Origin of the sequence: Sphingomonas sp. CROZ-RG-20F-R02-07, assembly GCF_022662335.1 — a bacterium.
Classification (GTDB): domain Bacteria; phylum Pseudomonadota; class Alphaproteobacteria; order Sphingomonadales; family Sphingomonadaceae; genus Sphingomonas.
The window spans coordinates 1-57,671 of record NZ_JAKNQJ010000017.1 but is presented as its reverse complement, the minus strand read 5'-3'; the positions used below and the strand labels follow the sequence as shown (position 1 = coordinate 57,671).

The 57,671-nt window shown below is 69.9% G+C and carries 42 protein-coding genes (1 of these 42 running past the window's edge); 19 read left to right on the top strand and 23 right to left on the bottom strand.

The features are described 5' to 3' along the window. Together L8H00_RS16875 and L8H00_RS16870 are read left to right on the top strand one after the other, a co-directional pair. Nucleotides 1-47, top strand: partial view of a polysaccharide deacetylase family protein gene (locus L8H00_RS16875; RefSeq protein ID WP_242098473.1) — the 3' portion only. It extends 988 nt beyond the left edge of the window; only the last 47 of its 1,035 coding nucleotides appear in the window; the start codon falls outside the window, past its left edge; it ends in the stop codon at nt 45-47. Next, nucleotides 47-793, top strand: a complete 747-nt coding sequence (locus L8H00_RS16870; RefSeq protein WP_242098472.1) for a glycoside hydrolase family 75 protein — start codon at nt 47-49, stop codon at nt 791-793. Before L8H00_RS16875 ends, L8H00_RS16870 begins: the two co-directional genes overlap by 1 nt. A 123-nt stretch (nt 794-916) precedes the next feature. Here L8H00_RS16870 and L8H00_RS16865 read toward each other — a convergent pair whose 3' ends face one another. Continuing rightward, complete coding sequence (locus L8H00_RS16865; protein ID WP_242098471.1) at nt 917-1,771, bottom strand: serine hydrolase; 855 nt, start codon at nt 1,769-1,771, stop codon at nt 917-919. 9 nt (nt 1,772-1,780) lie between these two features. On the opposite strand from L8H00_RS16865, the gene L8H00_RS16860 reads away from it, so the two are divergent. The 5 genes from L8H00_RS16860 to L8H00_RS16840 are packed head-to-tail and all read left to right on the top strand — an operon-like array spanning nt 1,781 to nt 5,951. Continuing rightward, nucleotides 1,781-2,080 carry a hypothetical protein gene (locus L8H00_RS16860; RefSeq protein WP_242098470.1) on the top strand — a complete coding sequence of 100 codons (300 nt, stop codon included), beginning with the start codon at nt 1,781-1,783 and terminating at the stop codon, nt 2,078-2,080. Beyond that, complete coding sequence (locus tag L8H00_RS16855) at nt 2,077-2,934, top strand: cytochrome ubiquinol oxidase subunit II (RefSeq protein WP_242098469.1); 858 nt, start codon at nt 2,077-2,079, stop codon at nt 2,932-2,934. Before L8H00_RS16860 ends, L8H00_RS16855 begins: the two co-directional genes overlap by 4 nt. Further along, entirely contained in the window at nt 2,931-5,024 is a 2,094-nt protein-coding gene (locus L8H00_RS16850) for a cbb3-type cytochrome c oxidase subunit I (RefSeq protein WP_242098468.1), read from the top strand. The genes L8H00_RS16855 and L8H00_RS16850 overlap by 4 nt, the downstream gene beginning before the upstream one ends. Beyond that, a complete protein-coding gene (locus L8H00_RS16845; RefSeq protein WP_242098467.1) occupies nt 5,014-5,640 on the top strand; it encodes a cytochrome c oxidase subunit 3 in 627 nt (208 codons plus the stop codon). The genes L8H00_RS16850 and L8H00_RS16845 overlap by 11 nt, the downstream gene beginning before the upstream one ends. After that, nucleotides 5,637-5,951 carry a cytochrome C oxidase subunit IV family protein gene (locus L8H00_RS16840; RefSeq protein ID WP_242098466.1) on the top strand — a complete coding sequence of 105 codons (315 nt, stop codon included), beginning with the start codon at nt 5,637-5,639 and terminating at the stop codon, nt 5,949-5,951. Before L8H00_RS16845 ends, L8H00_RS16840 begins: the two co-directional genes overlap by 4 nt. A 22-nt stretch (nt 5,952-5,973) precedes the next feature. Here L8H00_RS16840 and L8H00_RS16835 read toward each other — a convergent pair whose 3' ends face one another. After that, nucleotides 5,974-6,987: a YncE family protein gene (locus L8H00_RS16835; RefSeq protein ID WP_242098465.1), complete on the bottom strand. Its 1,014-nt coding sequence runs from the start codon at nt 6,985-6,987 to the stop codon at nt 5,974-5,976. Nucleotides 6,988-7,159: 172 nt separating this feature from the next. On the opposite strand from L8H00_RS16835, the gene L8H00_RS16830 reads away from it, so the two are divergent. After that, nucleotides 7,160-7,837, top strand: coding sequence for a response regulator transcription factor (locus tag L8H00_RS16830; protein ID WP_242098464.1), 678 nt, complete (start codon nt 7,160-7,162; stop codon nt 7,835-7,837). Nucleotides 7,838-7,844: 7 nt separating this feature from the next. After that, a complete protein-coding gene (locus tag L8H00_RS16825; RefSeq protein ID WP_242098463.1) occupies nt 7,845-9,143 on the top strand; it encodes a HAMP domain-containing sensor histidine kinase in 1,299 nt (432 codons plus the stop codon). Here L8H00_RS16825 and L8H00_RS16820 read toward each other — a convergent pair. The 7 genes from L8H00_RS16820 to L8H00_RS16790 form a co-directional block, all read right to left on the bottom strand. Continuing rightward, the gene (locus L8H00_RS16820) at nt 9,121-12,186 is read right to left on the bottom strand and encodes an efflux RND transporter permease subunit (protein ID WP_242098462.1); all 3,066 of its coding nucleotides are present in this window, start codon (nt 12,184-12,186) and stop codon (nt 9,121-9,123) included. The genes L8H00_RS16825 and L8H00_RS16820 overlap by 23 nt on opposite strands. After that, on the bottom strand, nt 12,186-13,214 hold the full coding sequence (locus tag L8H00_RS16815) for an efflux RND transporter periplasmic adaptor subunit (protein WP_242098461.1): 1,029 nt from the start codon (nt 13,212-13,214) through the stop codon (nt 12,186-12,188). Before L8H00_RS16815 ends, L8H00_RS16820 begins: the two co-directional genes overlap by 1 nt. Continuing rightward, nucleotides 13,211-14,536, bottom strand: a complete 1,326-nt coding sequence (locus L8H00_RS16810) for a TolC family protein (protein WP_242098460.1) — start codon at nt 14,534-14,536, stop codon at nt 13,211-13,213. The genes L8H00_RS16815 and L8H00_RS16810 overlap by 4 nt, the downstream gene beginning before the upstream one ends. Nucleotides 14,537-14,648: 112 nt before the next feature. Further along, the gene (locus tag L8H00_RS16805) at nt 14,649-16,523 is read right to left on the bottom strand and encodes a glycoside hydrolase family 2 TIM barrel-domain containing protein (RefSeq protein WP_242098459.1); all 1,875 of its coding nucleotides are present in this window, start codon (nt 16,521-16,523) and stop codon (nt 14,649-14,651) included. A gap of 56 nt (nt 16,524-16,579) precedes the next feature. Then, complete coding sequence (gene uxuA, locus L8H00_RS16800) at nt 16,580-17,770, bottom strand: mannonate dehydratase (protein ID WP_242098458.1); 1,191 nt, start codon at nt 17,768-17,770, stop codon at nt 16,580-16,582. Nucleotides 17,771-17,778: 8 nt separating this feature from the next. Further along, nucleotides 17,779-19,083: a dienelactone hydrolase gene (locus L8H00_RS16795; RefSeq protein WP_242098457.1), complete on the bottom strand. Its 1,305-nt coding sequence runs from the start codon at nt 19,081-19,083 to the stop codon at nt 17,779-17,781. Nucleotides 19,084-19,106: 23 nt separating this feature from the next. Next, nucleotides 19,107-21,431 (bottom strand): TonB-dependent receptor, encoded by a 2,325-nt coding sequence (locus L8H00_RS16790; RefSeq protein WP_242098456.1) that lies wholly within the window; start codon nt 21,429-21,431, stop codon nt 19,107-19,109. 196 nt (nt 21,432-21,627) lie between these two features. Here L8H00_RS16790 and L8H00_RS16785 point away from each other — a divergent pair, with 196 nt between their 5' ends. Further along, nucleotides 21,628-22,413 (top strand): FadR/GntR family transcriptional regulator, encoded by a 786-nt coding sequence (locus L8H00_RS16785; protein WP_242098455.1) that lies wholly within the window; start codon nt 21,628-21,630, stop codon nt 22,411-22,413. Nucleotides 22,414-22,568: 155 nt separating this feature from the next. Here the strand turns inward: L8H00_RS16785 and L8H00_RS16780 are convergent, their stop codons facing one another. From L8H00_RS16780 to L8H00_RS16765, 4 genes are all read right to left on the bottom strand, one after another. Further along, nucleotides 22,569-24,962, bottom strand: coding sequence for a TIM-barrel domain-containing protein (locus L8H00_RS16780; protein WP_242098454.1), 2,394 nt, complete (start codon nt 24,960-24,962; stop codon nt 22,569-22,571). After that, the gene (locus L8H00_RS16775; protein WP_242098453.1) at nt 24,959-26,239 is read right to left on the bottom strand and encodes an MFS transporter; all 1,281 of its coding nucleotides are present in this window, start codon (nt 26,237-26,239) and stop codon (nt 24,959-24,961) included. Before L8H00_RS16775 ends, L8H00_RS16780 begins: the two co-directional genes overlap by 4 nt. Before the next feature lie 84 nt (nt 26,240-26,323). Beyond that, nucleotides 26,324-27,100: a DeoR/GlpR family DNA-binding transcription regulator gene (locus L8H00_RS16770; RefSeq protein WP_242098452.1), complete on the bottom strand. Its 777-nt coding sequence runs from the start codon at nt 27,098-27,100 to the stop codon at nt 26,324-26,326. A gap of 10 nt (nt 27,101-27,110) precedes the next feature. Continuing rightward, nucleotides 27,111-28,616: a glycerol-3-phosphate dehydrogenase gene (locus L8H00_RS16765; protein ID WP_242098451.1), complete on the bottom strand. Its 1,506-nt coding sequence runs from the start codon at nt 28,614-28,616 to the stop codon at nt 27,111-27,113. An 88-nt stretch (nt 28,617-28,704) separates the two neighbouring features. Between L8H00_RS16765 and glpK the strand changes: the two genes are divergently transcribed. After that, nucleotides 28,705-30,189, top strand: a complete 1,485-nt coding sequence (glpK, locus tag L8H00_RS16760) for a glycerol kinase GlpK (protein WP_242098450.1) — start codon at nt 28,705-28,707, stop codon at nt 30,187-30,189. 126 nt (nt 30,190-30,315) lie between these two features. Here glpK and L8H00_RS16755 read toward each other — a convergent pair whose 3' ends face one another. Next, nucleotides 30,316-31,236 (bottom strand): sugar kinase, encoded by a 921-nt coding sequence (locus L8H00_RS16755; protein WP_242098449.1) that lies wholly within the window; start codon nt 31,234-31,236, stop codon nt 30,316-30,318. Between the two features lie 74 nt (nt 31,237-31,310). Between L8H00_RS16755 and uxaC the strand changes: the two genes are divergently transcribed. Continuing rightward, on the top strand, nt 31,311-32,723 hold the full coding sequence (gene uxaC / locus L8H00_RS16750; RefSeq protein WP_242098448.1) for a glucuronate isomerase: 1,413 nt from the start codon (nt 31,311-31,313) through the stop codon (nt 32,721-32,723). A gap of 2 nt (nt 32,724-32,725) precedes the next feature. Then, nucleotides 32,726-34,108 carry a mannitol dehydrogenase family protein gene (locus tag L8H00_RS16745; protein WP_242098447.1) on the top strand — a complete coding sequence of 461 codons (1,383 nt, stop codon included), beginning with the start codon at nt 32,726-32,728 and terminating at the stop codon, nt 34,106-34,108. Between the two features lie 37 nt (nt 34,109-34,145). Here L8H00_RS16745 and L8H00_RS16740 read toward each other — a convergent pair whose 3' ends face one another. The 5 genes from L8H00_RS16740 to L8H00_RS16720 form a co-directional block, all read right to left on the bottom strand. After that, nucleotides 34,146-35,201, bottom strand: a complete 1,056-nt coding sequence (locus L8H00_RS16740; RefSeq protein WP_242098446.1) for an NAD(P)-dependent alcohol dehydrogenase — start codon at nt 35,199-35,201, stop codon at nt 34,146-34,148. Nucleotides 35,202-35,279: 78 nt separating this feature from the next. Next, on the bottom strand, nt 35,280-37,499 hold the full coding sequence (gene paoC, locus L8H00_RS16735) for an aldehyde oxidoreductase molybdenum-binding subunit PaoC (RefSeq protein WP_242098445.1): 2,220 nt from the start codon (nt 37,497-37,499) through the stop codon (nt 35,280-35,282). Then, nucleotides 37,496-38,449, bottom strand: a complete 954-nt coding sequence (locus L8H00_RS16730; RefSeq protein ID WP_242098444.1) for a xanthine dehydrogenase family protein subunit M — start codon at nt 38,447-38,449, stop codon at nt 37,496-37,498. The genes paoC and L8H00_RS16730 overlap by 4 nt, the downstream gene beginning before the upstream one ends. Next, on the bottom strand, nt 38,446-39,081 hold the full coding sequence (paoA, locus tag L8H00_RS16725) for an aldehyde dehydrogenase iron-sulfur subunit PaoA (protein WP_242098443.1): 636 nt from the start codon (nt 39,079-39,081) through the stop codon (nt 38,446-38,448). Before paoA ends, L8H00_RS16730 begins: the two co-directional genes overlap by 4 nt. A 169-nt stretch (nt 39,082-39,250) precedes the next feature. After that, entirely contained in the window at nt 39,251-39,631 is a 381-nt protein-coding gene (locus tag L8H00_RS16720; RefSeq protein ID WP_242098442.1) for a helix-turn-helix domain-containing protein, read from the bottom strand. A gap of 99 nt (nt 39,632-39,730) precedes the next feature. Here L8H00_RS16720 and L8H00_RS16715 point away from each other — a divergent pair, with 99 nt between their 5' ends. Next, a complete protein-coding gene (locus L8H00_RS16715; RefSeq protein WP_242098441.1) occupies nt 39,731-40,792 on the top strand; it encodes an SDR family oxidoreductase in 1,062 nt (353 codons plus the stop codon). Between the two features lie 16 nt (nt 40,793-40,808). Here the strand turns inward: L8H00_RS16715 and L8H00_RS16710 are convergent, their stop codons facing one another. Further along, entirely contained in the window at nt 40,809-42,008 is a 1,200-nt protein-coding gene (locus tag L8H00_RS16710) for a multidrug effflux MFS transporter (protein WP_242098475.1), read from the bottom strand. A 135-nt stretch (nt 42,009-42,143) separates the two neighbouring features. On the opposite strand from L8H00_RS16710, the gene L8H00_RS16705 reads away from it, so the two are divergent. Beyond that, nucleotides 42,144-44,537, top strand: coding sequence for a glycoside hydrolase family 127 protein (locus tag L8H00_RS16705; RefSeq protein WP_242098440.1), 2,394 nt, complete (start codon nt 42,144-42,146; stop codon nt 44,535-44,537). Here L8H00_RS16705 and L8H00_RS16700 read toward each other — a convergent pair. Genes L8H00_RS16700 through L8H00_RS16690 form a run of 3 tightly spaced genes read right to left on the bottom strand, consistent with a single transcriptional unit; the run spans nt 44,492 to nt 47,501 of the window. Further along, nucleotides 44,492-45,748 carry an adenosylmethionine--8-amino-7-oxononanoate transaminase gene (locus L8H00_RS16700; protein WP_242098439.1) on the bottom strand — a complete coding sequence of 419 codons (1,257 nt, stop codon included), beginning with the start codon at nt 45,746-45,748 and terminating at the stop codon, nt 44,492-44,494. The genes L8H00_RS16705 and L8H00_RS16700 overlap by 46 nt on opposite strands. Then, nucleotides 45,745-46,371 carry a dethiobiotin synthase gene (gene bioD, locus L8H00_RS16695; RefSeq protein WP_242098438.1) on the bottom strand — a complete coding sequence of 209 codons (627 nt, stop codon included), beginning with the start codon at nt 46,369-46,371 and terminating at the stop codon, nt 45,745-45,747. Before bioD ends, L8H00_RS16700 begins: the two co-directional genes overlap by 4 nt. Further along, nucleotides 46,368-47,501 carry an 8-amino-7-oxononanoate synthase gene (locus L8H00_RS16690; RefSeq protein WP_242098437.1) on the bottom strand — a complete coding sequence of 378 codons (1,134 nt, stop codon included), beginning with the start codon at nt 47,499-47,501 and terminating at the stop codon, nt 46,368-46,370. The genes bioD and L8H00_RS16690 overlap by 4 nt, the downstream gene beginning before the upstream one ends. A gap of 212 nt (nt 47,502-47,713) precedes the next feature. Here L8H00_RS16690 and L8H00_RS16685 point away from each other — a divergent pair, with 212 nt between their 5' ends. The 4 genes from L8H00_RS16685 to L8H00_RS16670 all read left to right on the top strand — a co-directional run. Next, complete coding sequence (locus L8H00_RS16685; RefSeq protein ID WP_242098436.1) at nt 47,714-49,096, top strand: diaminobutyrate--2-oxoglutarate transaminase; 1,383 nt, start codon at nt 47,714-47,716, stop codon at nt 49,094-49,096. Further along, nucleotides 49,086-50,606 (top strand): aspartate aminotransferase family protein, encoded by a 1,521-nt coding sequence (locus L8H00_RS16680; protein ID WP_242098435.1) that lies wholly within the window; start codon nt 49,086-49,088, stop codon nt 50,604-50,606. Before L8H00_RS16685 ends, L8H00_RS16680 begins: the two co-directional genes overlap by 11 nt. Continuing rightward, nucleotides 50,603-53,848, top strand: a complete 3,246-nt coding sequence (locus L8H00_RS16675) for an Npt1/Npt2 family nucleotide transporter (protein WP_242098434.1) — start codon at nt 50,603-50,605, stop codon at nt 53,846-53,848. Before L8H00_RS16680 ends, L8H00_RS16675 begins: the two co-directional genes overlap by 4 nt. Before the next feature lie 134 nt (nt 53,849-53,982). After that, nucleotides 53,983-57,671: YDG domain-containing protein (locus tag L8H00_RS16670; RefSeq protein ID WP_242098433.1), on the top strand; the 3,689-nt coding region annotated here is incomplete at its 3' end.

Here is a 57,671-nt window from a genome sequence, read left to right as displayed (position 1 = left end):
ACCCACATACGGCATCGTCGGCCCTCAGGCAGTCCGAGGCGAACTGATGTCACCATCTACGCTACTCATCGCGGCCGTTGCGGTCGTCTCGCCCTGGCCGGCGGGGGTCTATCTTCCGGCCGGCCGGGCCGTCGACGAGGCTTACCGGCAGGAGTTCGCCACCTGCGACCGGGAGGATCGGTTCAGCGGCCATGCGATCAGAGGGTGCCGTAGCGATCCCAACGCGGTCACCGCTCTGCGCCGGCTGCCCGGTGGGGAAATCGCCTATGCCTCGAAGCTGGCGGTGGACCTCGACGGTTCGCCTTTCGCGTGCAGCCCCAATCACGGGCGCATGGACCAGTGCCCGACCTCGCTGATGCTGCCCGATGGCAAGGGCGGCGAGGTGCCGGTCGATGCCGACACCATCCCCTATGTCGTGATCCCGTTCGCCGGACCGCGGGATGTCCGGGGCAGGTTCACCAAGCTTACCGGCGTGGATGTCGGCGATTTCGGCTATGTCCAGTATCACGGCGTGATGGTGCCGGTGATCGTCGCGGATACCGGCCCGTTCGCAAAGCTTGGGGAAGGATCGATCGCGCTCCACCGCGCGCTTGGACGCGAGCTATGTTCGGAGCGTGGACCAGACACGTCTTGCACGCGGGTCGGTGACGACATCGAAAGCATCGGCGATAATGTCGTGACGGTGCTGTTCCCTGGCAGCGCCCGGCACGATCTTACCCCCGCAAACCTGGCGATCACGATCAGCCGCGAGGTGAGGCGGCTGCGCAGTGGCATGGCGCGCGCGCCGTCATGATCCGTCGTGTCGCTTGCAGTGGCCACTCCTCTCATCGGAACGAGCGATCCGAGTTGAGCCAATCATAACGATCGTTGGCTGATCGCAAGTGGCCAACCCGCGATCAGCCGCATGGTGCTTCGCTCACCGCAATTTCAGGAAAAGCGTGAGCGCGTTGCGTTCGGCGTCCGCGAAGCGGTCGTAAATCGCCCGTGCGACTTCGGCGATGCCGAGCTGGCGATCGCGCCCCCCTCTGGCAAAGACCGCGATGGCCAGCCGGCGACCATCCGGCATGGTGATGAATCCGACATCGTTGGTGACGCCATCAAGCGTCCCGGTCTTGTCCTCCACGAGCGTGCCGGCCGGGAGAAGCGAACGGATCCGCCGGGTGCCCGTCGCGCATCGGCTCATCAGCCCGAGCAGCAAGGCGCGGCTTTGGGGCTTGAGAAGCATCCCGGTATTCAGCTTGTAGAGCAGGGCCACCATGGCATTGGGCGTCGCTACATCCTTGCTGTCGGCAAGATGCCCATGTTCACGCAGGAGCTGCGCGATGGTCCGGTCCACCCGGATGCCCGTGATGCCGTTTGATGACAGCCACTGCTGGACGGAGACCGGGCCGCCGACGGTGGTAAGAAGCTGGTCGGCAGCGCGGTTGTCGCTGCGGACGATCATCCGCTCCAACAGGTTCGCCGCAGATTGACCGGCAACGACCTGGTCGAGGCTGCGCAGGCCACGGTCCACCTCGGCAAGGTAAGCGCCGGCGATCGCGAGCTTGACCGTACTGGCCATCGGATACGGAATGTCGCCGTTGACCGCGACGGCCGATCCGTCGCGCAGGTCGAGCGCCGCAATGCCATATTCGCCGGGATGCGCCGAAACCAATGCGCCAAGCGCACTTTGGAGCCCGATCAACTCGGGCGAGCTGGCGGTCGCCGGAGTGGCGAGGAGGAGGCTGGCGACGAGACAAGGGACGAGGCGAGAGAGCAGGGGCCGGTGCATCGATCGTCCTTGTGTGTCGGTTTCGGGCGACTGGCTACTGCTAAATCGCATTTCCGCGGATCCGTATATGCCGGCAGCTTTTCTCGCGAAATGGCTCATCGCGCGCGCCAGCTTTACGTTGATGGCAAGGCCGCCTCAATCGGAACGGCGATCGGCGCCATGATGCCGTTCGGCTTGCCCGACGGCGGCATCGGCGGCTATCACGCGACAATGAACCCGTTCCCGCCACGCCGCCATCCCGACCCGGCGTCGGAGATGCCCACCGCCCCGGACGGCGCCATGCGGATCGTCCGTTCGATCGCCGCGTGAGCACCGGCGCGCGGGCGGTGCGCGCCGCCATGGCGGTCGCCGGGTGCGGCCTGATCGCGGGATGCACGGCGTTGCGCAGCGGGATCGTCCATCATGCCGGGCCGGTCGCCGAACAGACCTGGCATCTCTATCTGATCGTCGGCGGGGTGCTGGTCTTCGTGGCGGGGCCCGTGCTGCTGCTGGTGCCCGCCTTCGCCTGGCATTACCGCCTGTCGAACACGCGCGCGGCCTACCGCCCGAACTGGGATTTCGCGTGGTGGATCGAGGGGCTGATCTGGATACCGCCGGCAGCGATCGTGATCGGGCTGGGGGTGGTGCTGTGGCACTATACGCACCGCCTCGATCCCTATCGTCCGCTCGCTTCGGGCCAGCCGGCCCTGCGCATCCAGGCGATCGGGTTCGACTGGAAATGGCTGTTCGTCTATCCCGACCAGCGCGTGGCCGCGGTGAACCAGCTTGCGGTGCCGGTCGGGCGGCCGGTCCATGTCGACCTGACGAGCGGCACCGTCATGCAGTCGCTGATGATGCCGCGGCTGGCCGGGCAGATCTATGCGATGGCGGGCATGCGAACCGAGCTGAACTTCGCGGTGACGACGCCCGGCCTGTATGCGGGTGAGAACACCCAGTTCAACGGCACGGGGTTTCAGGATCAGAAGTTCACGGTGGTCGCGCTCGGCGCCGCCGATTACCGGCGCTGGCTGGCGCGCGTGCGCGCCGCCGCCCGCCCGCTGGACGCGGCGGCGCTGAACGCGCTGTTCGCGCGATCGACGCCGCGCGCGCCGATCTTCTATTCCGCGGCCTCGCCCGCGACCTTCGTCAGGGTGATGGCGCGCACGCAGGCTCCCGCGAAATGATCGAACCCGTCCTTCCCGTGCTGCTTGGCCGCTTCGCCTGGCACGATCTTCCCTTCGTTCGCGCCTGGGAGGATCCGAGCGTCAGCGAGATCATTGGCGCGGGCGCGGGCGCGCTGGTGATCGTCGGCGCGATCGGGCTCGCGGTGCTGCTCACCGTGCTCGGCCGCTGGCGCTGGCTCTGGCGCGAATGGCTGACCAGCGTCGATCACAAGAAGATCGGCATCATGTATGTGGTCATCGCCTTCGTCATGCTCAGCCGCGCGCTGATCGAGGCGGTGCTGATGCGGCTGCAACAGGCCAGCGCGGTGCAGGCGCCGGGCTTCGTCACGCCCGAACATTTCGCGCAGCTCTTCTCCACCCACGGCTCGATCATGATCTTCTTCATGGCGATGCCGTTCCTCACCGGCGTCATCAACTATGTCATGCCGCTGCAGATCGGCGCGCGCGACGTCGCCTTTCCGCTGCTCAACTCGGTCAGCCTGTGCCTGACGGGCGGGGCTGCGGGGCTGATGATGGTGTCGCTGGCGATCGGGCAGTTCTCCACCGGCGGCTGGACCGGCTATCCGCCCTATACCGGCCTGGCCTTCAGCCCCGATGTCGGCCCCGATTACTGGATCTGGGCGGTGACGCTCGGCTCGATCGGATCGACGCTCACCGGGCTCAATTTCGCGGTGACGCTCTACAAGCTGCGCTGCCCCGGCATGACGCTGATGCGGATGCCGCTGTTCTGCTGGACGGCGCTGTGCACCAGCATCCTGATGATCTTCGCGATGCCGCCGCTGACGGTCGCGACCGCGCTCCTCGCGCTCGACCGGTATCTCGGCTTTCATTTCTTCACGAACGATCTCGGCGGCAACATGATGAACTATGCCAACCTGTTCTGGCTGTTCGGCCATCCGGAGGTGTACATTCTGATCCTGCCCGCGTTCGGCGTGTATTCGGAGGTGGTGTCGACCTTTTCGACCAAGGAGCTCTACGGCTATACCTCGCTGGTGATCGCGACCATGGCGATCGCGGTGCTATCGTTCACCGTGTGGGTCCATCACTTCTTCACCATGGGGCAGGACGCCAATCTGAACGCGGCGTTCGGCATCGCGACGATGACGATCGGGGTGCCGACCGGCGTCAAGATCTACGACTGGATCTGGACGATGTTTCGCGGCGAGGTGCGCTTCACCGTGCCGATGCTCTATTCGCTGGCGTTCATGATGACGTTCGTGCTCGGCGGGTTCACCGGCATCATCCTCGCGGTGCCGCCGCTCGATTATGTGGTGCACAACACGCTGTTCCTCGTCGCGCATTTCCACAACATGCTGATCCCCGGGCTGCTGTACGGCATGCTCGCCGCCTATCATTACTGGTTTCCCAAGGCGTTCGGCTTCCGCCTCGACGAACGCTGGGGCCGGCGGGCGTTCGGCTGCTGGGTGCTGGGCTTCTATCTCGCGTTCATGCCGCTCTATGTGCTGGGCGCGGCGGGGATGACGCGCCGCGCGCAGGCGGTGTCGGATCCCGCCTTCCGTCCGCTCCTCTATGTGGCGGGGGTGGGCGCGCTGATCCTGCTCGCCGCGCTCGTCTCGCTGTTCGTCCAGCTGCGGGTCAGCATCCGCGACCGCGCGGCGAACCGGGTCGCGGCTGGCGATCCCTGGGATGGCCGCAGCCTCGAATGGTCGATCGCCGCGCCGCCCCCCGAATATAATTTCGCGGTGCTGCCGCACGTCGCCAGCCGCGATCCGTTCTACGATGCCAAGCGCGACGGCCGCGCCTATCGCGAAGCCGCGCGCTACGAAGCGATCGAAGTGCCGCGCAACAGCGCCGCCGGCCCCGCGCTCGGGATCGGCGGCACCGTCCTGGCCTTCGGGCTCGTCTGGCATATCTGGTGGCTGGCGCTGAGCGCCGGCGCGATCGTGGTCGCCACCGTCATCCTGCGCAGCTTCGCGCGCGACACGACGCGGATCGTGCCCGCGGCCGACGTCGCCGCGATCGACCGCGCATGGCTGGCGCAGGTCCGCGCCACGACGCCGGTGCCGCGACAGGCCGAGACGATCCCCCTGAACGGCGGCCTGGCGCTGATGGTGTCGCATGGCCGCTGACGATGTCGCGCATGCCGGGCTGAACCTCGGCATCACCGACCCCGGGGCTCACGAGAAGGCGGAGGCCGACATCTTCGGCTTCTGGGTCTTCCTGATGAGCGACGCCGTGATCTTCGCGCTGCTGTTCGCCACCTATGGCGTGATGCTGCCCGCGACCGCGGGCGGGCCGCGGCCGGCCGATGTCTACGAGATCGGTCCGACCTTCGCCGAGACACTGATCCTGCTGACCAGCAGCTTCACCTATGGCATGGCCTCCGTGGCGATGAAGCATCGCGCCGCCCGCCGGACGGTGCTGGCCTGGCTGGGCGTCACGTTGCTGCTGGGGCTGGGTTTCCTGGCGCTCGAACTGAACGATTTCCGGACGATGATCGCGCATGGCGCGGTGCCGATGCGGAGCGGCTTCCTGTCCGCGTTTTTCGGGCTCGTGCCGCTTCACGGGCTTCACGTCGCCTGTGGCTGCCTCTGGCTCGTCGTGATGGCGGTGCAGGTGGCCGCCTATGGGTTCGACACGCGCGTGAAGATCAACCTCCTGCGGCTCGGCCTGTTCTGGCATTTCCTCGATATCGTCTGGATCGCGATCTTCTCGCTGGTCTATCTGCAGGGTCTGATCCGATGAGCGACGCCGACGCCGACAAGTCCCGCGAGATCCGGTCGTACGGGATCGGCTATGCCAGCGCGCTGGTGCTGACCGGGGCCGCGTTCGCGCTGGTCCACTGGCCGGCGATGCCGGCGGGCGAGACGTTCGCGGCGATCCTGGGGCTCGCGCTGGTCCAGACGATCGTCCATTTCCGGTTCTTCCTGCACGTCTCGCTCAAGCGATCCGGCCGAGATGACCTGCAATTGGTGCTCTTTTCGGCGCTGATCGTGGCGCTGATGGTCTCGGGAACGCTCGTGGTCCTCGGCAATCTTCGCCACCGCATGATGTGACCGCCGGCGCCCGGCGCGGCGGTCACCCCTTGGGTGTGACGACGAGGATGTGGAAACTGCCGGGGAGCGGCGCGGGGCGGGCGCCGGCGGCTTGCGATGGCGCGAACCGCGCGGTCGGCAGATAGACGATCCCCGTCGCCGGATCGAGCGCGCCGGTCCGCGCGCCGACTTCGGTCGTGACGCGGCCGGCATGCGCGATCCCGCCCGGCCGATCCAGCGCCAGGATGTCGAGCACGCCGTCCTTGCCGCACGGCACGAACGCCAGTCGGCGGGCGGCGTCGAGGATGACCGCATCGGCACCCTTGCCGATCGGAATGAGCGTTACCAGCCGCCGCGCATTGGCGTCGACGATGGCGGCCTGGCCGTTGGAGCAGGCGCTGACGAGCATGGCGCGCCGGGCGTCATAGGCGAGCCCGGTCGGCCCCTCGCAGCCCGGCATCGCGATCGGCGCGCCGGTCTTGCCCTGCGCGACATCCACGACTTCGATCTCGTTCAGGTCCTCGTTGTTGATGAACAGCGTGCCATCGGCGAGCGCGGCATATTCGAGCGCGGGCTTCACCGCGATGGTGCGGGTGACGCGCATTGCGTTGGTATCGATCACCGACACCGTGCCGCCGACGCCGTTCATCACATAGGCACGCGCGTGCGGCTCGTCGTCGATCGCCGCATCGGGCTTCTTGCCGACGGGCAGGCTGGCGATCTGCCGGCCGCTCGCCGTGTCGAAAAAGCGCACCGTCGCGTCGTTGCCGCTGGTGACGAGCAGGCGATGGTCCGGCAGCGGCACGACGGCGTGGCCGCGGGCGAGCGTGCCCCAGGACGTCGCGTCGCCTTTGGCGAGATCGACCATCGTCACGGAGTCCGGACGCGCCACATACAGCCGGTGGGCTTTGGAATCGACGCGCGCATAGTCCCAGCCGCCATCGGGCCCGGCAATGCTGCCGGTCACCGCATAGGTGGGGGCGGGGGCGGGATTGGGGGCCGGGGCGGCGAAGACCGGCGTGGCGGCCGCGAGAAGGGCGAGCAGGGCAGGGCGCATCGGACGACTCCGTGAGGCAATGCGCCGCCTTTGCGCGGTGCCTGCGCGCCGCACCAGCGCCGCGTGCGGACATTGGCGAAATACAATTCGAGCCGTCCGCGTCGACCGCGCACGCGTGGCTCGTTTGCGTCCGCGATCGGCGCTAGGGTGTCCGGCACGGGGGGCGGAGCCGATGCGTATTCTTCTGGCGGAAGACGATCCGGACATCGCGGCGTTCGTCGAGCGCGGCCTTCATGAGCGCGGCCATGCGGTGACGCGGGTGGCCGACGGTGAGGATGCCTGGCGTCTGGGCGTGCGCGAGACGTTCGACGCGGTGATCCTCGATCGCATGCTGCCGCGGATCGAGGGGCTCGACGTGCTGCGGCGGCTGCGCGCGGCGGACGTGCGCGTGCCGGTGCTGGTGCTGACGGCGAAGGGCGGCGTCGCCGATCGGGTCGACGGGCTCGATGCCGGTGCCGACGATTATCTGGTGAAGCCGTTCGCCATGGCCGAGCTGGTCGCACGGCTGAACGCGCTCGCGCGGCGCCCGCCGATCAACGCGGTGGTGACGCGGCTGGAGGTGGGCGACATCACGCTCGACGTGCTGCGCCGCGAGGTGTCGCGCGCAGGGCGCACCGTGCATCTCCAGCCGCGCGAATATGCCCTGCTCGAACTGCTGATGCGCCATGCCGGGCGGATCGTCACCCGCACGATGTTCCTCGAGGAGGTCTGGGGCTTCCATTTCGACCCGCAGACCAACATCGTCGAAAGCCATCTCAGCCGGATGCGCGCGAAGCTGCGCGAATGTTCCGCCTTCGATCCGATCGAGACCGTCCGCGGCGCGGGCTATCGGATGCGGACCGATGGCTAGGCTGCGGATGAGCGCTGCCTACCGCATCGCGTTCACCTATGCGCTGGCGTTTGCGGCGGCGATCCTGCTGCTGGGCGTGGCGGTGTATTTCGCGGCGGATGCCGAGTTCCGCCGCCAGCGCGACGACCAGATCAGCGCCGAACTCGCCGATGTGGCGCGGCAGCCGGGCAGGATCGGCCGCGCGATCGCCGAGCGGGAGCGTGGCCGCACCACCGGCTCCTTCGCCTATGCGCTGTTCGATCCCGCGGGCCGCCGGATCGCCGGCCATCTGGATACGCCGCGCCCGCCCGTCGGCTTCGGCATGATCGTCTTCCAGGATCCCGAAGAGGGCCCCGATAGCGCGCGTGCCAGGGCGGTGGACCTGCGGGGCGGCGACCGGCTGGTCGTCGCGGTCGATACCGAGACGATCGAGGCGATCGACGCGACGATCCTGACGCTGTTCGGCATCGCCTTTGCGGCCGTGCTGGTGATCGGATTCGTCGGCGCGCTGCTGCTGGGGCGTTATCTGCGGCAGCGGCTCGGCACGATCAGCCGCACCGCCAACGCGGTCGTAGCGGGCGACCTGCGGCTGCGCATGCCGGTCAGCGCCGATCTGGACGAGTTCGACGGCGTCGCGCTCGCGCTCAACGCCATGCTCGACCGGATCGCCGGACTGATGGAGAATCTGCGCCAGGTGTCGAGCGACGTGGCGCACGATCTGCGCACGCCGCTGCTGCGGCTGCGGGGGCGCCTGGAATCGGTGGGCGTGGTCGAGGGGGCGGCGGAACGGGCGATCGAGCAGGGCGACGCGATCCTGGCGCTGTTCGCCGCGATCCTGCGTATCGCCGAGGTCGAGGGCGGCGGACTGGCCGACGGCTTCGTCGCGGTCGATCTGTCCGCGCTGGTCGCGGATGTCGGCGACAGCTTCCTGCCCGCGCTCGGCGACAGCGGGCATCCGCTGTCCTGGCGGGTCGAGCCGGGGATCGTCGTGCGCGGCCATCGCGAGCTGCTCGCGCAGGCGATCGTCAATCTGCTCGACAATGCACGGGTGCACACGCCCGAAGGAACCGCCGTCGCGCTGACCCTGCGCGCCGATGCCGGACGCGCGCGGATCACCGTCTCGGACGACGGGCCGGGCGTGGACGCGGCGGAACGGGCCGCGATCCTGCGCCGCTTCTACCGCGCCGAGGCAAGCCGGACGACGCCGGGCAACGGCCTGGGCCTCAGTCTCGTCGCGGCGGTGGCGGCGGCGCACCGCGGCGACGTGACGGTCGCGGCGAACGATCCCGGCCTCGCGGTGACGATCACGCTGCCGCAGGCCGGCTGAGCCCGGGCGCGTCGCGCGGGAGGGTGAGCCGCACGAGAATCGGCATGGCGAGCAGCACGAGCGGATATTGCAGCAGCAGCCCGGCGATGATCGCGATGGCGAGCGGTTGCTGGATGCCGGATCCCGCGCCGATCGCGAGCGCCAGCGGGAGCAGGGTCAGGATCGTCGCCAGCGTCGTCATCGTGATCGGGCGGAGGCGGCTGCGGCTCGCCGCGCGCGTCGCCTCGGCGGGCGGCATCGTGCGGCACAGTTCCTCGAATTCGGAGACGTAGAAGATCGCCATCTCGGTGCCGATGCCGATAATCATCGTCATGCCCATCAGCGCGGTGATGTTGAGATCGACGCCCGCCAGCCAGAGGGCGGTGAACACCGACGTGGTCGACAGCAGCGAACAGCCGATGATGATGACGGGCAGCCAGAAGCGGCGATAGAGGATCAGCAGCAGCGCCAGTTCGGCCACCAGCGCCGCGCCGAACACCTTGATGAGGCCGGCGAACGCGATCTGCTGCTGCTGGTAGAGGCCGCCCAGTTCGTAGCGGATGCCGGGGCCGAGCGTGCCGGGCCTGTCGAGAACCCGCTGCACGTCGCCCACAGCGGCGCCGATGCCGCGCCCCTGGATGCGGCCGGTGACGGCGACCATCGGCTCCAGATTGTCGCGCGCGATCTGCGGCTGGCCGGTCACCGTCTCCACGGTCGCGACGCGCGACAGGGCAAAGACATGGCCGTCGGTGGCGCGGATCGGCAATCGCGCGAGATCGGTCTGGCTCAGGGTCAGCGCATCGGGCAGCCGCACGCGGACGTCGACCGCCTTGGTCGCCTGCGCCAGCGTGGTCGCGACGCTGCCGGTCAGCGCGGTGGCGAGCTGCGCCTCGACATCGGCGGGTGCCACGCCCTCCAGCCCGGCGCGCACCGGATCGACATGCACGTCGAGCGCATCGCCCGCGAGCTGGACGCCGTCCTTCACCTCGACGACGCCGTCGATCCGCGCGATCAGCGCAGCGACCTTCTTCGCTTCGCCCTCCAGCACGGCGGGATCGGCGGCGTAGAGCTTCACCTCGATCGGCTGCGGCACCGCGGTCAGGTCGCCGATCAGATCCTCGATCAACTGCGCCACCTCGACCTGGACGCCGGGCACCTGCGCGGTCACCCGGTCGGCGACGGCGCTCGCGACGTCCTCGGTCGGCTTGTGGTGATCGGGCTTCAGCCGGACGAAATAATCGCCGTGATAGCTTTGCCCGAGATCGCCGCCGAGCCCGGTGCCGAGCCGCCGCGAGAAGGTCTCGACATCGGGATCGGCCTTCAGCATCGCGTCGATCTGGCCGATCTGGCGGCTGGACTCGTCGAGCGAGGTGCCGGGCGTGGTGTAATAGTCCATGATGAACCCGCCCTCGTCCACCTTGGGCATGAAGCCGCTCGGCACGTTCGAATAACCGACATAGCCGATGACGAGCAGCGGCACCGCGATCGCGGCGAGCAACCAGGGCCGCGCCGCCAGCGTGCCGAGCGCGCGATCATGCGCGCGCGCGGCGGCGCCCTGGCCGGGCTCGCCGGGATCGTGCCACGCGTCGAAATCGACCAGCCACCGCACCAGCACGGGCACGACGAACGCCGTCATCGCCCAGGAGATCGCAAGCGCCGTCGCCATCGTCAGCGACAGCGCCTTCGAGAAGGCGCCGGTCACGCCGCTGAGGAAGGACAGGGGGATGAACACGATCAGCGTGGCCAGACTCGATCCGGTGAGCGGCGCCATGAACTCGCGCGCGGCCGGGATGACCGCGGCATCGCCCACCGGCATGCCGTCCGCGCCCCGGGCGCCCGCGCGGCGGGCGATATGCTCGACCATCACGATCACGTCGTCGATCAACAGGCCGACCGCCGCGGCGATGCCCCCCAGCGTCATGATGTTGAAGCTCATGCCGAGGATGGCGAGCACCAGCACCGTCGTCGCCAGCGTCGCCGGCACGACGATGACGGCCACCAGCGTGACGCGCCAGCTGCGCAGGAACCACAGCAGCACGAGCCCGGCGAGGACGAGGCCGATCAGCACGGCATCGCGCACGCTCGCCACCGATTGCGTGACCAGCACGCTCTGGTCGTACCAGCACACCAGTTTCACGCCGGGCGGCAGGGCGACGCCGGCGAGCTTCTGTTGCACGGCCTCAGCGATCCGCACCGCGTTGCCGTCGGGCTGTTCGTAGATGTTGAACAGCACGGCGGGGCGGCCGTCCTCGACGATACGCTGCCACACCGGCACCGCGCCGCTCCGCACGGTCGCGACGTCGCGCACGCGCACCACGCCGGCCGGATCGGCGGTGACGACGATGTCGCCGACCTGCGCCGCGCTCGCCACGCTGCGATCGGCGATCACCAGCGACAGCCGCCCGCGATCCTGCACCTGGCCGACCGCGCTCAGCACGTTGCCGCCCCGGATCGCGGTCGCCAGGTCGCTCATCGCGAGGCCGTGATCGGCCAGGCGGTGGGCGTCGGCCAGCACCTCGATCTCGCCCGTATCGCCGCCCTGCACGCCGACGCGGGCGAGGCCGGCGATCGAGGACAGCAGCGGCGTGATCTGATAGCGCGCGAAATCCTGCAGCGCGACGGGATCGGCGCGATCGGGCACCAGCGCATAGGAGATGATCGGAAAGACCGTCGGGTCCATCCGCCGCACGCCATATTGGGTGCCGGCGGGCAGCGAGGGCAGGATGCGCGCGATCGCGGAATCGACCAGCAGCGTGCTCGCCACCATGTCGCGGCCCCAGCCGAAATCGATCGAGATCTGCGCCGAGCCCCGACTCGTCGCCGAACGGACGTCCTGCACGCCGGGGATCGCGCGGATCGCCTCCTCGACCGGGCGGGTGACGGTGAGCGCGGTCTGGTCGGCCGGGCGGCTGCCGGAATCGAGATCGACCACGACGCGCGGGAACGAGACCTGCGGGAACAGGCCGATCGGCAGCGACAGCGCCGCGAAGGCGCCCGCGATCGCCAGCGCCAGCGCGATGAGGACGAACGCGCGCGACTGTTCGCGCAGCAGCCGTTCGAGCATCAGCGCGACCGCCGCACGGCATCGCCGTCCTGCACCTGATAGGCGCCGTCGACGATCAGCGGTCGTTGCCGGTCGATCGCGCCGGTGACGACATCGCCGTCGTCGGAGGCGAGCGCGACCGCGACGGGCACCGCCTTGGCCTTACCGCCGGCGATCTGGAAGACGTGCGTCGGGCCGCCGGCGGTGACCACCGCGCGGTGTGGCACCACCCAGCCCGATATCTGCCCGGTGGCGATCGCGACCCGCATGCCCTCGCCGGGCAGCAGGCTGCCGCGCGGAAAGGCGATGTCGATGTCCACCAGCCGCGTCTTCGCGTTGAGCGCGCTGTCGACGCGCAGCACATGTCCCGCGAGCGGTGCCCCCCCCGAGAGCCGCACCAGCGACGCGGGCTGGCCGATCGCGACCGCGCCGCGTTCGGACGGATCGATGCCCACCGTCACGACGACGCCGCCCGCCTTCACCAAAGTGAGGATCGCCGCGCCGGCCGGGGTGCGGTCGCCCTGCGCCACGGTGACGGCGGTGACGATGCCGTCGAACGGTGCGGTTAGCAGATGGCCGTCGGCCCCCGCCCCTTCGGCCCGCAGTGCGGCGAGCGCGGTCTGTGCGTCGGCGACCGCCCGGTCCGCCTGCACGAGCTGGTCCTGGGTGGCGAATTGCTGACCCAGCAATTGCGCGGTGGTGGCGCGTTGCTTCTGCGCGGCCTTCAGCGCGTCGACCGCCTGCGTGTAGCTGCTGCGCGCGGACGGCGCGGTGACGAAGCGCGCGAGCGCCTGCCCGGCATGCACCGCCGCGCCCGGCGTGACCATCAGCCGGGTCACTTGCCCCGGCTGCGCCTCGCTGAAGGTCCGCGTGCCGTCGAGTGCGGGCGCGACCGACCCGTAAGCGGTGACGGTGCGCGGCAGCGATCCCGGTATCGGCGCGGCGGTGGAGACGAGCACGCTGGGCGTCGGCGTCGGCGCGGCATCGGGCGTCCCGCCGCCACATCCGCTTAGCAGGATCGTGGCGACGAGCGCCGTCCGCGCCCTCATCGCGGCGCCACCGGCAGGTCGACGGTCGGCAGGCCGTCGCCGACCAGCGTCTGCAGCGCGATCCGCCGATCGAGCAACGCCAGTTCCAGCGTCATGATGTCCTGTTCCTTGGTGAAGCGGTTCGAGACGAGATCGATATAGCTGCGCTCGTCGATGTTGGACTGGCCGAACGCGGTTTGCGCGCGAGCGGCGGCGAGGCGCGCTGCGGGCAGGTCGCGGCGCTGCGCGGCGAGCTGCGCCGAGAGCTGCTCCATCTCGCGCAGCATCGCGCCGACCGTGCCCGTTGCTGTCGCCAGCCGCGCCGCATAATCGGCGTGGAGCTGCGCACGCGTCGCCTCGGCGATCGCGATATTGCTCCGGTTGCGATCGAACAGCGGCAGGCCGAGCGTCGCGCCGGGGCCGCCATTGACGACCTTCGAACTGTCGCTGGTGGCGCTGCCGCCCAGCACCAGATCGGGGAATTGCGAGAGGATCGCCTGCCGCACCTGCTCGTCGGCGGCGGCATAGCCCATCTGCAACGCGATCAGATCGGGCCGTCGGCTGGGCAGGGCGCCGAGCCCGGCGCGGATCGCAGCCGGATCGAACGGCGGCAGATCGGGTTTGGCGGCGAGCGGCACGACCACGTCGGGCGCAAGCCCCAGCAGCGCATCGAGTTGATGCATCGATGCCAGTTGCTTCTGGTCGAAAGCATCGAGCGCCGTGCGCGCGGCCTGCAGCGCGATCCGGTCGGGCGCGACGATCACCAGCGTGGTGTTGCGCGCGGCGAGCGCCTGTTCGAGCTTGGCGTTGCGGTCGGCGAGCAGGCGATAGGCCGCCGCATAGCTGGGCCGGGTGCGGGCGCCGACGATCAGATCCGCCGCGATCTGCCGCGCCTGCCCCGCCACCTGCCACTCCTGCCAGACGATCTCGGCGGCCACCTGCTGCTCGCCATCGGCCGCGGCGCGGCGTTTTGACCGATAGGTGACGAGTGCCTTAATATCCTGGCCGATGCCGATGTTCCACGCCGGCACGGTGCCGGGGCCCGACAGCAGCGGCAGGAACGCGCCGGTCAGCGCCGGATTGGGGAGGATGCCGGCCTGCCGGGTACGCCCGGCGGCGACCGCGCGGTTGCGCCGCGCGGCCTGGAGATCGGGGTTGTTCGCCAGCGCGAGGCCGACCACCTGCGCGATCGACAGCGGCGTGCCCGGCGCCGGGGCGCTGGCCAGCGCATCGATGCGCGGGGCGAGCGGCGCGGCCGGTGCCAGCGGCAGCGCGCCATAATGGGCGCACCCGCCGAGCAGAAGCGCGGCGAGCGCGCCGACCGCGTTCGGCAAGGTCTTCATGCCACGTCTCCCGAGCGGATCTGCTCCCCGTGCTGCGCCCGCCGCACTAGCTCGCCCCTCGGTGGTTGCGGAAATTATATATCCCCAACCCGCGACCGGCCGGGGCCCCGCTTCACCGGGGCGTCGCCTCCTTGCCGTGATAATAGGCCGCCAGCACGTCGAACGCGGCCTTGCGCTCGCCCGTTTCGGAGATCAGCCCCTTGCGGTTCCAGCCCTGCTGGAAATCGGGGTTCTGCCGGCGCGGCGAGCGGAAATCCTTCAGGATCCAGGGCGACAGGCCCCGCAGCGTCGGCAGCCGGTCCGCCATGGCCAGCGTGGCGCGGTAATAATCCGCCTGGAACTCCTCGGAGAATTTCTGTTCGTGAACGGGATCGTGGAAGCCCGCGCGCGCGTCCGCGCCCAGCTCGGAAAAGATCAGCGGCCGGTTCGGGGGCACGTGCCAGATGCTCCCCGGCAGATCGGCGAGGCGATCCTGCGTGTACCAGCCGTTATAGGTGTTGATCGCCAGCACATCGAGCGAGTCGGCGAGCGGATCGGCCAGCGTCATCACCGGATGGCCGCCCGCGTCCGATCGCTCCACCAGCAGGGCGGCGCTGACGAGCCGCGTGTCGTCGAGCCGGCGGGCATCGGCCACCAGCGTGCGCAGGAACGCGTTGCGCGCGTCCGTCACCGGCGTCTCGTTGGCGACGCTCCAGATCGCCACCGCCGCGCGGTTGCGATCGCGCAGGATGTTTTCGGCCAGCATCGTCCGCGCGCGCGCCAGCGTCGCCGGGTTCGACCAGGCGACGCGCCAATAGACCGGCACCTCGCTCCAGACGAGCAGGCCCATCTCGTCGGCGAGGCGCAGCGTCACCTCGCTGTGTGGGTAATGCGCCAGGCGGACGTAATTGCCGTGCAGCCCGTCCTTGATCTCGCCGAGCAGCGCGCGCGCGGCGGCGGGCGTCATCGCGCGCGTCGGATCGACGCCCAGCTCCTCCTCGTGCATCGAGATGCCGCGCAGGAAGATCGGGCGGCCGTTGAGCAGGATGTCCGACCCGCGCACCGCCAGCGTGCGAAAGCCGATCCGGTCGCGCCAGCGATCCGCGCCCGCGCTGACCGCGACGTCGTAGAGCCGCGGCCGATCGGGCGACCAGCGGACCAGCGCGCGCGGCGCGGCGATCGTCGCGTGCCAGTCGCCCCGCGCATCCGTCACCCCGGCGCGGTCCAGCTTCAGGTCGGCGATGTGCAGCGCAACCGGATGATTCGCCGCCTGCGGCCCGTCGAGATGCACGTCGACCGCCAGGGTGCCGTCGCGCGCCAGCCGCACCCACGCATCGTCGACATAGGTGTCGGGCGTGGCGATCAGCCGGACGGGGCGCGTGATCCCGCCGTAATTCTCCCAGTCGGTGACGGGCGGCGGCACGGTCGCCTCGTTCGCCTGCGAATCGACGCCGATGGTGATCTGGTTGTCGCCGTCGCGCAGCAACCGCGTCACGTCGAACGCGAAGGGGGTGAAGCCGCCTTCGTGCCGGCCGACTTCGCGGCCGTTGAGATAGACGATCGTCGCATAGTTTGCCGCGCCGAAGCGCAGGAAATAGCGCCCCCGGCGCGCGACCGGCGCGGGGAAGCTGCGCTGATACCACATCAGCCCGTCATAATGGCGCAGCTCGGGCGCTTCGGTCAGCCAGGAGGAGGGCAGGGTCGTCAGCGGCGAATGCGCGAGATCGAATTCGTAGAGCACCCGGCTGTCGCTCGCCATCGCCTGGCGGACATCGACGTCGCGCCAGCGCTGCTGGCCGGAATCGGGCGCGCCGCCGTGAAAGCCGGCGATCCCCGAACGGAACGGATCGATCGAATAATGCCATGCGCCCGACAGATCGGTGCCGTCGCGCAGGTCGGCGGCGACCAGCAGCGGAGCCGGGCGCGGCGGCGGCTCCTGAGCGGCGAGCGGCGTGGCCGCCAGCATCAGCGTCATCGCGATCGCGCGTGTCCAGCCCGGTATCGTCATCGCGTCTCTCCTGTCGCGCGGGGCCTCGGCGGGCACCGCGTCATGATCGTCCAGCCTTATACCCTCGCCGCCTGCGCCACGCCGCGCTCCAGCCCGCGGAGCTCGGCCAGGCCCCGCATCCGGCCGAGCAGCGAATAGCCCGGATTGGTGCGCCGGTTCAGGTCGTCGAGCATCTGGTGGCCATGGTCGGGGCGCATCGGCAAGGCGCGGCCGGTGCGCTGTTGCAGGCGGTGCACCGCGGCCATCACCGCCGGCATGCCCGCATCGCCCTCGAGATGCGCTGCCTCGTGGAACGCGCCGTCCGCTTCGCGCCGGACAGAGCGGAGATGGAGAAAGCCGATCCGGTCGCCCAGCCGCTCGACCATGCCGGGCAGGTCGTTGTCGGCGCGGACGCCGAACGACCCGGTGCACAGGCACAGCCCGTTCGACGCCGCCGGCACCCGGCGGAACAGTTCGGCCACATCCGCCTCGGTGCTGACGACGCGCGGCAGGCCGAAGATCGGGAAGGGCGGATCGTCGGGATGGACGACGAGCGCCAGCCCCAGCGCGTCGGCGACCGGGCAGACGGCCTCGAGAAAGGCGACATGGTTCGCGCGCAGCCCGTCGGCGTCGAGCCCGTCATAGAGCGTCATCGCCTGGCGGAACGCGTCGAGCGTGAAGCTCTCCTCGCTGCCCGGCAGGCCGGCGATGATCGTCCGCTCCAGCCGGTGCCGCGCGGCGTCGTCCATCGCGGCGAAGCGGCGTTCGGCCGCCGCCAGCGTCTCGGCGGGATAGTCGGCCGCCGCGCGCGGCCGCTTCAGCAGGAACAGATCGAAGGCCGCGACGGCGGTCAGTTCGAAACGGAGTGCCAGCGCCCCGTCGGGCAGGGGCCAGGCCAGATCGGTCCGCGTCCAGTCGAGCAGCGGCATGAAATTATAGGTGACGGTGCGGATGCCGTTCGCCGCGAGATGGCGCAGGCTTTCGGTATAGGCGGCGATCAGCCGGTCCCAATCCGGGCCGCGCACCTTGATCCCCTCGTCCACCGGCAGGCTTTCGACCACCGTCCAGTCGAGCCCGGCGGCGCGGATCATCGCCTTGCGCGCGGCGATCGCCTCGTGCGGCCACACCGCGCCGTTGGGCAGTTCGTGCAGCGCGGTGACGATCCCCGTCGCGCCCGCCTGGCGGATATCGCGCAGCGCCACCGGATCGGCGGGGCCGAACCAGCGCATCGTCGGCGTCATCCATACGGGGCCGGTCCTATCGTCCATCGTCGCGTTCATCGTGCAGGCTTGGTCTCGAACATCATGCCCGTGGCGCGGCTCGGCTGGAATCCCTTCCAGGTCGTCGCGGCGGGCGGCCCCGGGCTGTAACCGGCATAGCGGCCGATCGGTGCCGTGGCCCAGCGGCCGGAATCGGAATCGGCGACGAGACCGTCGAGATAGGCGTCCCTGCTCGCGTCGCCCTTCACATGGCGGTCAAGAAAGGCGGTGATGAAATGCGCCTCCACCGGCAGCAGCCGGTCCTTGCGCCACACCGCGTCCTCGAACCAGTCGAGATCCCAGAAGCGGCGGCGCATGGCCGGCGGTGCGCCGACCAGCGCGATGCTGTGCCCCGCCTCCTTGAAGGTCAGCAGATAGCGCGGCGCATGGACCGCGCCGTCGAACAGCGCGCGCACCCCGTCATAGCCGACCACATGATCCTGGCTGCCGACGACGAACAGCGTCGGCGTGGTCACCGCGGCGATGCCGTCGCCCGACCAGATCGGCGTGTCCCCGAAGCGGTTCGCCGGCGAGATCGCGACCACCGCCTTGAGGTTCGCGACCTTGAGGGCGGCGCTTTGGGCGCCCCCGGCGACATAGGGCGCGAGCGCACCGCGCGTCAGCCCGGCGAGCGCGGGGTCGATCGGCGCGCCCGCGGCCGTGAGCACGCCATAACCGCCCATCGAGTAGCCGATCAGCGCGGTGCGATCGGCATCGGCCGCAGCGAATACGCCCATGCCGGCCCGCGCGCGGCGCTGCGCCTCGCGCGCGACGAAGGCGATGTCGAGCGGACGGCGCGCGATCGGCCCCGCGCGCGCCGCGGCGGTGCGCAGGCTGATCGCCGGATCCCCGAAGGCGGGCGCCACGACCACATAGCCCTTGCTCGCCAGATTCTCGCCGAGCCAGGACAGCACCGCGGGCGTGTTGCCATAGCCGTGCGCCAGGATGACGAGCGGGAAGCGACCACGCGCGGCGGCGGCGCCGCGCGTGGCGATGCCGGGCAGGTCGAACGGCACGTCGACGCCATCCTCGCCCGACAAAGCGGTGCGATAGGTGATCCCCGCGCCCGGCGCGGCGGCGGGATACCAGATCATGAGCGGCAGGTGGCGATTGGCCCGCGCGCCGGCGGGGGCGTCGGGGCGCAGATCGATCTGGCCGGGCTGGTCGAACGCGGCGTCGGCGATCCCCACCGGATAGGCGCCGAGCGCCGCCAGTTCGGGCGAATCCACGCTGGGCCGGGCCAGCGGCTCTTGCGCCGTCACGCCCACCGCCGCGGCCAGCGCGAGCGCCGCGCCGATCGCCATTCCGATCCTCGAACCCATCGCCACTCTCCCGCTTGCGTGCCTCAATAGTTCAGCGCGAGCCGCAAGCCGGCATAGCGGCGGAAATCGCGCGGCAGCAGCGCCTGCGTCGCCACCTGATTGCCGAAATTGCCCGCGGTGTTGATGAGCGACGAATAATAGCGCTGATCGAACACGTTGTTGACGAAGGCGACCAGTTCCCAGCGCCGCTCCGGCCCGCGCACGCCGAGCCCGAGATTGACGATGTGGAACGCCTTCTGAAGCGTCTGGGGATCGTCGATCGCATAGTTGACGCGGGTCTGGAACTGCCAGTTCACCTGCGCGACGCCGCGCAGATCGCGGCCGAGCTTGGGCGAATAATCGGCGCTCACGTTGAACTTCCATTCGGGCGCCTGCGCCACGCGCATCCCGGTCAGGTTCTGGCGCGCGGGGCTTCCGGTGCAGCCCTGCGCCGCGGTCTGCAGCGGATAGCATTGGCCGACCGGGTAATCGGTATAATGCGCATCGAGATACGTCGCCGCGCCGTTCAGATTGAGGTCGTCGCCGAGCCGCGCGGAGGCCTCGAGCTCGATCCCCTTGGTGTTGAGCCCGCCGACATTGGTCAGGCGGTAATTCTGCGTGCCGTCCGCCAGCGTCTCGATCGATTGCGCCTGCAAATTGGTATAATCGGTGTCGAAGAGCGTGAGGTTGAGCGTCAGATGGTGCTCGAAGAACTGGGTTCGCGCACCGATCTCGCGGTCGCGCGAGCGTTCCGGCTTGATCGGCCCGGCTGCCGCGCGGTTCTGGTTGAAGCCGGTGGACAGATCATAGGTCTGGCCCTTGTACCCGGTGGCATAGGTGCCGAACACCATCAGGTCGGGCGTGAATTCATACCGCAGGCTGGCCTTGTAGGTGCCCGCGGTATCCTCCGCATGGCCGCTGTAGAAGGTGTTGGCGTTGCGGTCGGCGTAATTATAGGCGACCGCTTCGTTCTGGACGCGGCCGCCGCCCGTCAGCGTCAGCTTGGGCAGGAACTCCCAGTCGAACTGCGCGAAGCCCGCGACCTGGCGCGACTTCGACGTGGCGGACCAGTTGGCGAGCGAGAAGACGGGCCCGCGGAAGAAGGGGCGGTTGAAGCTCACATTGGCGAAATAGGTGCCGAGCGTATAGCGGAACGGCTTGTTGCTCGCCGATTGCAGCCGCATCTCGTTGGTGATCTGTTCGGAATCGAACGCGCCGAGCTGGTTGTTGTTGCCGTAAGCGCCCGGCGCCGAGGTGTCGTCCTGATCGAGATAATCGTCCAGGTGGAACCGGTCGTACGAGGTGATGGTGATGAAGTTCATGTCGCCCAACACGCTGAGTTCGGTGCGCAGATAGCCGCCACCCCCCGAGTATTTGGTGCGGGCGTCGAAATTGTTGCTGATATTCTGGTTGTCGGGGCCGGGCGTCACGCCGGGAAACACCACCGCCGGGGTGAGCCCCGGCTGGCCGCGCAGCAGCGCGCCCGGCGCCACCGCGATGAACGGCCGGCCCACGGTGGTGTTGCCGTTGACGTAATTGGCCGACAGCGTCACCGACGAGCGGTCGTCGGGTGACCAGCGCAGCTTGCCGCGCAGGTTCACCGACTCGCGGCCGCTCACCTCCTTGTTGTCGTACACATTGTGCACGTTGCCGCCCCAGGCATTGTATGCCGCCGAGACGACGTAGCCGAGATCGGGCGAGATCGGCCCCGACACGCTGAAATTGCCGCCATGTTCGTCGTCGGTGGTGACCACGGCGTTGGCATGGACTCGCAGCGTGTCGGTCGGCGCGCGGGTGATGATGTTGATGAGGCCGGCCGAGGCCGATTTGCCGTACAGCGTGCTCTGCGGCCCGCGCAGCACCTCGATCCGCTCGACATCGGGCAGGTCGGTGAAGGCGCGCGCCTGGAAGGGCAGCGGCACTTCGTCGACCAGCACGGCGACGCTCGATTCGACGCCGATCCCGAACGCGAAGGTGCCGACGCCGCGCAGCGACACGTTGGAATTCTGCGGCTGCTCGGCGGGGCGCACGACGAGCGAGGGCGAGATCTTGCTGAGATCCTGGAAGTTGCGCACGCCGGCCGCGGCGAGCTGCGCGGGCGCCACCACCGAAACGGCGAGCGGCACGCGCTGGATGTTTTCCGCGCGCTTGTTGGCGGTGACGATGATCTCGCCCGTGGTGGTGGCGCTGTCGACATTGGAGGTGGGGCCGCCGGGCGCGCTCTGGGCGGGATCGGTCAACTGGCCCGAAGCCTGGGGGGTGACGGGGTCGGGTGCGGCGGGCGGCGTCTGCGCCAGCGCGGGCGCGGCACCCGCGATCAGCGCTATGGCCAACGCCGTCCTGGCGACCGAGTTCCGGAAAACCATCATATGCCCTCTCCCTTGTGTCGCGGCCGATCGTCGTCGGCCGTCATCCATTCGAGCGGCATATCAAATGGCCTTACCAATTGCAACGTGCCGTTGAGTATGGCGACGAAGTGGTCAGAACGGACCAGCGCGGGCGCGACGCCGATTGCCGATCAAGGCAAGCGTCTGTAGAGCAGGGGACCGTCATGCCGATAGCTTCGTGATCCGACCAATCCGCCCCGCACCGTCCATCCGCCAGTCGGGGGGACGCAAGCTGTACCAGCAGGCCGCCGCCGCGATCGCGGCGCTGATCCAGCGCGGCGATTACCGGCCGGGGCAGCGCATCCCGTCGGAACGCGAGCTGGCCGAGGAGCACAAGGTCAGCCGGCCGACGATCCGCGAGGCGCTGATCGCGCTGGAGGTGACCGGGCTGATCCGCTCGCGACACGGTTCCGGCATCTTCGTGGTCGACAATCCGCCCGCCGATGCGCTGATGCTCAGCCTCGACATCGGCGCCTTCGAGCTGACCGAAGCGCGGCGGCTGTTCGAGGGCGAGGCCGCGGCGCTGGCGGCGGTGCTGATCGCCGATGCGGATCTGGAGCAGCTCGAGGCGCTGATCGCCGACATGGAGCGCGAAAATCGCGAGCAGGTCAGCGGCGAACATGCCGATCGCGAATTCCATCTGGTGATCGCGCGCGCGACGCAGAATTCGGCAATCGCGGGCGTGATCGAGACCTTGTGGGACGCGCGCTACAGCTCGCCGCTGTGCGCGCACATGCTGGAGCGCGCGCGCAGCGTCGGCGTGCAGCCGCGAATCGACGAGCATCAGGTGATCCTGAAGGCGCTGCGCGCGCGCGATCCGGCGGCGGCGCGCACTGCGATGCGCGACCATCTCGCCCGCGTGATCGAGGGCCTGCTGAAAGCGACCGAGATCGACACGATGGAACGCGCCCGTGCCGAGGTGGAGGGCAAGCGCAGCGAACTGGCGCGCCGCGCCGCCGTCTAGGGCGGGAGGACGTTGGTTGATCCAGCCACGCAATCCGTTCGTGCTGAGCTTGTCGAAGCACGCTCCCACAATCGGGCGTTGCATGTGGTGCCTGCCCTTCGACGAGCTCAGGGGGAACGGGTTGAGGTAATTTCATCGAACTGCGGGACGTCGCGCTACACGGCGAGCGTCACGCCGATCCGTCCCTCCAGTGTCGCCGCATCCCCCGCGCCGCCTTCGACGATCAGCGTTCGCCCGTCGCCCGGCGGGAGGAGCAAGGTGACGCGGCCGTCACCCCAGACGCCCGGCCCATCGCGCGTGACGGCGATGGTGACGCGGGCGGCATCGGCATGGCCGCTCACGCGCCAGCGATCGATCGGCCCGTCGCCATCGCCGGCATCCTCCACTGCGCTCCAGGCGAAGTCGCCGATCGCGGGCGGGAAGAGCCAGATGCCGCGGCGATAAGCGCCGGGCCGCCAGCCGCCGCGCGCCAGATCGACCAGCATCGCCGAGCCCGCGCGGGCGAGCAGCGGCGGCGGCCCGTCGAGCGGGGCGGCCAGCGTGACGGTGTCGCCACCCGCGATCCGCTCGCCGGTCCACACCGCGATCCAGTCGGCTCCCGCCGGTGGCCGCACCACGCGCGTGGTCGCACCGGACTCCACGACGGGCGCGACCAGCAGGTCGGGGCCGAGCAGATGGTCGTCGCTCTCCGCCCAGGCGCCCGGGTCGTCGGGGAAGTCGAGCCAGGTGGGGCGCACCATCGGTTCGCAATCTGCATGATAGCGGTGAAGCCGATCGTAGAAGAACGGGATCAGCGTCTGGCGCAGCGCCATTAGCCGGCGGATCGCGGGCAGCGCCTCGGGATACATCCAGGGTTCGTTGACGGTGCGGTCGTCGTTCCAGCTATGGATGCTGAAGCGCGGCATCATCACGCCCGCCTGCACCCAGCGCACCAGCAGCTCGGGCGAGGGCGCCGGGCCCGAAAAGCCGCCCACATCGTGGCCGCTGTTCGATACGCCGGACAGCGCGAGGCCGATCGCCTGGCGGCCATTGTAGCGCAAGGTCTTCCATTCGGTGCGATTGTCGCCCGTCCAGGTCTGCGCATAACGCTGGAGGCCGGCCATGCCCGACCGCGTGACGACATAAGGCCGGTCGGCCGGACGTGCCTCGACCTGCGCCCGCCTGGAGGCGCGCATCATCAGCATCGGCTGGACGGGCCGCATCGCCGCCGCCGGCCGGTCCTCGCCGAAGCCCGCGAAGCGCGCGCGGGCGTCCCACAGCTCATATTCGTTGTTGTCGTTCCACGTTGCCGCAATGCCCGTATCGAGCAATGCCGCGGTCACCTGCTCGCGCCACCAGCACGCCGCGTCGGGTTTGGTGAAGTCGATATAGCTGCCGACCTCGTCCCAGAATTGCGCCTCGACCGGCACGCCGTCCGCATCGGCCACGAAGAACCCGGCGGCGGCCACCGCGTCGTAATGTGGATGGCTGCGCAGCAGGGCGGGCTTGATGTTGGGGACGAGCTGCACGCCCGCGGCGGCATAGCCCGCGACGAATGCGGCAGGGTCGGGAAACTTGTCGCGGTTCCAGTGGAAGACATAGCGTTTGTCGCCGATCGAGGTGTAGCCCGACGACAGATGGAACGAGGTGCAGCCGAGATCATGGTCGGCGCAGCGTTCGAGGAACCCTGCCATCTGTACCGCCGCGTCGGGCGCGTCGGTATAGGTCATGGTCGAGCCCGAATAGCCGAGCGACCAGCGCGGCATCAGCGCCGGGCGACCGGTCAGCCAAGTGAAGCGCCGCGTGACCGCCAGCGGATCGGGGCCGGCGATCATCCACAGATCGACATCGCCTGCATCGGCGACGACGTGGCGGTAGAGCCCGTGATAATTGTCGAGCTCGCGGCCGAGGTCCACGGTCACATCGGCGACGCTGTCGTAGAATTCGCCGTGGCAGCGCCCCGCGGCGTCGGCGACGAGCAGATAGGGCATGGATTTGTAGAGCGGATCGCTGGATTCGGCGTCGAAGCCCATCGGATCGACATTGGTCAGGCGAAAGCGGCGGCCGGCACGATCGGTGTCGCCGGTGCGGTCGCCGAGGCCGTGGAAGCGCTCGCCCGCGCTCCGCGCGAGATAATGGTGCGCGCGGCCGTCCCACCAGCCGAAATCATAGGCCTGGGTGGGGCGATCGGCCGCCATCGGCACCCAGTCGGCGCCCGCGCGCTGCTCCCAGGTGCAGTGCAGGCCGTGCAGCCGCACGGTCAGCCGCAGTGCCGCCGTTCGGATCGTCAGCGTCTCCGCGGTCTGCTCGCACGCGAAATCGGGGCAGGCGAAGCCGTCCACGGCCATCCGGTCGCGGCCCGGCTCGGCGATGTCGGCCTGGCCCGGCGCGATCGCCCAGCTCGGGGGGCTCGTCACCCGGCCGTCCACAAGCAGCAGCAGCCGCATCATGTCCTCCTCCAGCACGAAGAGGTGCGCGACCGCGCCGGTGTCGGCGGTCAGCGTCACGCGCCCGTGCGCGCGCTCGGTGCACGCGAAGTGCGGCGGGTTGGAGAGGGTGGCGCGTCTCATCGGCTGGGCTCCGGCAGCGGGGTTCGGGGCGGCGGGGTTCGGGGCAGCGTGAGCCGGCCCATGAAGAGGATCAGGACGGCGGCGCCGATCAGGTCGAACACGCCCAGCAGCCCGAACAGCGGCGCATAGCCGAAGCCGTCGGCGAGCTGGCCGATCAGCAGAGAGAAGATCAGCCCGCCGATCCAGCCCGCCTGACCGATGAATCCGTTCGCGGTGCCAACCTCGGCGGGCGCGAAGACGTCGGCCGACAGCGTGTTGATGAGCCCCGAGATCATCTGGTGCGCAAAGCCACCGACGCAGAACAGCGCGATCGCCGCATAGGGGCTGGCGGCGAGGCCGATGCACCCCGGTGCGATCATCAGCACCGCGCCGAGCGCGATGCCTGCCACGCGCGAGGGGATCAGCGCGACGCCCCGGCGCATCAGCCAGGGCGAGAGATAGCCGCCGAGGATGCCGCCCGCATCGGCGGCGAGGAAGGGCAGCCAGGCGAACAGCGCGATCTGCTGCAGGTTCATGCCGCGTTCGGTGGCGAGATAGAGCGGGATCCAGAAGCTGAAAGTCTGCCAGGCGGGCTCGGCGAGGAAGCGCGGCACCGCGATGATCCAGAAACGCTCCGACCCCAGGATCTCGCGCGCGGCCACCCGCTTGGTCGTCGCCGGCGGGCGATCGGCGGCGATCATCGCGCGCTCCTCGGCCGTGATCGAGGGGTGAGTCTCGGGCGTGCGGTAGCAGGCGTACCAGGCGGCGGCCCAGACGATCCCGATCGCGCCGGTGACGACGAAGGCCCAACGCCAGCTTGCCCAGATGGTGACCGCCGCGACGATCGGCGGCGCGATCAGCGCGCCGAGCGACGTGCCCGCGTTGAACCAGCCGACCGCGACGGATCGCTCGCGCGGCGGAAACCATTCGGCCACCGCCTTGATCCCCGACGGGATCGCCGCCGCCTCGGCGAGGCCCAGCAACCCGCGATAGAAGGCGAGGCTGACCCACCCGATCGCCAGCGCGTGGAGCATGTTGGCCGCCGACCAGGCGAGGCCGAACAGCGCGAAGCCGGCGCGCAGGCCGAACCGGTCGACCAGCACGCCGGCGATCGGCTGCATCACCGTATAGGCGAGCTGAAACGCGCCGACGACATAGCTGTACTGTTTGGTCGTCATGGTCAGCGCGGATTTGAGTTCGGGCGCGAGCACGCCGAGCGAGTTGCGCGCGAGATAGTTTGCCATGGTGCCGGCGCAGATCAGCGCGACCATCCACCAGCGGAGATTCCTGATCCGCACGCCCGTCCTCCCCGTCGCGCCGTATCCGGCGTCTGGATATGGTCTAGCCGTTCGTCATTGGCCTGTCCAGATTGGCTTGGCCACTCAACCGCCGGTTTCGACGACGGCGGTGCCCGCCTCGGCGCAGATGCCGGCGAGCGCGGCGCTGTCGAGCCGGTCGGTGATAAAATGGTCGATCGCCGCCATGTCGGCGATGCGGACCGGTGCCGGCCGGCCGATCTTGGTCCGATCGGCGGCGAGGATGACGGTGCGTGCCTGCGCGATGATGGTCTGCGACACGCGCACCTCGTCCACGTCGAAATCGAGCAGCGCGCCGTCCTCGTCGATCGCCGAGGCGCCGATCAGCGCGTAATCGACCTTGAAGCCGCGGATGAAGTCCATCGCCAGCGCGCCGACGATCGCGCGGTCGCTCGGCCGCACCCGCCCGCCCGCGGCGATCACCGCGATCGTCGGGCGGTCGGCGAGGATGTCGACGACGTTCAGGTTGTTGGTTACGACGAGCAGATCGCGATGGTCGACCAGCGCGCGCGCGATCGCCTCGGTGGTTGTGCCGATGTTGATGAACAGGCTCGCGCCGTTCGGCACCAGCGCCGCCGCCGCCGCGCCGATTGCAGTCTTGGCGGCGGCGGCCACCTGCCGGCGTGCCTCGCGGTCGAGATTGTCGGTGCCCGAGGTGACGACTGCGCCGCCATGCACGCGCGACAGCATCGCGCGGCTGGCGAGCAGGTTGAGGTCGCGACGGATCGTCTGCGGCGTCACCGCGAGCGCGGCGGCGAGCGCATCGACGCCGACGCTGCCGGTGTGCCGCGCGAGTTCGAGGATGCGCGTATGGCGCCGGGCGATCGTGTCGGCGTTTTCCATTCTTGCGGTTTCAGCCTGCCGGGGCGGTGGCGGCGAGATGGCGTTCGAGCCGCTCAGCGGTGCCCGGCGGCACATGGAGGCCGAGCTTGCTGCGCCGGTAGAGGATGTCCTCGGCGGTCCGCGCCCATTCGCGCGTCACGAGCCACGCCACCTCGGCGGTCGTGAGGCCGCCGCCCAGATCCTCGCCCAGATCGGCGATCGTCCGCGCCTCGCCGAGCAGCGCGCGCACCCCGGTGCCATAGGCGCGCGCCAGCCGGCGGAGCAGCGCCGGGGCGAAACCCGGCCGTTCGGCGACGAGCGTCGTCAGAAACGCGTCGAAATCGGCCATGTCGCCGCCGGGCAGCGTGGCGCCCGCCGTCCACGCCGGGCCGGCTTTCGGGAAATGCGGCGCCAGTTCGCGCAGCGCATGTTCGGCGAGCTTGCGATAGGTGGTGATCTTGCCGCCGAAGACGCTCAGCATCGGCGCCCCGCCGTCGCCGCCGGTTTCCACGTCGAGCACGTAATCGCGCGTCACCGCGGATGCGCTGCCCGCCTGATCGTCGTAGAGCGGGCGGATGCCGGCATAGCTCCACGCGATGTTCGCCTCGCCGATCCGGCGCGCGAAATAGCGGTTGGCGGTGTCGAGCAGATAGCGCGTCTCGCCGTCGCTGATCTGCGCCTTGGCGGGGGCGCCCTGCCACGGCTCGTCGGTCGTGCCGATCAGCGTGAATCGTCCCTCATAAGGGATGGCGAAGACGATCCGCCGATCGGGATTCTGGAGCATGAAGGCGTGGTCGCCCTCGTACAGTCGTGGCACGACGAGGTGGCTGCCCTTGACGAGCCGAACGCCGCGCTTCGTCTGCGTCTCGCCCGTCGCACGCAGTATCTCGGCGACCCAGGGGCCCGCCGCGTTGACGAGCGCGCGGGCGCGCACCGTCCGTTCGCCGGACGCGTCCGCGATGGTCGCGCGCCAGCCGCCCGGTTCGCGCTGCGCCGAGACGAGGCGCGTCCGCGTCCGTATGTCGGCGCCGCGATCGGCGGCATCGCGCGCGTTCAGCACGACGAGGCGGCTGTCCTCCACCCAGCAGTCGGAATAGACGAACGCCCGCCCGCCACGCGCCGCCAGCCCGTCGCCGCACGGCGATCGGTCGAGCGCGATCGTCTCGGTGCCGGGCAGCCGCTTGCGGCCGCCCAGATGGTCGTAGAGGAACAGCCCCAGCCGTACCATCCAGGCCGGGCGCGGCGACTGGGTCTGCGGCAGCACGAAGCGCAGCGGCCAGATGATGTGCGGCGCCATGCCCCAGAGCCGCTCGCGCTCGATCAGCGCCTCGCGCACCAGCCGGAACTCGCCATATTCCAGATAGCGCAGGCCGCCATGGATCAGCTTGGTCGAGGCCGACGAGGTGTGGCCGGCCAGATCGTCCTGCTCGACCAGCAGCACCGACAGCCCGCGCCCGGCCGCGTCGCGCGCGATCCCCGTGCCGTTGATGCCGCCGCCGACGATCAGCAGGTCGACCATCTCGTTCGTTGCGTCCATGATCCCCGTTACCACGTCGCGCGCAAAACCGAAAGCGTTGACGCGCGAACGAAAACGAACGAGCATCGAAACGAAAAGGAGAGGACGCGTGGCGGCTACCCATATTCTGGCGATCGATCAGGGTACGACCTCGACCCGCAGCATCGTGTTCGATCGCGCCGCGCGGCGCGTGGCGGCCGCGCAGGCCGAATTCGCGCAACATTATCCCGCCCCCGGCTGGGTGGAGCACGATCCCGAGGACATCTGGCGCGACGTGCTGGCCACCGCGCGCGAGGCGATCGCGCTGAGCGGGGTGGGGGCGGACGGCATCGCCGCGATCGGCATCACCAACCAGCGCGAGACGACGCTGGTGTGGGACCGCGCGACCGGCGCGCCGATCCACCGCGCGATCGTGTGGCAGGACCGGCGCACGGCAGCGGCGTGCGAGGCGTTGCGCGCGGACGGCGTGGAGGACGCGGTGCGCGCACGCACCGGCCTGTTGATCGATCCCTATTTCAGCGCGACCAAGATCGGCTGGATCCTCGACCATGTGGAGGGCGCGCGCGTGCGGGCGGAGCGGGGCGAGCTCGCGTTCGGGACGATCGACTGTTTCCTGCTGTGGCGGCTGACCGGCGGCGCGGTGCACGCCACCGACGTCACCAACGCGTCGCGCACCTTGCTGTGGAACATCCACGACAATCGCTGGGATGCGGACCTGTGCGCGCGGCTCGGCATCCCGATGGCGATGCTGCCCGCGGTGCACGACAATGCGCACCGCTACGGCACCACCGCGCCCGGCCTGTTCGATGCCGAGATCCCGATCGCGGGCATCGCCGGCGACCAGCAGGCGGCGCTGATCGGCCAAGCCTGTTTCCGGCGCGGCACCGCCAAGGCGACCTATGGCACCGGCTGTTTCCTGCTGCTCAACACCGGCGAACGCGCGGTCGCATCAGCCAACCGGCTGCTCACCACGCCCGCCTATCGGCTGGACGGCGTCACGACCTATGCGCTGGAAGGATCGATCTTCGTCGCCGGCGCGGCGGTGAAATGGCTGCGCGACGGCATCGGCGTGATCGCCCATGCGCGCGAGACCGACGGCATGGCGACGCGCGTGCCCGACAGCCACGGCGTCTATATGGTGCCCGCGTTCGTCGGACTGGGCGCGCCGCACTGGGATCCCGATGCACGCGGCGCGATCTTCGGGCTGACGCTCGGCTCCACCCAGGCGCATCTCGCGCGCGCGGCGCTGGAGGCGGTCGGCTATCAGACGCGCGATCTGGTCGAGGCGATGGTGGCGGACGGCGCGCGGCGCCCGGCGGCCTTGCGCGTCGATGGCGGAATGGCGGGGAACGACTGGCTGTGCGGCTTTCTCGCCGATTTGCTCGAAGTGGCGGTGGAGCGGCCGCACGAACTGGAGACGACCGCACGCGGGGCGGCGTTTCTGGCCGGGCTGGCGACGGGCCTGTGGTCGGGGCTGGACGAGATCGAAGCGCTCTGGTCGCGCGAGCGATGTTTCGAGCCGGCGATGGCGCCCGACCACCGCGCGACCCTGGTGGCGGGCTGGCAGGATGCGCTACGCCGCACGTTGGGATAGCGCCGGCTACCGTCAGGTTGTCCGCCTGCATCTGTTCGTGCTGAGCGTGCCGGTGCATGCGGCACAGGCCCTTCGACACGCTCAGCGCGAACGGATCAAGGCGACGTCGCCGAACGCCAGCGCGGCTCAGCCGCCGCGGACGAGCGACGCATAGGGTGCGTCGGCGGTGCGGGCGGGCACGGCGCCGCGGTTCATCACCACCCATCCCGCCAGCCGGTGCCCCGCGAGCGCCGCCACCGCCGGCGGATCGCCCGCGAGCCGCGCGTGGAGATAGCCGGCGTTGAACGCGTCGCCCGCGCCGCTCGTGTCGCGCGGCACCAGCGCTTCGGGCGGCGGCACGGCGATACCGTCGGCCAGGCAGCCCGCCGCGCCCAGCTTCACGACCGTTTCGCCCACGCCTGCGGCGCGCCAGGCGGCGAGGACGGCGGCGGCCTCGCCCGTCCCGGTCAGCGCGGCCTCGTCCTCCAACGTCGGCAGGCCGATATCGGTGAGCGCGATTGCCTCGGCATGCGCGGCCAGCGCGTCGTCGCGGTCGTGCCACAATGCCGGGCGGTAGTTGGTGTCGAACGCCACGCGCCCGCCCCGGCAGCGAACGCGCGCGGCCAGGGCGAACAGCGCGCGGCGGCCCTCGGGCGGCAGGATCGCCAGCGAGATCATCGAGAAGACGAGCAGGTCGGCGCGTTCGGCCTCGACCAGCGCGGCGTCGATCCCAGGCAGCGCGAACAGCCCGCGTGCCGCGCTTTCGCCGCGCCAATAGGTGAAGTGGCGCTCGCCATCGGGATCGTTGGTGATCGCATAGAGGCCGGGCCGACGCCGCGGATCGGTGAGGATCATGGTGGTGTCGATCCCCTCCGCCGCCCAGGCGCCCAGCAGGTCGCGGCTGAACGGATCGTCGCCAAGCGCGGTGAGATAGGCGACGTCGCCGCCGAGCCGCGCGAGATGGACCGCGCTGTTCAGCGTGTCGCCGCCATGGCCCAGCCGCCAGCCACCGGCGCCGTCCCCCGCCAGCTCGATCATGCCCTCGCCAACCACCACGATCTTCGCCATGCCGATCCTCTCGCCGCTTGCCTTACCAATTCACGCCCGCTGGTAAAACAAATAACCGGCGCTAGACTGCACGCATGACGCGCCCCCTCCTTCTCGACGACGACCGGCTGCTGCCAAGCGATCCGGTCCAGCGCCCGATCGCCCGTGCGCTCTACGCCTCGGTCGCCGGCCTGCCGATCGTCTCGCCGCACGGCCATACCGATCCGCGCTGGTTCGCCACGAACGAACCCTGGCGCGACGCGACCGAATTGCTCCTCGCGCCCGATCATTATATCTTCCGCATGCTCTACAGCCAGGGCGTTCCGCTCGACGCGCTCGGCGTTCCCGCGCGCGGGGGTCCCTCCGTGAGCGATCCACGCGAGGCGTGGCGGCTCTTCGCCGCGCATTACCATCTTTTCCGCGGCACGCCGTCGCGGCTGTGGCTCGACCATGCGTTCGCCACCGTGCTCGGCATGGACGTCCGGCTGGAGGCGGAGACCGCCGATCTCTATTACGACCGGATCGGTGAGCAGCTCGCGACGCCGGCCTTCCGCCCGCGCGCGCTGTTCGACCGGTTCGGGATCGAATTGCTGGCGACGACCGAGGGCGCGGAGGCGGATCTGTCCGCGCACCACGCGATCCGCGCCTCGGGATGGGGCGGGCGGGTCGTCACCACCTATCGCCCCGACGGCGTGATCGACGTGGAGCATGAGGGCTTCGCCACGGCGATGGCGAGCTTTGCGGAGCTGACCGGCGAGGATGTATGGTCGTGGCGTGGCTATCTCGCCGCGCACCGCCGCCGCCGCGCCGATTTTCGCGCCGCGGGTGCGACCGCCACCGATCACGGCCACCCCTCCGCGCGCACCGCGAACCTGTCGGATGGCGAGGCGGCGGCGCTGTTCGCGCGCGTCACCCGGCCCGGCTGGACGGCGGAGGAGGCCGATCTGTTCCGCGCGCAGATGCTGACCGAGATGGCGCGGATGAGCGTGGAGGACGGCATGGTGATGCAGCTCCACCCCGGCTCGTTCCGCAACCACAATGTAGCGCTGTTCGCCAGCCACGGTCGCGACAAGGGCGCCGACCTGCCGGTCCGCGTCGATTATGTGGTGGCGCTGAAGCCCTTGCTCGACGTCGTGGGCAACGAACGCGATTTCACGCTGATCCTCTTCACGCTCGACGAATCGACCTATGCGCGCGAGCTGGCGCCGCTCGCCGGCCATTATCCCTGCCTGCGGCTCGGGCCCGCCTGGTGGTTCCACGATTCGCCCGAGGGCATGCGCCGCTACCGCGAGATGACGACGGAGACGGCGGGCTTCTACAACACGGTGGGTTTCAACGACGACACGCGCGCGTTCCTGTCGATCCCCGCGCGGCACGACGTGGCGCGGCGGGTCGATTGCGGCTTTCTCGCGCGGCTCGTCGCCGAACACCGGCTGGAGGATTGGGAGGCGGCCGATCTGGCGCAGGAACTCGCGGTCGGGCTGGCGCGCCGGGCCTATCGGCTGTGAGCGTGCGGCTGGCCCCGGCCGCCGCCGACCGGCTCGACCCCGCGGTCGCGCGCGCCGGCTATGACCGCGCGGCGCAGGCGGTGGGCATCGTCCATCTCGGTCTGGGCGCGTTCCACCGCGCGCATCAGGCGGTCTATACCGAGGCGGCGATGGCCGGTGGCGACCGCGACTGGGGGATCGCCGGCGTCTCGCTCCGCTCGGCCGGGGTGCGCGACGCGCTCGCGCCGCAGGACGGGCTGTTCACCGTCACCGAACGCGATCCCGGCGGCGACCGAGTCGCGCTGGTCGGCGCGCTGCGCGAGACGCTGGTCGCGCCCGAGCGGCCGGAGGCGGTGACCGCACGGCTCGCCGATCCCGGCGTCCACATCGTGACGCTGACCGTCACCGAGAAAGCCTATCATCGCGCCGCCGATGGCGGGCTCGACATCCCCGCCGTCGAGGCAGCGGGGGGCACGATCTATCATCATCTGGCGCAGGGCCTGGCGGCGCGGCGCGCGCGGGGACTGGCCGGCCTGACGCTGGTGAGTTGCGACAATCTCGCCGACAATGGCGGGGTGCTGGCATGCGCGCTCGCGGCATGGCTCGACCGGGTCGATCCGGCGCTCGCCCGCTGGTTCGAAGCCGAATGCGCGTGCCCGGCGACGATGGTCGACCGGATCGTGCCGGCGATGACCGCCGCCGATCTCGACGCCGTCGAGGCGGCGATCGGCCTGCGCGACGAGGCCGCGGTGGTGACCGAGCGCTTTCGCCAATGGGTGATCGAGGACCGGTTCGCAGGTCCCCGGCCGCAATGGGAGCGCGGCGGCGCGCAGTTCGTGGCGGATGTCGCGCCGTTCGAGGCGGCGAAGCTCCGGATGCTCAACGGCGCGCATTCGGCGCTCGCCTATCTGGGGCTGCCGGCGGGCCATGACTTCGTGCACCAGGCGATCGCCGATCCCGCCATAGGGGCCACCGTCGACCGGCTGATGCGGCACGAGGCGGCGGCGAGCGTCGATCCCGCACCGGGGCAGGATCTCGCCGCCTATGCCGATGCGTTGATCGCCCGCTTCCGCAACGCGGCGCTCCCCCATCGTCTGGCGCAGATCGCGACCGACGGATCGCAGAAGATCGCGCAGCGCTGGCTGGAGCCGATGGCGATCAACGCCGCGCAGGGGCGCCGCTCGCCGGCGACGCTGCGCGCGCTCGCGGCATGGATGCGGCATGTCCGGGGCGGCGGCGCGGTCAACGATCCGCTCGCCGTACCGCTCGCCGCAGCATGGCGGACGGCGGGCACGGCCGGGATCGTCGATGCGCTGTTCGCGCCCGGCGGCCTGATCCCGGGGCACTGGGACCCCGATGCCGAGGACCGCGCGGCGCTGGAGGCCGAGCTGGTCGCCGCCGGCTGATCGCGCGGCCGGCACGCAGCCGGCCGCGCGGCGCGGCTCAGCCCCCCAGCGTCGCGTTGTCGATCACGAAGCGGTACTTCACATCACTGCGCTGCATCCGGTCATAGGCCTCGTCGATCTGCTCGATGGGGATCATCTCGATATCGGCCACCACGCCATGTTCGGCGCAGAAATCGAGCATCTCCTGCGTCTCGGCGATGCCGCCGATCAGCGAGCCGGCGATCGTGCGCCGCTTGAAGATCAGGTTGCCGACATCGGGCGAGGGATGCGGATGTTCGGGTACGCCCACCAGCGTCATCGTGCCGTCGCGCTTCAGCAGGCCGGTGAACGCGTCGAGATCGTGGCTGGCGGCGACAGTGTTGAGGATGAAGTCGAAGCTGTTGGCGTGCGCGCCCATCTCCTCGGCATTGCGCGAGTTGATGACCTCGTCCGCGCCCAGCGCCTTCGCGTCCTCGCGCTTGCTTTCCGACGTGGTGAACGCGACGACGTGCGCGCCCATCGCATGCGCGATCTTGACGCCCATATGGCCAAGGCCGCCGATCCCGACGATGCCCACCTTCTTGCCGGGGCCGGCATTCCAGTGGCGCAGCGGCGAATAGGTGGTGATGCCGGCGCAGAGCAGCGGCGCGACCGCGGCGAGCTGGTCCTCGGCATGGCCGATCTTCAGCACGAACTTGTCGTCGACGACGATGCTCTCGGCATAGCCGCCCATGGTGTGGCCGGGCGCGTCGTCAGTCGCGCCGTTATAGGTGCCGACGAAGCCCGTTCCGCTGCAATATTGCTCCAGCCCCTCGTCGCATTCGGGGCAGTGCTGGCAACTGCCGACCATGCAGCCGACGCCCACCACTTCGCCGACCTGGAATTTCGTGACCTCACCGCCGACCGCGGTGACATGGCCGACGATCTCATGGCCGGGCACGCACGGATAGAGCGTGCCGCCCCATTCGGAGCGAACGGTGTGGAGATCGGAATGGCAGACGCCGCAATAGGCGATCGCGATCTGCACGTCATGCGCGCCGGGTGCGCGCCGCTCGATCGTCATCGGTTCGAGCGGGGTGTCGGCGGCGGTGGCTCCATACGCTTTGGTCGTCATGAAAACATCCTCACATCGATGCGCACGGCGCATAATTCGTTGAAACGGGGGGAGACCATGCGCGCGCGTGCGTGGTCGTCACGCCACGGCGGGCAGGCGATCGATATGCTTGTCGAGCGTCAGCGGATAATCGCGGATGCGCACGCCCGTGGCGTTGTACACCGCGTTCGCCACCGCGGCGCCCACGCCGCACAGCCCCAGCTCGCCGATGCCCTTGGCCTTCATCGGCGATACCGTCGGGTCGGGCTCGTCGAGGAAGATCACCTCCTGGTGCGGGATGTCGGCATGCACCGGCACCTCATAGCCTGCGAGGTCGTGGTTGACGAAGAAGCCGAAACGCTTGTCGACCGCCAGCTCCTCCATCAGCGCGCCGCCCACGCCCATCGTCATCGCGCCGATCACCTGGCTGCGTGCGGTCTTGGGGTTGAGGATGCGCCCCGCCGCGCCCACCGCCAGCATCCGGCGCACGCGGATCTCGCCGGTATAGCGATCCACACCCACCTCGACGAAATGCGCACCGAAGGTCGATTGCTGCATCTGCTTGGCCAGATCGCCCCATTGCATCACGTCCTCGGCGACGATCTCGCCACCGCGTGCGGCCTCGGCGAGCGCCGCGGTGCGGTTGCCCGCGCGCACCTTGCCGCCCGCGAACTCGACATCCGCCGAATTGAAGCCGAGCTTCTGCGCCACCGCCTCGCGCAATTTCACGCACGCCGCATAGACGCCCGAGGTCGAGCTGTTGGCGCCGAACTGGCCGCCCGATCCCGACGACACCGGGAAGGCGGAATCGCCCAGCCTCACCACGACGCGCTCGAGCCCCACGCCCATCATCTCGGCCGCGGTCTGCGCGATGATCGTGTAGCTGCCGGTGCCGATATCGGTCATGTCGGTCTCGACCGTCACGATCCCGTCGGTGCCGAGGCGCACGCGCGCGGCGGAGGTGATGTTCAGATTGTTGCGGAACGCCGCGGCCACGCCCATCCCCACCAGCCAGCGCCCGTCGCGGACCTGCGCGGGCGTTGCGTTGCGGGCGTTCCAGCCGAACTTGGTCGCGCCCTCGCGCAGGCAGCGCACCAGCTGGCGCTGGCTGAACTTGCGGCCGGGCTTTTCGGGATCGACCTGCGTGTCGTTGACGATGCGGAATTCGACCGGGTCCATCGCCAGCTTTTCCGCCATCTCGTCCATGGCGATTTCCAGCGCCATCAGCCCGGACGCCTCGCCCGGCGCGCGCATCGCATTGCCCTCAGGCAGGTCGAGCACCGCAAGGCGCTGCGCGATCAGGCGGTTCGCGCCGGCATAGAGCAGCTTGGTCTGCGACGTGGCGGTTTCGGGCGAGCCGCCGGGCAGGTTGCCCGAGCTGCACTCGTGCGCGATCGCGAGCAGCTTGCCCGATCGGTCGGCGCCCAGCCGGATGCGCTGGATCGTCGCCGGACGGTGGGTGGCGTTGTTGAACATCATCGGCCGCGTCATCGCGAGCTTCACCGGGCGGCCCGCCGCCTTCGCGCCCAGCGCCGCCATCACCGCATCGGCGCGCAGGAACAGCTTCCCGCCGAACCCACCGCCGATATAGGGCGAATCGACGCGGATATGATCCTCCGGGATGCCGAGCGTCTTGGCGAGATCCTGATGTGTCCAGTGGATCATCTGGTTCGACGTCCAAATCGTCAGCCGGTCGCCCTGCCAGGCGGCGATGGTGGCGAACGGCTCCATCATCGCGTGGTTCTCGTCGGGCGTCGTATAGGTCGCGTCGAGCGTTACCGGGGCGGCGGCGAACGCCGTCTCGAAATTGCCGACGCGGTCCACCTTGGGCGCCTTCGATCCCTCGCCGCTCGATCCGCCGACCAGAGGCGCGGTCTGTGCCTGCGCGGCAAGATCGAACTTGCCCGGCGTGCGGACATAGTTCACCCGCACGAGCGCGGCGGCGGCGCGCGCCTGTTCGAACGTCTCGGCGACGACGATCGCCACCGCCTGATGGTAATGCTCGACCTCGGGCCCGGCGAGCAGGCGCGCGGTGTTCTTGCTGCCCTTGCCGATCGGTCCGGCATTCTCGTGGCTGACGATCGCCAGCACGCCGGGCGACGCCTTGGCGTCGGCGGTGTCGATGCTCGCGATCCGGCCCTTGGCGATCGCCGCGCCGATCACGAAGCCATAGGCCTGGTTGGGCGCCACGTCGTGGCGTTCATAGGCATAGGGCGCGGTGCCCGTCGTCTTCAGCGGGCCGTCGATCCGGTCGTGCGCACGGCCGATCACCAGGCCGCGATCGATCGGGTTCTGCCCGGCGGGGGTATCGAACTTCATGCGGATCGGGCCTCGGCAAGGGCGGCCGCGAGCGTGCGGGTCGCAAGGGGGAGCTTGAAGGCGTTGTCGTGCGTGGGCTTCGCGCCGGCAAAGGCCTTGGCGGTCACCGCGGCAGCGCCCTGCGGCATCGCCGCTTCGGCCGCCTCGACGCGCCACGGCTTGTGCGCCACGCCGCCGAACGCGGCGCGGCCGGTGCCGTCCTTCTGGATCACCGCCGCCACCGACACGAGCGCGAAGGCATAGGAGGCGCGGTCGCGCACCTTCTGGTAGAGATGCGTGCCGCCGAGCGGGCGCGGCAGCGTGACCGCGGTGATGAGCTCGCCCGTGCCCAGGACGTTGTCGATCTGCGGCGTGTCGCCGGGCAGCCGGTGGAAATCGGCGATCGGGATCGCGCGGGTGGTGCCGTCGGGCGTCACCGTCTCGACCGTCGCGTCCAGCACGCGCATCGCCACCGCCATGTCGCCGGGATAGGTGGCGATGCAGGCGTCGCTCGAACCGATCACCGCCAATTGCCGCGAATAGCCGCCGATCGCGGCGCAGCCCGAGCCCGGCCGGCGCTTGTTGCACGGCTGGTTGGTGTCGTAGAAATAGGGGCAGCGCGTGCGTTGCAGCAGATTGCCCGCGGTGGTCGCCTTGTTGCGAAGCTGGCCCGATGCGCCGGCCTGGATCGCGCGCGTCAGCACGCCGTAATCGCGGCGCACATGGGGATCCGCCGACAGCGCGGTGTTGCTGACGAACGCGCCGATGCGCAGGCCGCCGTCGCCGGTCTTCTCGATCCGGTCGAGCTTCAGATCCTGTACGTCGACGAGGTGGGTCGGCGTCTCGATCTCCAGTTTCATCAGGTCGAGCAGGTTGGTGCCGCCGGCGAGAAACTTCGCGCCGGGCCGCGCCGCCACGGCCTTCGCCGCCTCCGCCGGGCTGTGCGCGCGTTCGTAGGTGAAGCTCTTCATGCCCGGTTCCCCGCCACGTCTGCCATGGCCTCCGCGATGTTCGAATAGGCGCCGCACCGGCAGATGTTGCCGCTCATCCGCTCGCGCATCTCCATGTTCGTCGGCTTGGCCGTTGTGGTGATGTCCGCCTGGACGTGGCTCGGCACCCCGCGCTTGATCTCGTCGAGCACCGACACCGCCGAGCAGATCTGGCCGGGCGTGCAGTAGCCGCATTGATAGCCGTCATGCGCGATGAAGGCGGCCTGCATCGGGTGCAGGCGATCGGGCGTGCCCAGCCCCTCGATCGTCGTCACCTTGTCGCCCTGGTGCTGGACGGCGAGGCTGAGGCAGGAATTGATCCGCTCGCCATTTACGATCACCGTGCACGCGCCGCACTGGCCGTGATCGCAGCCCTTCTTGGTGCCGGTCAGCCGGAGATGCTCGCGCAGCGTGTCGAGCAAGGTGGTCCGCGTGTCGAGCTGAAGCGTGTGGCGCTTGCCGTTCACCTCGATCGACACGGGCATCACGCTCGGCGCCGCGGCGGGCACCGCCGCCTGCGCCTCGGCGAAGGGCACCGCACTCACCGCGGCGGACGCGGCTCCGGCCGCGAGCACGCCCCGGCGCGACAGGTGAAGATCATTGGCAGCGTCCATGAATGCGTCGTCCTCAGAAAGACGGGGAGCGGAATATTGCGTGCTTCAACCCGGATGGGCTGCAAGACTCGCGTTGGGGAACGGATGGTTTGCTGCCCTAACGCACCGGCAGGCGAAACGTGGCATCGCTGCCGCCCGTCGTCGCAATGTTTTTCGCATCGCCAAGCGGTTAGGCGCGCCGCGAGCCGGGGCGGGCGGCAAGCGCGTCCAGCGCGTCGGCATTGTCTCGGCCCCAGCCATAGAGCAATTCGACCGGCTCGACGAACCGCCGCCCGAGCGGCGTCAGCCGATAGTCCACCGCGGGCGGCACGCTGCCCTGCACATGGCGCGAGACGAGCCCGGTGCTTTCGAGGTTGCGCAGCGTCTGGGTGAGCATCTTCTTCGAAATGCCGGGCAGGCTGCGGTGGAGTACGCCGGTTCGCGCCGCACCCGCATGGCGGGCGTGGAGCGTGTGCAGGATCATGCTCGTCCATTTGGTCGCGAACAGTTCGAGCACGCGCCGGGGCGCGCAATCCTCGCGCCATTCCTCCTCGGGCGTTCCGGGCGTCATCCATGGTCTCCTTTTGGTGCCTATGACCCCAAAAGGTGCCGTCTGGAAGCGCGCGATGGCCGTGCCTAGCTCGGAAACGAACGACGATGGAGCAGGAACATGGCCGGTACGGCATTGGTGGTGGGCGCAAGCGGGATCGTCGGCGGCGCGACGGCGGCGCTGCTGGCGGAGCAGGGATGGACGGTCCACGGCCTCGCCCGGCGCCCCGTCGCGCAGGCGGCCGTGACGCCGGTCGCGGCCGATCTCCAGGATGCGGCGGGCACCGCGGCGGCGCTCGCGGATCTTCATCCCGACGCGGTGTTCGTCACCACATGGCTGCGCCAGGACAACGAGGCGGAGAATATCCGCGTTAATGCGGCGATGGTGCGCAACCTGCTCGACGGCTTGCCCAAGCCCCGGGGTCCGCGTCACGTCGCGCTGGTGACCGGCCTGAAACATTATCTCGGGCCGTTCGAGGCTTACGGGAAAGGCACGCTTCCGCAGACCCCGTTCCGCGAGGAGCAGGGCCGGCTGGACGTCGAGAATTTCTATTACGCGCAGGAGGACGAGGTGTTCGCCGCCGCGGCCCGCGACGGCTTCACCTGGAGCGTCCACCGGCCGCATACCGTGATCGGCAAGGCAGTCGGCAATGCGATGAACATGGGCACCACGCTCGTCGTCTATGCCACGCTGTGCCGCGAGACCGGGCGCCCCTTCACCTTCCCCGGGTCCGCGGCGCAGTGGAACGGGCTGACCGACATGACCGATGCGCGGCAGCTCGCCCGTCACATGCTGTGGGCGGCGACCACGCCCGCCGCCGCGGACGAGGCGTTCAACGTGGTGAACGGTGACGTCTTCCGCTGGAGCTGGATGTGGGGCCGCATCGCCCAGTGGTTCGGGATCGCGGCGGCGCCGTTCGACGGCACCGTGCGGCCGCTGGAAGCGCAGATGGCGGACGATGCGGGTGTCTGGCGCGAGATCGCCGCGCGCCACGGCTTGGCGGAGGCGGAGCTCGCCCGCCTCGCGTCGCCCTGGCATACCGATGCCGATCTCGGCCGGCCGATCGAGGTGGTGACCGATATGTCCAAGAGCCGGCGGCTGGGCTTCGGCGCCTATCAGCCGACCGACGATGCGTTCTTCGCCCTGTTCGAACGGCTGCGGGCCGATCGCCTGATTCCCTGAACCCCGAACCGGCGCGCTATTCGTCCGCCATGCGCGGGCGGAACAGCGCGCCGCCCTCGATCGCATAGACCAGGGCCAGCACGATCAGGCCGATGGCGAGATAGCCGATCGCCAGCGGCAGCGTGGTGCCGTTGTAGGATTGGCCGATCGCCGATCCGACGATCACCGCGCCGACGCTGGTGATGAAGCCCTGGAGCGAGGAGGCGGTGCCGGCGATATGCCCCACCGGCTCCATCGCCATCGCGCCGAAATTGGATCCGCAGAGGCCGATGCACGTCATGCTGAGCGCCTGGAACGCGATATAGGTGACGAGCGATTCACGGCCGGTGCCGATCACCGCGAGGTGGAGCAGCGACAGGCCGATCAGCGCGAAGACCGCGGATTGCGAGATCAGCCGCGTGCCGAGCCGCTCCACCAGCCGGCTGTTGGCGAACGCCGCGCAGCCCATGAAGAAGGCGCAGAGCGCGAACAGCAGCGTGAACCGGTCGCCGGCATGGAATTCGTCGACGAAGATCTGCTGCGCCGACGAGACGAAGGCGATGATCGCGCCGAACGTCAGCGAGGCGGCGACCGCATAGCCGACCGAATAGCGGTTGGTCAGCGTCAGCCGATAGGCGGATTCGAGCATCACGAACGACAGCGCGCGCCGCCGGGCACGCGGCAGCGTCTCGGGCAGGCGGACGAGCGTCCAGGCGAGCACGAACGATGCAAAGCCCGCGAGCGCATAGAAGATGATCCGCCATGGCCCGAACAGCAACAGCCCTTGGCCCAGCGTCGGCGCCACGATCGGCACCAGGAAGAAGATCATCTGCGCCACCGACAGCGTGCGCGCCATCTGGCGCCCGGAAAACCCGTCGCGCACGATCGCGACCGCCAGCACGCGCGTGCTGGCGGACATCAGCCCCTGCAGCACGCGCGCGCCGAGCAGCGCCGCGAACGTCTGCGAACTCGCGGCGAAGATGCTCGCCGCCACGAAGCCGATCAGCGTGATGACGAGGATGGGCTTGCGGCCGAACCGGTCGGTGAGCGGCCCATAGACGAGCTGGCCGACGCCGAAGCCCAGCATATAGGCGGTGACGATCCATTGCCGGTGATTGGCCGCGGTGACCGCCAGCCGGCGACCGATATCCGCGAGTGCGGGCAGCATCATGTCGACGCCCAAGGCATTCACCGCCATCAACGCGGCGACAAAGGCCACGAATTCGTGGCGATGCATGGCGATGCCGGGCGATTCGCTAGTCATCGGCCCCGCCTAACGGCTGGGGTGGCCGAGCGCCATGCATGACGGCCCGCCGATTGACGCTGCGGAGCCATGCCCTTAGTTGGTATACGATATTCCGGGAGGGGCCTCATGTCGTTCGTCGAATCCAGCCGTCGCGAGCTCCTGATCGGCGCCGCCGCCATCGCGCTGGTCGCACACACCGGTACGGGCCGCGCCGCCACCACGCTGCTGGCGGGGGCTGCGAAGCCGCTGCCGCTGACCGCGGTGCGGCTCCACCCCTCGGACTATGCCACCGCGGTGGCGGTCAACCGTACCTATCTGCTGCGGCTCGATCCCGATCGGCTGCTGCACAATTTCCGCCGCTACGCCGGCCTGGCGCCCAAGGCGGCGATCTATGGCGGCTGGGAAAGCGACACGATCGCGGGCCATACGCTCGGCCATTATCTCTCCGCGCTGGTGCTCACCTGGCAGCAGACCGGCGATGCCGAGATGCGCCGCCGCGCCGATTATGTCGTGGCCCAACTGGCGGAGGCGCAGGCCAGGCGCGGCACCGGCTATGTCGGCGCGCTCGGCCGCAAGCGGAAGGACGGGACGATCGTCGATGGCGAGGAGATCTTTCCCGAAATCATGAAGGGCGACATCCGCTCGGGCGGGTTCGACCTGAACGGCGCATGGTCGCCGCTCTACACCGTGCACAAGCTGTTCGCGGGGCTGCTCGACGTGAACGCGGCCTGGGGCAACACGCAGGCGCTGGCGGTGACGACGGGGCTCGCCGGCTATTTCGAGCGCGTGTTCGCCGCGCTGACGCCCGAACAGGTGCAGCAGGTGCTGGCCTGCGAATATGGCGGGCTGAACGAAAGCTATGCGGAGCTGTATGCGCGCACCCGCGACGCGCGCTGGCTGCGGATGGCGCGGCTGATCCATGACGACCGCGTGCTGGATCCGCTGGCGCGCGGCGAGGACCGGCTGGCCAATCTCCACGCGAACACGCAGGTGCCCAAGCTGATCGGTCTCGCGCGGCTGCACGAGCTGACCGGCGATGCCGCACCAGCGGCGGCGGCGCGCACCTTCTGGGACGCGGTGACCGCGCATCACAGCTATGTCGTCGGCGGCAATGCGGACCGCGAATATTTCGCGGCGCCCGACACGATCGCCGACCACATCACCGAACAGACCTGCGAGCATTGCAACACCTACAACATGCTGAAGCTCACGCGGCATCTCTGGTCGTGGCATCCCGACGGCGCGCTGTTCGATTATTACGAGCGCGCGCACCTCAACCACGTCATGGCCGCGCAGGACCCCGCGACCGGCGGCTTCACCTATATGACGCCGCTGATGACGGGCGCGAACCGCGACTATTCGACCAGGGACGACGACGCCTTCTGGTGCTGCGTCGGGTCGGGCATGGAAAGCCATGCCAAGCATGGCGAATCGATCTTCTGGGAAGGCGATCGCGGCGCGCTCTACGTCAATCTCTACATCCCGGCCGAGGCCGAATGGGCGGCGCGCGGCGCATCGATGGCGCTCGAGACCGCCTATCCGTTCGAGCCCGTCTCGACGCTGCGTTTCACCCGGCTGCGCGGTGGGCGCTTCCCGGTGGCGTTGCGCGTGCCCGGCTGGGCGCAGGGGCGCGCGGCGGTCAGCGTCAACGGCACGGCGGTGACGCCGGTGTACGAGCGGGGCTATGCGGTGGTGGAGCGCAACTGGCGCACGGGTGACCGGATCGCCATCACGCTGCCGCTCGACTTGCGGATCGAGCCGACGCCGGGCGCGCCGCAGACGGTGGCGGTGCTGCGCGGGCCGATGGTGCTCGCCGCCGATCTGGGCGATACCGGGGCCAAATGGACCGGCGCCGATCCCGCGCTGGTCGGCAGCGACCTGCTGGGCGCGTTTTCGGCGACCGATGCGGCGCGCGGTCTCTATGCGACGCGCGGCGTGGTGCGGCCGGCGGACCTGCCGTTCGTGCCCTTCTACCGCCAGTATCGGCGGCGCAGCGCGGTATATTTCAAGACCTTTTCCGAAAGCGGCTGGCAATCGGAACAGGCGGCGTTCGCCGCGGATCAGGCGCGGCGGCAGGATGTCGCGGCGCGCTCGGTCGACGTGATGTTCCTCGGCGAAATGCAGCCCGAGCGCGACCATGCGCTGGCCAGCGAGCAATCCTATCCGCTCACCTATCGCGGGCGGCAGGGGCGCGACGTGCGCTCGGGCGGCTATCTCGAATTCGGCATGGCGGTGAAGCCGGGGCCGCTGCTGCTGCAGGCGACCTATTGGGGCGGCGAGCGCGCGCGCGATTTCGACATTCTGGTCGACGACGTGAAGATCGCCACGCAGCATCTGGACGAGGATCGGCCGGGCCAGTTCTTCGACGTCGAATATCCGCTTCCCGTGGCGCTCACCAACGGCAAGAGCCGCGTGCGCGTCCGCTTCGTGCCGCATGACCGATCGACCGCGGGGCCGATCTTCGGCGTGCGCCTCTACCGCGCCAAGCCGGCGCCCGGCGCCTCGCCGATCGCGGCATAGACCGCGTCCAGATCGTCGTCGCCGATCGCATAGGGCGGCATGACATAGACGGTGTTGCCGAGCGGCCGCAGCAGGATGTCACGGTCCCGGAAATGCGCCATCAGGCGGGGGCCGAGATCGGAGAGATAGCCGCCCGCGTCGCGGCCCAGCTCCAGGGCGGTGATCGTGCCGAGCTGCCGGGTGCCGTGCACACCCGGGCGGTCGGCGAGCGCCGCCAGCCGCGTCGCCTGTCGCGCCGCCAGATCCGCCACGCGCGCGCGCACCGGCTCGTCGCGCCAGATCGCCAGATTTGCCGCCGCCGCCGCGCAGGCGATCGGGTTGGCGGTGTAGCTGGAGGAGTGGAAGAACATCCGCGCGCGATCGCTCGACAGGTGCGCGGCATAGATGTCCTCGCTCGCCAGCGTGACCGCAAGCGGCACCGCGCCCCCGGTCAGCCCCTTGGACAGGCACAGGATGTCGGGCACCACCTCCGCCTGCTCGCACGCCGTCAGCGTGCCGGTGCGGCCCCAGCCGGTCATCACCTCGTCGGCGATGAAGATCACGCCCGCCTGCGCGCAGATTCGCCGCATCTCGGCCAATACCCATGCGGGATAGATCTTCATGCCGCCGGCGCCCAGGATCAGCGGCTCGACGATCAGCGCCGCCGCCTCGTCGGCACAGGCGCGTTCGAGCGCGTCGAGCGTATCCTGCTCGCGCCCAGGCTCGGGAAAGGGGATGGTGCCCACGTCGAACAGCAGCGGCGCATAGGCGCGGTTGAACGCGCCGCGCGCGCCGACCGACATCGTGCCGATCGTGTCGCCGTGATAGCCATGCTCCATCACCAGGATGCGGTGGCGCGGCGCGCCGCGGTTGAGCCAATAGCCGAGCGCCATCTTCAGCGCGACCTCGACGCTGGTCGATCCGGAATCGGAAAAGAACACGCGGGTGAGCGCGGGCGGCAGGATGGCGAGCAGCCCGCGTGCGACCGTCTCGGCGGGTTCGTGGGTCCAGCCGGCGAAGATGATCTGATCGAGCGCCTGCGCCTGATCCGCGATCGCCGCCATGATCCGCGGGTGGCGATGGCCGTGCGTCGTCACCCACCAGGACGAAATCGCATCGACGATCCGCCGCCCGTCCGCGGTGTGCAGCACCGCGCCCTCGGCATGCGTCACCAGCGGGATCGGCTCGCCCAGGCCATGTTGCGTGAACGGGTGCCAGACGGGCGAGGTCATGCAAAATCCCCGAGGTCGAAATGCGCGGCGAAGGCGGCGGCGAGCGTTTCGGCATCGAGCGGATCGACGCGCGGCAGCCGCCCGAGCCGCCGCACGCCGCCGATCCGCGCGATCGTCGCCTCGCTGTCCTCCTGCGCCTCGCCGACGAACGCGACGCCCAGGATGGGCACGCCGCGCGCGCGCAGCGCCGCGATCGACAACAGGCTGTGGTTGATCGTGCCGAGCGCGGTGCGCGCGACGAGTATGACCGGCGCCGCCCAGCGCGCGAACATATCGGCGAAGAGCAGATCGTCCGCCAGCGGCACGAGCACGCCGCCCGCGCCCTCCACCACCAGCGGCCCCTCGACCACCGGCAGGGCGAGCCGCGCGGGATCGATCGTCACGCCGTCGATCGCGGCGGCGCGGTGCGGCGAACAGGGGGTGGCGAGCCGGTACGCCTCGGGCAGCGTGGCGCGCAGCCGGGGCCCAGCGAGCGCGGCCACGCGCGCGCGATCGGTGCCGTCATCGGTGCCGGCCTGCACCGGCTTCCAATAGGTCGCGCCGAGCGCCCCGGCGAGCGCGGCGGCGAAGACCGTCTTGCCGATCTCGGTATCGGTGCCGGTGACGATCAGCGTGGCGGTCATGCGGCCAGTGCCCCCGAATCTTTCATTGCACCGGCCAGCGCGTCGATCTGCGCGGGCGTGACGTTCAGCGTGATCGACAGCCGCAGCCGCGCGGTGCCAGGCGGCACGGTCGGCGGCCGGATGCCGCGCACGTCGAACCCCGCCGCGCGGATCGCCGCCGCCATCCGCATCGTCGCGGCGTCGTCGCCGATCACCAGCGGCAGGATCTGCGATCCCGTCGCCGCCACGCCCACCCGCGCCAGCGCGGTTTCGGCATGCGCGACGCGCTGCCACAGCGCCGTCCGCCGCTCGGGTTCGTCGGCAAGGCAGCGCAGCGCCTCGCGCGCGGCGGCGGCCATCAGCGGCGAGGGCGCGGTGGAAAAGACGAAGGGCCGCGCGCGGTTGACGAGGATGTCGCGCAGCACGCGCGGCAGGCAGACCAGCGCGCCCTCGCAGCCCAGCGCCTTGCCCAAGGTGTGCAGCGTCACGACGTCGTCGCGACCGTGAAGCCCGTCGGCCAGGCCGCGCCCGCCGGTGCCGAACACGCCCGTCGCATGCGCCTCGTCCACGATCAGCATCGCGCCCTCACGCGCGGCGAGCGCGGCCAGGTCGGCGAGCGGCGCCCGGTCGCCGTCCATGCTGTAGAGGCTTTCGACCGCGATCCAGGGCCGGCCCGTATGTCCCCCGCGGCGCCACGCGGCGATCGCATCGGCGAAGGCGTCGACATCGTTGTGCGCGGCGGCGACGCGTTCGGCGCGGCCGAGCCGCATCCCGTCATGCGCGCTCGCATGGATCAGCGCATCGTAGACGACGAGATCGCCGCGGGCGGGCAGGCTGGCGAAGATCGCGAGATTGGCGGCATAGCCGTTCGAAACGAACAGCGCCGCCTGTGCGCCGAACGCGTGCGCCGCCTCGTCTTCCAGCGCCTCGTGCTCGGGATCGTTGCCGCGCAGCAGCCGCGATCCGCCCGAGCCGACCGACACGCCGCGGGCCAGCGCCGCGGCCACCGCGTCGCGCATCCGCGGGGAACCGGCGAGCGCGAGATAGTCGTTGGACGCGAAATCGGCCCCGGCCCGCGGCGTCAGCGCGCGCAGCCGGTCGATCGCGGCGAGACGGTCGAGATCCTCACGATAGGCGTGCAGGGCGGACATGACGCCGCTCTAGCCGTTTCGGCCGCGCATGCCAGCACCGGAACGGCGGAGACCGGTCGCACGTGTCGCCGCGTGCCGCGGTGCGACGATATTTGTACCAAAAAAGCACGAACGCTCTGCGGCGCGGCGACTCAATCTTCCCAATATCGTGAGATTGGTCTACGTGCGCGGCGCGGCCGAAGGGGATCGGCCGATGGGGGAATGTCGGCGTTATGGTGCTCGCACAGGAGCGTGTCGAGGAGGCGCGCGGCAACAGCTATTATCTCGCCAACCAGGACGAACGCGAATCCTCCGCGCGCACCTATGCGCGCAAGTTCCGGCTGGCGGTGGCCAAGGCGTCGGGCATCACGCTGACCGACACCGACGGCCGCGTGTATTACGACTGCCTCGCCGGTGCCGGCACCTTCCCGATCGGCCATAACCACCCGCATGTGATCGAGGCGGTCCGCCGTCAGCTCGACAGCGGCATGCCGTTCCAGACGCTCGACCTGACGACGCCGGTGAAGGACGCCTATACCGCCGCGCTGTTCGACACGCTGCCGCCCGAATTCGCCAAGCGTGCGAAGATCCAGTTCTGCGGCCCCACCGGCGCGGACGCGAACGAGGCCGCGGTGAAGCTGGTGCGCACCGCGACGAAGCGTTCGACCATGCTGACGTTCCGCGGCGCTTATCACGGGATGACGGTAGGCACGCTCGGCCTGTCGGGCAATCTGTCGCCCAAGACGAACCTGCCCGGCGTCAGCAACGATTCGCAGTTCCTGCCCTATCCCGACCAATATCGCTGCCCCTTCGGCATCGGCGGCGAGGCGGGGCTGCGCGCGAACACGCATCTGATCCGCACGCTGCTGGAGGATCCGGAATCGGGCGTGATCCCGGCGGGCATCATCCTCGAGGCGGTTCAGGGCGAGGGCGGCGTGATCCCCGCCGACAACCGCTGGATGACCGACCTGCGCGCGCTGACCCGCGAACACGCGCTGCCGATGATCGTCGACGAGGTGCAGAGCGGCTGGGGCCGCACCGGGCGCCTCTATGCGTTCGAACATTCGGGCGCGATCCCCGACGTGCTCGTGCTGTCCAAGGCGATCGGCGGCGGCCTGCCGATGTCGGTGGTGATCTATGACGAGAGCCTCGATCTGTGGGGCCCGGGCGCGCATGCCGGCACGTTCCGCGGCAACCAGATGGCGATGGCGGCCGGGCTCGCCACGCTCGAGGTGATCCGCCGCGAACGGCTGCCCGAACATGCCGAGGCGGTGGGCGCGTATCTGGTGGAGCGGCTGCGCGCCATCCAGGCCGAGACCGGCCTGATCGGCGACGTGCGCGGTCGGGGCCTGATGATCGGCGCCGAGGTGGTCGATCCCGACGGCCGGCCCGACGCGCTCGGTCATCCGCCGCAGGACGGCCGGACGGCGGCGGCGATTCAGCAGCATTGCCTCAAGCGCGGCCTCATCATCGAACTGGGTGGGCGCTTCGGCGCGGTGGTTCGCTTCCTGCCGCCGCTGATCGTCATTCGCGCCGACATCGATGCGATCTGCGACATCTTCGCCGACGCGGTCCGCGCCGCCGCCGCCGAGCGGAGCCGCCCCGTTGCCGTCTGATCGCTTCGACGCCGATTTCCTGACGCGCGCGCCCGCGGGCACCGCTGCCTTCCGTGCTGCCGTCACTGCCAGCACCGAGGCGCTGATCGACAGCCATGCCGGCACCGGACGCTGCTTTTCGGGCGCGACGCCGCAGGACATCGCCGCCGCGATCGCCGCGATCGAGGTGTGTCCCGACGAGGGGATCGGGATCGAGGCGGCGATCGCGCGCGTCGCCGATCTGGTGCTCAGCCAGTCGGTGGTGGTGAGCGATCCCGATTGCCTCGGCCATCTCCACTGCCCGCCGCTGATCCCCGGCATCGCCGCCGAGCTGATGATCGGCGCCACCAACCAGTCGATGGACAGTTGGGACCAGGCGCCCGCCGCCACCTATCTCGAACAGCATGTGATCGAATGGCTTGCCGCGCTCGCCGGCATGGGCGACGAAGCCGACGGCATCTTCACCAGCGGCGGCACGCAATCGAACTTCATGGCGCTGCTGCTCGCGCGCAACCTGTTCGGCCAGGCGCAGGGCTGGCGCATCCGCCGCGAGGGCATGCCCGCCGATGCGCAGCGGCTGCGCATCCTGTGTTCGGACGTCGCGCATTTCTCGGTGCAGCAGTCCGCCGCGATCCTGGGGCTCGGCGAACGCGCGGTGGTGACGGTGCCGACCGACGCGCGCAAGCGGATGGATCCGGCGGCGCTGGCCGCCACCATCGCGGCGCTGCGCGCCGACGGCCTGCTCCCGTTCCTGGTGGTCGCGACCGCGGGCACGACCGATTTCGGCAGCATCGATCCGATCGCGGCGATCGCCGACATCTGCGCGGACGAGACGTTGTGGCTGCACGTCGATGCGGCGTTCGGCGGCGGGCTGTTGCTGAGCGATCGGCACCGGCATCTGCTCGACGGGATTGGCCGCGCCGATTCGGTCACCGTGGATTTCCACAAACTGTTCTATCAGCCGATCAGTTGCGCCACCTTCCTGGTGCGACGGCGCGGCGATTTCGACGCGATCCACCTCCATGCGGATTATCTCAATCCGGAAGAGAATGTGGAGGCGGGCGTGCTCGATCTGGTCGGCAAGTCGATCCAGACGACGCGGCGCTTCGACGGGCTGAAGCCGTTCCTGACGATGCAGGCGCTGGGCCGCCGGCATCTGGCGGCGATGATCGACACCACGATCGCGCTCGCCGCCGAGGTTGCGACGATGATCGAGGGCGACGACGCGCTCGAACTCGTCGCCGCGCCCACGATCAACGCGCTCGTCTTCCGCTTCGCGCCCGCCGGCGCGGATGCGGACGCGCTCGATCACGCCAATCGCGAGATCCGCCGCCGGCTGCTCCATCAGGGCCGCGTGCTGCTGGCGGGCACCAAGGTGGGCGGGCGCAGCTATCTGAAATTGACGATGCTCAATCCGCGCACGCAGCCGGAGGGCGTCCGCGCCATCCTCGATGCGGTGACCGGGATGGGCCATGGGCTGCTGCGCGGGGACGGCGCCGCACAGGAACTCCGGGGGGAGACGATCGCATGAGCATGGCCGAGACCCAGACATTGCCCGCGCCAAGCGCGGGCTGGGCGGCGCGGATGACGCCCGAGATCAAGCTGACCATCCTGCTGTTCTTCTTCTCGTTCTTCATCGCCGGCGTGCCGCGCGTCTTCACCCAGAACGCGTCCTACAGCCTGTTCATCGCCGCGTACGGCGCCAAGGCGGTGCCCTATGCCTATATCGCGCAGGCGATCTGCGTGCCGATCGGCGGCTGGATCTACCTGATGGGCGAGCATCGGCTGAAGCTGCGCACGCTCATCCTGACGACCTTGTGCGTCAACGCCTCGGTGCTCGTCCTCTTCCGCATCGGCCTGTATCTGCAGGTGCCGCTGGTCGCGGGCGCGACGATGGTGTGGTTCGAGATCGAATTCGTGCTCTCCAGCCTGTTGCTGTGGGGTCTCGCCAACCAGCTCATGACGTTGCGCCAGGGCAAGCGCCTGTTCGGCTTCATCGTGGCGGGCGAGCCGGTCGCGGTGATCGTCTGCGGCCTCGGCACGTCGCTGCTGATGCGCTTCCTGACCACGCCCGACCTGTTCCTGCTGTCGGCGGCGGGCGCGATCATCGGCTTCTTCCTCGTGCTCTACATCACCGCCAACTACGCGCCGCCGGCCGATGCCGCGGGCGGCGAGGAGGAGCATGCCCCGGCCGAGGGCGAGCCCGCCGCCAAGGCGTGGTGGAAGGAAAGCTATATCCTGGTGATGATCGGGATGATCGTCGCGTCGCAGCTGATCTTCTTCTTCAACGACGAAACCTTCTACATCGCGGTCGACGAGCGCTATCACAACGAAGAGGCGATCGCGAGTTTCCTCGGCGTCTATTCGGCGGTGATGGGCAGCATCAGCCTGGCGGTCAGCCTGTTCGTGGCGGGGCCGCTGGTGCGGCGCTTCGGCGTGCGCGGCGGCCTCATCACATTGCCCGCCTTGCTGTTCGTCGGCGCGATCGTCGCGGTGGTGACCGGGCAGATGTTCGGCGTCGCCACCGCGCTGTTCTTCGTGCTGGTAACCAACAAGGTGATCGACCAGTCGTTCCGCTACACGCTCGACAAGACGACGACGATCACGCTCTATCAGCCGCTGCCCGCCGCCAAGCGGATGAAGCTGCAGGCCGCGCTGGAATCGATGATCGAGCCGGTGACGGGCGGCGTCGCGGGCCTGTTGCTGTCGTTCATGATCCATGTGCTGGGCTTCAGCGCGATCGGCGTCAGCGCGGTGATGGCGGCGATCCTCGCGGCGTGGCTCGGCACCGTGTTCGTGGTGTCGAAAGGCTATACCGACGTGCTACGCCGCGCGGTGGCGGGGCGGCAGTTCGATTTCGATCCCGATGCCGCGCTGTCTGGCGATGCGCTCGTCGCGATCCGCCATGGACTGGCCAGCCGGCACGTCGGCGAGGTGCTCTATGCGCTCCACGTGCTGGGCGGCCGGCCCGAGGGGCTGGCGGTGGCGGACGTCGCGCCGCTGCTCGCGCATGCCGAACCCGCGGTGCGGATCGAGGCGGCGCAGTGGTTCGAGGCGCGGCAGGACGCCGGCGGCCTTGCGCTCGTGTCCGGGCGGCTCGCACAGGAGCGGCTGCCTTCGGTGCGCGGCGCGCTGATCGCGGCGATCGCGGGCAGCGCGGGCGAGGACGCGGTCGAGCATGTGCTGCCCTATCTCGATGCGGAGACCGAGGCCGAGCAGGTCGGCGCCTATCAGGGGCTGATCCGCCACGGCGGCATCGAGGGCGTGATCGCCGCGGGCAATCGCCTGATCGCGGATATCCAGAGCACCGATGCCAATCGGCGCCAGCTCGCCGCCGACGTGATGCAGCGGGTCGGCTCGCACCTCTTCTATCGCCCGCTGCTGCGGCTGCTCGACGATCCGAACGAGGAGGTGCGCGCCGCGGCGCTGGCGGCGGCGGGGGCGATCCACGCGCCGCAGCTCTGGCCCGCGATCCTCGACAGCCTGAAATCCGCGCGGCTGACGCAGCCGGCGATCGCCGCGATCGGGATGATCGGCGACGACATGCTCGAGCCGCTGGCCGCGCTCTATGCCGATCCGGCGACGGTGCGCGCGACGCGCCGCGCCGCGATCGCCGCGGCGGGGGTGATCGGCACGCCGGCCGCGGCGACCTGGCTGATGACGCTGATCGAGGAAGGCGAGCGCGTGCTGCGCCATGCCGCCCTCGCCGCCCTCTGGCGGATCGGGCACAAGGCGACGCCCGCCGAGCGGCCGCGCGTCAAGGCGCAGCTCCATGCCGAGGTGGACACCGCGGCCTGGATGCTCGCCGCCTGGGCCGATTGCGCGCATGACGACGAGGGCCAGGCGCTGGTCGCGCGCGCTCTCTCGGACGAGATCGACAATACGCAGGAGGCGATCTTCCACCTGCTCGGGCTGCTGGTCGACAAGGTCGACATGCACGAGGCGCGGCTCCGCTTTGTCTCGGGCGGCGCGACGCAGCGCAGCTATGTGCTCGAGATGCTCGACAATTCGCTCGACATGGACGTGAAGCCCGCGGTGCTGCCGTTCCTCGAGCCGGAAACGCTCGAGGGGCGCAACCTCTCGCTCGGCAAGCGCAGCACGTCGGGCGGGCTCGCGGGTGTGGGCGGCGTCGCCGAGACGTCGGAGGCGCGGCTCGGCGCCTGGGCACCGGCCAGCGCGCTCTATGCGCTGGCGCTGATCGGATCGGAGGCGGCCGAAGAGGCGGTCTCGGCCGCACGGATGGTCGAGGACGCGGTGCTGCGCGAAACGGCGGAATGGATCGCGGGGGGCAAGACCCGGGTAGGGGAAGGACGGACCATGTTGTTGACGATCGAAAAGGTACTCATCCTGCGCAGCGTCGGCATCTTCTCGCATGTGCGCGAGAGTTCGCTGACGCAGGCCGCGCAGTCGGTGCGCGAAGTGCCGGTGAAGGCCGGGCAGACGGTGTTCGCGCAAGGCGATTTCGGCGACGCGCTCTATATCGTCGCGAGCGGCCGGCTGCGGGTGCATATCGGGGACAAGCAGCTCGCCGAGATCGGCGAGCGCCAGGTCGTGGGCGAGATGGCGGCGCTCGATCCCGAGCCGCGCTCGGCCTCGGTCACCGCGATCGAGGACAGCCTGTTGCTGCGCATGTCGAGCGACAATCTGGAACGGCTGATCGGCGACGACATCCGCGTCGCGCGCGGCATCATCCACGAATTGTGCGACCGCCTGCGCAAGGCGAACACGGCGCCCGCCGCGGCTCCGGTGGCGCTGGCCGCCGAGCCAGCCTGAGCCGCCATGTCGTTGTGTTTGCCCCATGTCTTGCGATCATGTAGGGCACCGTTCGGGCGCCTTTCCGATCGAGCGATCGCGAAAGCGGCGACATGCATCGGCGTGGTCGCGTTCGTCCCCGGGATAGCCACGCGATGATCCTCGACACGCCCGCCCGCGCGTTCTCCGTCATGGCGCGCACCAGCTTTCGCGCCTGCACCAGCTTCGCGCTGATCCACCTGCTGGCGACGACGCCGGCCGCGGCGCAATCGATCGCCGGCCCGCAGGTGAGCGCGGGGGCCGCGAGCGTGGCGGGCGTGGGCACGACGAACGTCGTCGTCACCCAGACGACCGACAAGGCGGTGATCGACTGGCGCGCCTTCTCGGTCGACAACGGCACCAGCGTGGCGTTCCGCCAGCCCGGCGCGGGGTCGATCGCGCTCAACCGCATCACGGGTTCGGGCCAGACGCGGATCGACGGTTCGCTCGTCGCCAACGGGCAGGTGTGGCTGCTGAACCCCAACGGCGTGCTGATCGGCGCGGGCGGGCAGGTGAACGCGGCGGGCTTCCTGGCGTCCACGCACGCGATGAGCAACGCCGATTTCCTGGGCGGCAACTACACGCTCACCGGCGACGGATCGGCGGCGGGCGTGACCAACCTCGGCGCGATCGTCGCGGCCGATGGCGGCTATGCGGTGCTGGCGGGCAACCATGTCGCCAATGCCGGGCTCGTCCAGGCGCGGCTCGGCACCGTGGCGCTGGGCGCGGGCAAGACGATGGTGCTCGACGTGGTCGGCGACAAATTGCTGTCCTTCGCGGTCACCGCGCCGCTGAGCGTCGTCGCCACCGGCGGCGCGCTGGTCGACAATGCGGGCACGCTGTCGGCCAAGGGCGGCCAGGTGCTGATGACCGCGCGCGCGGCGGCGGGCGTCGTCAGCGGCGTCGTCAACACCACGGGGCTGATCGATGCCACCGCGGTGAGCCGGCAGGGCGGCACGATCGTGCTCGACGGTGGCGACACGGGGCTCGTCTATGCGGCCGGCACGCTGGATGCGAGCGGCAAGGGCGCGGGGCAGACCGGCGGCTCGATCGGCGTGTTCGGCGACACCGTGGTGGCGGGCGCTGGTGCGACGCTCGATGCCAGCGGCTATGCGGGCGGCGGTACGATCGCGGTGGGCGGCGGCTGGCAGGGTGCGAGCGTCGGCGGCCATGCGAGCGCGGTGCGCGCAGGCCTGGCGGCAAGCGCGACGCTGGACGCGAGCGCGCTGTCCACCGGCGACGGCGGCACGGTCACTGTGTGGTCCGACGTGACGAACGCGACCTCGCAGACGCTGGCGTACGGCACGATCCTCGCGCGCGGTGGCGCAGGCGGCGGCAATGGCGGCCGGATCGAGACGTCAGGCCATTATCTCGACACCACCGGCGTGCGCGGATCGGCGGCGGCACCGTTCGGCGCGGCGGGGCTGTGGCTGTTCGATCCGTATGATGTGGAGATCGTGGCGGCGGGGACGGGCAATGCGCCGGCGATCGTCAATCCGGGGTTCGAGAGCGGGCTGACGGGATGGACCGCGTTGCCGAACTCGACGACCGCGACGCAGGTCGTCGTCAGCGCAACCGGCGATAGCGCAACTGGCAACAGCGGTGCGACCTTCACATCCCAGGTGTCGTCCGGCGGGCATTTTGCGCTTGCGTCCGGCGGCACCGCCAGCGTGGCGAACGGCATCCAGCAGACGTTCGTGGGCGCCGCGGGCCAATATTTTGATCTGTACGCGTTGTTCCTCGGCAAGGACTATACGCCGTACAACGACAGCGGCACCGTTCAGCTGGTGCAGCCCAACGGTCAGGTGCTGACGCTCTATTCCCAGGCGATTTCGAACGGGAACAACTATCTTACCGTGCCGTGGCAGCAGCAACGCGTCACCCTGGCGCAAAACGGCACCTACACGATAAAGGCGTATTCGACGAACATCGGCGATGCCGGGTCGCCTTCGCAACTCGGCTTCGAACTGGCCACGGGCAGCGGCGGTAGCAGCAATGGCGCGTTTGCCACGACCAGCGGCGGTCAGACCTGGACCCCCACCGCCACCGCCTCCAAGGTCGACGTCTCGCAGATCACCGGCTTCCTGAACGCCGGCACCAACGTCCAGATCACCACCGGCACCGCGAACCAGGGCAGCGAAGCCGGCAACATCACCGTCAACGCCATGATTGCCAAGACCGCGGGCGCCGCCGCGACGCTCCGGCTGGATGCGGCCAACGCCATCGTCGTGAACCAGACGATCGGCTCGACCAGCAATGCGCTGAACCTCGTGCTGAACGCGGGCGCCGGCGGCATCGCGCTCAACGCGGGCGTGGGCACCAATGGCGGCAGCCTCGCGCTCAGCACCACGGGCGCGGCGACCCAGACTGCGGCGCTCACCGCCGGCGCGCTGACGCTGAACGGCACCGGCGGCAGCTACACGCTTACCAACGCCGCCAACGTCTTCCAGACGCTCGGCGGCAACACCGGCACGATCGCGATTGCCAACGCCGCCGCCGCGACAACGCTCGCCGCGCTCACGACCACCGGCACGCTCGCCATAACCACCGCCGGCACCGTGACTCAGACGAGCGCACTCACCGCGCCGACGCTGTCGCTGTCGGGTGGCAGCTACACGCTGACCAACGCGGCGAACGCAGTTGGCACGCTCACCGGCACGGCCGCTGCGGCGACGCTGATCGACGGCGCGGCGGTCACCGTCACGGGGTTCGCGAGCACGGGCGCCTTCGCGCTGACGGGCGGCGGCGCGGTTACGCTGGCGGGCAACGACGGTTTCGGCGCCGATGCGAGCGTGTCGAGCCCGGGCGCGATCACGCTCGCCAGCGGGGCGCGGCTGACGAGCGCCGGTACGCTCGCGCTGCGCGCCGGCACCAATTTCACCAACCAGGCCGGTGCGTCGGCGATCGCCACCACCGGCAGCGGCCGCTGGCTGATCTATTCGCAGGCGCCGTCGGGCGATCAGTTCGGCGGCCTCGCCAGCGGCAACGCGGCGCTGCTCGGGCGCGCGGCCGGTGCCACCGTCACCGAAGCGGGCAACCGCTATGTCTTCGCGGTCACGCCGACGATCACCGTCACGCCCGCCGGCACGCACAAGACCTATGGCGACACGCTGACCGCCGCGGGCGTCCCTTACGCCGCGACCGGGCTGATCGACGCGAGCGCCTATGGCAACGTCTTCACCCAGGACGTGCTGTCGGGCGCGCCCGGCGTCGATCCAAGCTATGGCGGATTGGCCGCGACCGCCTATGCCGGCACCTATCAGCTCCATGCGACGCAGGGCAGCCTCTCCGCGCCGCAGGGCTATGGCTTCGCCTTCGGCGCGGCGACGCTGACGGTCGACCCCCGCACCCTCGTGCTCGCGGCCGTGACCGACAGCCGGGTGTACGACGGATCCACCGCATCGGCCGCGACGCCGATCGTCACCGGCCTGGTGAACGGCGATACGGTGAGCGGCGCGGCGCAAAGCTTCGACAGCCGCAATGCCGGCACCCGCACGCTGAGCGTCGGCGCCGTGACCGTCAACGATGGCGCCAACGGCTACAACTACACCATCACCCGCCAGACCGCCGGCGGCAGCATAACCGCCAAAGCGCTGACCGCCTCGCTGACGGGTGGCGTGGCCAAGACCTATGACGGCACGACGGCAGCGACGCTGGCGGGTGGCAACTACACGCTGGCCGGCACGGTCACAGGCGACGCGGTTGCGCTGAACGCGCCGACGAGCGGCAGCTTCGACACCAAGAACGTCGGTACGGCCAAGACGGTCAGCGTCGGCAACCTGGCGCTGAGCGGGAGCGACGCCGG

What these genes read in the sequence shown, in the direction of transcription:
- L8H00_RS16870 (WP_242098472.1), top strand. Translation starts at nt 47, where the DNA reads ATGTCACCATCTACGCTACTCATCGCGGCCGTTGCGGTCGTCTCGCCC.
- L8H00_RS16865 (WP_242098471.1), bottom strand. Translation starts at nt 1,771, where the DNA reads ATGCACCGGCCCCTGCTCTCTCGCCTCGTCCCTTGTCTCGTCGCCAGC.
- L8H00_RS16850 (WP_242098468.1), top strand. Translation starts at nt 2,931, where the DNA reads ATGATCGAACCCGTCCTTCCCGTGCTGCTTGGCCGCTTCGCCTGGCAC.
- L8H00_RS16845 (WP_242098467.1), top strand. Translation starts at nt 5,014, where the DNA reads ATGGCCGCTGACGATGTCGCGCATGCCGGGCTGAACCTCGGCATCACC.
- L8H00_RS16840 (WP_242098466.1), top strand. Translation starts at nt 5,637, where the DNA reads ATGAGCGACGCCGACGCCGACAAGTCCCGCGAGATCCGGTCGTACGGG.
- L8H00_RS16835 (WP_242098465.1), bottom strand. Translation starts at nt 6,987, where the DNA reads ATGCGCCCTGCCCTGCTCGCCCTTCTCGCGGCCGCCACGCCGGTCTTC.
- L8H00_RS16830 (WP_242098464.1), top strand. Translation starts at nt 7,160, where the DNA reads ATGCGTATTCTTCTGGCGGAAGACGATCCGGACATCGCGGCGTTCGTC.
- L8H00_RS16825 (WP_242098463.1), top strand. Translation starts at nt 7,845, where the DNA reads ATGAGCGCTGCCTACCGCATCGCGTTCACCTATGCGCTGGCGTTTGCG.
- L8H00_RS16820 (WP_242098462.1), bottom strand. Translation starts at nt 12,186, where the DNA reads ATGCTCGAACGGCTGCTGCGCGAACAGTCGCGCGCGTTCGTCCTCATC.
- L8H00_RS16815 (WP_242098461.1), bottom strand. Translation starts at nt 13,214, where the DNA reads ATGAGGGCGCGGACGGCGCTCGTCGCCACGATCCTGCTAAGCGGATGT.
- L8H00_RS16810 (WP_242098460.1), bottom strand. Translation starts at nt 14,536, where the DNA reads ATGAAGACCTTGCCGAACGCGGTCGGCGCGCTCGCCGCGCTTCTGCTC.
- L8H00_RS16805 (WP_242098459.1), bottom strand. Translation starts at nt 16,523, where the DNA reads ATGACGATACCGGGCTGGACACGCGCGATCGCGATGACGCTGATGCTG.
- uxuA (WP_242098458.1), bottom strand. Translation starts at nt 17,770, where the DNA reads ATGGACGATAGGACCGGCCCCGTATGGATGACGCCGACGATGCGCTGG.
- L8H00_RS16795 (WP_242098457.1), bottom strand. Translation starts at nt 19,083, where the DNA reads ATGGGTTCGAGGATCGGAATGGCGATCGGCGCGGCGCTCGCGCTGGCC.
- L8H00_RS16790 (WP_242098456.1), bottom strand. Translation starts at nt 21,431, where the DNA reads ATGATGGTTTTCCGGAACTCGGTCGCCAGGACGGCGTTGGCCATAGCG.
- L8H00_RS16780 (WP_242098454.1), bottom strand. Translation starts at nt 24,962, where the DNA reads ATGAGACGCGCCACCCTCTCCAACCCGCCGCACTTCGCGTGCACCGAG.
- L8H00_RS16770 (WP_242098452.1), bottom strand. Translation starts at nt 27,100, where the DNA reads ATGGAAAACGCCGACACGATCGCCCGGCGCCATACGCGCATCCTCGAA.
- L8H00_RS16765 (WP_242098451.1), bottom strand. Translation starts at nt 28,616, where the DNA reads ATGGACGCAACGAACGAGATGGTCGACCTGCTGATCGTCGGCGGCGGC.
- L8H00_RS16755 (WP_242098449.1), bottom strand. Translation starts at nt 31,236, where the DNA reads ATGGCGAAGATCGTGGTGGTTGGCGAGGGCATGATCGAGCTGGCGGGG.
- uxaC (WP_242098448.1), top strand. Translation starts at nt 31,311, where the DNA reads ATGACGCGCCCCCTCCTTCTCGACGACGACCGGCTGCTGCCAAGCGAT.
- L8H00_RS16740 (WP_242098446.1), bottom strand. Translation starts at nt 35,201, where the DNA reads ATGACGACCAAAGCGTATGGAGCCACCGCCGCCGACACCCCGCTCGAA.
- paoC (WP_242098445.1), bottom strand. Translation starts at nt 37,499, where the DNA reads ATGAAGTTCGATACCCCCGCCGGGCAGAACCCGATCGATCGCGGCCTG.
- L8H00_RS16730 (WP_242098444.1), bottom strand. Translation starts at nt 38,449, where the DNA reads ATGAAGAGCTTCACCTACGAACGCGCGCACAGCCCGGCGGAGGCGGCG.
- paoA (WP_242098443.1), bottom strand. Translation starts at nt 39,081, where the DNA reads ATGGACGCTGCCAATGATCTTCACCTGTCGCGCCGGGGCGTGCTCGCG.
- L8H00_RS16720 (WP_242098442.1), bottom strand. Translation starts at nt 39,631, where the DNA reads ATGACGCCCGGAACGCCCGAGGAGGAATGGCGCGAGGATTGCGCGCCC.
- L8H00_RS16715 (WP_242098441.1), top strand. Translation starts at nt 39,731, where the DNA reads ATGGCCGGTACGGCATTGGTGGTGGGCGCAAGCGGGATCGTCGGCGGC.
- L8H00_RS16710 (WP_242098475.1), bottom strand. Translation starts at nt 42,008, where the DNA reads ATGCATCGCCACGAATTCGTGGCCTTTGTCGCCGCGTTGATGGCGGTG.
- L8H00_RS16705 (WP_242098440.1), top strand. Translation starts at nt 42,144, where the DNA reads ATGTCGTTCGTCGAATCCAGCCGTCGCGAGCTCCTGATCGGCGCCGCC.
- L8H00_RS16700 (WP_242098439.1), bottom strand. Translation starts at nt 45,748, where the DNA reads ATGACCTCGCCCGTCTGGCACCCGTTCACGCAACATGGCCTGGGCGAG.
- bioD (WP_242098438.1), bottom strand. Translation starts at nt 46,371, where the DNA reads ATGACCGCCACGCTGATCGTCACCGGCACCGATACCGAGATCGGCAAG.
- L8H00_RS16690 (WP_242098437.1), bottom strand. Translation starts at nt 47,501, where the DNA reads ATGTCCGCCCTGCACGCCTATCGTGAGGATCTCGACCGTCTCGCCGCG.
- L8H00_RS16685 (WP_242098436.1), top strand. Translation starts at nt 47,714, where the DNA reads ATGGTGCTCGCACAGGAGCGTGTCGAGGAGGCGCGCGGCAACAGCTAT.
- L8H00_RS16675 (WP_242098434.1), top strand. Translation starts at nt 50,603, where the DNA reads ATGAGCATGGCCGAGACCCAGACATTGCCCGCGCCAAGCGCGGGCTGG.